Raw genomic sequence first — 57372 nt, forward strand, 5'->3', positions numbered from 1 at the left:
TCAGCGGGAGCTGGAGAAGGTCTTCAAAAGTCACGGCATTGAGCGTGTAGCTGCGGTTGGTTTGCCGCTCGATCCGAACCAACACCAGGCAATGCTTGAGGTGCCCAGCGATGAGCACGAGCCGGGCACGATCATTCAGGAGATGCAAGCAGGTTGGATGATCAAAGACCGCCTGCTACGTCCGGCCATGGTTGGTGTCGCTAAGAAGCCGGATTGAGATCGTGGATCCATCTACCATCGTAGGTTTGGCTAGTAGCCTATCTTCTGCAGCAACGCTTTCCAAAACTCTCCTTGGAATGAAGATTGATAGCGAAGTTCGGGATGCAATTACTGCACTTCAAAGTGAGCTTATTTCAGCTCAGTCAGCTGCATTGACGAGTTTGTCTGAGCGCGATGAGATGTACCGAAAGATTCAAGAGCTAGAAGAGGCACTTTCAGAAAAAACTGATTGGATCGAAACTGCTTCAAAATTTGAGACTTTTGAGACAAGAAAAGCCTTTGCGTACCGAGCAAAAGAGGGCAGCCCCGAGGGATTATACTGCCCTAAGTGCTTTGAGAATAAACGCTTATCGCGTCTTCAAGAAGACCATTGGAAAAATGGTGCTCACTACGGGACATGTCTCCAATGCGACGTCAGGTTAGAGTTCGACAAAGGGACCACGCCAAGGTCGCGAGTTGCTTCTTTCTGAATCGCTGCTGTTAGGTCACAAAGCCGCACCCGGAAACCGGACCAAGCCATCATAGGCTGACTTGTCGGCCACGCCTGTAACGCGCACGCCCTGCCGCATCCAAAATGCGTGCTTTACGATCTCTGCCTGCTGCTCAATGCCATAGGAGGCGAAGGGCTGGCCGGGTTTAAGCGTGTAATCATAGCGGCAGAAGGGGTGGCGATTCAGCAGCAAATACCAATCGCCGCGCGTTTGGGTTTGCCAGACATGGGTGAGCTCGTGGATCAGCAACCCTTGCCGGATTAACCCTTCGCCTGAGAAGTCATCGCAATAGGCCGCGCCATCGGGATGAAAATGCAGATGCCCGCGCGGGGCCATGGTGACTTTGCGGGGCTGAAAGGGAAACCACTTACGGCGCCTGATGCGCACCACTTCATAGTCAATCGCGGTTCCAAATACGGTCTTTGCAATTCCAACTTCACCCGGCGTCAAAGTGCGTTCGCCGCCGACCGGGCAGGCCGGGACGAGCGCGTGATTTTGAGCCGTGGGTGAGGGGTTTTCGCTCAGCGTTCTTCGCCCGCTGCGCGCACTTCAGCTTCGAATTTGTGCCGCTTACCACCTGAAATTTTGAGCATTACTTCGGCGGTTCCGCCTGCTTGAACGCTCTCATCCAGTTCAAATGCCATGACGTGCTTTGCGCCAGGTTCGAACGCAATTTCGGTGCCATTGGTGAGCGGAACAGGCCCCGCCTCGGCCATGGTCATCTTGAAATCATATTCCATCATGTCATGAACAGTTGCGCTCTTCGCGCCTGTCACCTCTGCCCCACTGACCGCGATCCCGCGATCCCCATCATAGCTGAGGTTGAAATAGACCGCCGCGGGGTTGCCGGACACTGGCGGAAGCACAAGGCGCGCATCCGAAATCGTGATCCCTTCAATTGTATCGACTGGCTCTGGCGCAGGTACCTCTTCACTGCAGGCCGCTACGCCCAGTGCAGGCCGCCAAAGTGATGCCGCGTAGAAAGACAGACGATGTTTGTGTCATTTTCACGTTGTAGTCCCCTTGTTGGATGGTGCGAAAAGTAGGCGCATCCATCCCTTGTGCCAAGCAAAACCGCACCTATATCCCGCCTACAAACGAGTTGCCAAACGGTTCCGCCAATTCTGGGGAGCACTACAGGCAACGTCCAACAACCTGAAATGGATGGGGAAATAATGGGTAAAGTAATCGGCATCGACCTCGGCACCACCAACTCGTGTGTGGCTGTGATGGACGGGGGCAAGCCTAAAGTTATTGAAAATTCTGAAGGCGCGCGCACCACGCCTTCTATTGTCGCCTTTACCAAGGATAGCGAACGTCTGATCGGCCAACCGGCCAAGCGTCAGGCTGTTACCAATCCCGACAACACTCTGTTCGCGATTAAGCGCCTGATCGGTCGCCGCTTCGACGACCCGTTGACGAAGAAAGATATGGGCCTGGTCCCGTATGATATCGTCAAAGGCAAAAATGGCGACGCATGGGTAAAGGCGGGCGATGAAGATTATTCGCCAAGCCAAGTTTCCGCTTTCATCCTGCAAAAGATGAAAGAAACCGCTGAGAGCTATCTCGGCGAGACCGTGGAACAGGCCGTTATTACCGTTCCTGCATACTTTAACGATGCTCAGCGTCAGGCGACGAAAGACGCCGGTCAAATCGCTGGTCTTGAAGTGCTACGGATCATCAACGAACCAACCGCTGCGGCGCTCGCCTATGGCATGGACAAGAACGACGGCAAGACGATCGCCGTTTATGACCTTGGCGGCGGTACATTTGACGTTTCCGTACTCGAAATTGGCGACGGCGTGTTCGAAGTGAAGTCGACCAACGGCGATACGTTCCTCGGTGGTGAAGACTTCGACAGCGCGATTGTCGAATGGCTCGCCAGCGAGTTTGAAAAGAAAGAGAACATGGATCTGCGCAAGGACAAGCTTGCGCTCCAACGTCTGAAAGAAGCTGCTGAAAAGGCCAAGATTGAGCTTTCCAGTTCGGCCACGACCGAAATCAACCTGCCATTCATTACTGCGCGTATGGATGGCGGATCAAGCACGCCGCTGCACTTGGTCGAAACGCTCAGCCGTTCCGACCTTGAAAAGCTGGTTGGCGATCTGATCAAGCGGACGCTTGAGCCGTGTAAGAAGGCTCTGGCCGATGCGGGCGTGTCGAAGGATGACATCGACGAAGTGATCCTGGTTGGCGGTATGACACGCATGCCGAAGGTTCGCGAAGTGGTTGAAGGTTTCTTCGAAGCGAAGCCGCACACCGGCGTGAACCCAGACGAAGTTGTTGCCATGGGCGCGGCCATCCAGGCGGGCGTTCTGCAAGGCGACGTTAAAGACGTGCTGCTGCTCGATGTGACGCCATTGTCGCTCGGCATCGAAACTCTGGGCGGTGTCTTCACTCGGATGATTGATCGCAACACGACGATTCCGACCAAGAAGACGCAGACCTATTCGACTGCTGAAGACAATCAGAATGCGGTGACCATTCGCGTGTTCCAAGGCGAGCGCGAAATGGCGGCGGACAACAAGATGCTGGGTCAGTTTGATCTGGTTGGCATTCCGCCTGCGCCGCGGGGCGTTCCGCAGGTTGAGGTGACCTTTGACATTGACGCGAACGGTATCGTGAATGTCTCTGCTAAGGACAAGGGTACCGGCAAAGAACAGACTATCAAGATCCAGGCATCGGGCGGACTGTCCGACAATGATATTGATCAGATGGTTCAAGACGCTGAGAAATTTGCTGAAGAAGACAAGAAACGCCGGGCCTCTGCGGAAGCTCGCAACCAGGCCGACAGTCTTGTTCACGCGACCGAAAAGCAGCTCGAAGAGCACGGCGATAAGGTGGATGCCGATACCAAGTCTACGGTGGAAACTGCCCTTGGCGAAGCGAAAACGGCACTGGAAGGCGATGATGTTGATGAGATCAACGCCAAGTCTCAGGCTCTGACCGAAGCGGCCATGAAAATGGGTCAGCAAATCTATGAGAAAGAGCAGGCTGAAGGTGCGGCCGGTGACGGCGGCGACGGCGATGCTTCTTCGGATGCGTCAGACGACGAAGATGTTGTCGATGCGGAATTCTCCGAAGTGGACGAAGACAACAAGGACTGATGTCCTCATGAAAAACTATCCTGCCGTTAGTGTGGTCCGCCAAAGGCCTGCGCTGACGCGCAGCTAGGTTTTAGGGACCAAGGTCACCATGGCTGCTACCCAATTAGATTATTACCAATTGCTCGAGGTCGCTCGCGATGCCGACGGCAGCGTGCTTAAAAGCGCGTATCGCAAGCTGGCGATGAAGTTTCACCCCGATCGCAACCCAGGCGATGGTGAAGCAGAGGCGAAGTTCAAGGCGATTGGCGAGGCCTATGAAGTCCTCAAAGACCCGCAAAAGCGCGCGGCCTATGATCGCTATGGTCACGAGGTATTCCAGCAAGGGATGAACGGCGGCGGGGGTGGCTTTGGCGGCGGGCGCGGTCAGGCCGACTTCGGCGATATTGGCGATATTTTTGAGACCATCTTTGGCAGTGCCTTTGGCGGGGCCGCAGGTGGCCGGCAACAAACCCGGCGCGGCGCCGATCTGCGCTATGACATGCAGGTTTCCCTCGAAGAGGCATTCCACGGCAAATCGACCGAGATTGAGATCGAAGTCTCTCAAGCCTGCGACACCTGTGATGGTTCGGGCGCGGCGCCCGGCACCAGCGAGCGGCAGTGCAATTTGTGCCACGGGCACGGATCTGTGCGGGCAAAGCAGGGTCTGTTCGTCGTTGAGCGGCCTTGCCCAACCTGCAGCGGCCGCGGCGCGGTTCTAGAGGAACCATGCGGTTCGTGCCGCGGGGAAGGGCGTGTTGATCGCGCTCAGGCCCTGTCAGTGGAAATTCCACCTGGCGTTGATACTGGCACGCGTATCAGGCTGTCGGGCAAGGGTGAAGCGGGCGCTCGCGGTGCGCCTCCTGGCGATCTCTACATTTTCGTGCACGTTACCCCACATGAACTGTTCCAGCGCGAAGGCACCACTTTGGCAACTCGCGTCCCAGTCAGCTTTACGACGGCGGCTCTGGGTGGATGTGTTGAGATACCTGACCTTGATGGCTCAACCAATTCGGTCGACATCCCAACTGGCATTCAATCGGGCAAGCAATTGCGCGTGCGCGGGGCCGGTATGCCAGTCCTGCAAGGGCGCGGGCGCGGCGATCTGGTGGTAGAGATCGCGGTGGAAACGCCGACAAAGCTCAGCCGTAAGCAGAAGGACATTCTTGAGGAGTTTCGTGAGACCGAAACCGGCGATGAATGCCCTGAAAGCCGCAGCTTTTTCTCCAAGTTGAAAGATGCCTTTGGTGGGTGAGGCGGCGTCTGGCACTGCCTTCTGAGACAGAGCCAGATTGCATCAGCCTCGTTGCACTGAATAGCGACTCACTGTCGCATTTGACGCTACCTAAGGCTCGCTTAGTCAACTCGACAACCGTGCGGCTTATGGCTATTTCGCAGGCGACTGGAGAAGAATTATGAACCGTTTCGCCGTTTTTGCCCTCGCTGCTGCAACCCCATTGCTGGCCGTTCCCAGCTATGCTCAGCGCAGTCTTGATGACGTGGAAATCACCGTTGAAGAGATCGCACCTGGTGTGGCGGTTCTGTTCGGCGCGGGCGGAAATATCGGGGTCAGTTACGGCGACGATGCGACGGTCATGATTGATGATCAGTTCGCACCGCTGTCTGAAAAGATTGAAGCCGCTGTGGCCGGGCTTGGCGCGACCCCGGTGAAATATGTCGTCAACACGCATTGGCACGGCGATCACACCGGCGGGAATGAGAACTTCGGCAAGACTGGCGCGACAATTTTCGCGCACGATAACGTTCGTGTCCGCATGGCTGACCCGTCGCTATCCGGTCGTGATGGCGAGCCAGCCCCAGATGTTGCTCTGCCAGTCGTGACCTATGGTCAGGGGCTCCGCTTCCATCTCAATGACGACACCATCAACCTGGCTTACTTGGGTGGCGGCCACACCGATGGCGACAGCGTGGTAATGTGGGACAAGGCGAATGTCGTTCACATGGGCGATCTCTACTTCAACATTCCGGGCTACCCATTTGTTGACACCCGCTCTGGCGGCAGTGTCTACAACCTCATGTCTACGCTCGATCTCGTGATTGCGATGATCGATGATGAGACGAAGGTTATTCCGGGCCACGGTGGCATGTCGAACAAGGCCGAAATGGTCGCCTATCGCGCAATGATCGGCGAGGCAGTGTCCCGCGTCGAAGCGCTCAATGAAGCCGGCAAGACGCTGGAAGAAACGGTCGCGGCCAAACCGCTGGCTGGCTTTGATCGCGGCGAGGGCTTTATCAGCGATGACGCATTCGTGACCGCTATCTGGAACAGCATCGAAGGCTAAGCGAGCTCTTGGCCTTACGCAAAGCGCGCGAGGATCTCGTCCCTTAGCCCGCGCAACAAATGCTCGCGGCATCTGCCAACCTCCAATTCCTCGTCAATAATGGCGAGGAATGCGGAGCGTTTGGCTGAACGGATAGCTTCGGGTTTCATCCCGGCATCGACCGTTGAAGCGATCAGATCGATCATGCGCTCCGACCCATGTAGGCGGCCCCAGACATAGTCGTTTTCGCGGTAAGACCGGCTGAAGAACGCACCGAAGTTATAGAATTCAATGCCGCGCAAAGTTGCCCGAGTGCCGCCCTCTCTAATGGAGCGCGCATCATCGGGAGAAATTCGATCGACCTTTACCGGGTTGTATTCGGTCAGACCTTCGTTTCGCAGCAATGGCAATGTGGCAACGTCGTAGAACGGAAAGCCAAGATAGGTCAGCAGCATCCGCCGCTTTAGGTTCTTGGGCATTTGCGCCAGCGCGTCTGCAAAAATCCGCTCCGCTTCCAGATCGGTTTCGGGCAACAGGCGCTGCTCAGCCAGATAATCCAGCAAGGCACCCGGATACTTCAGGGCGTTCCGCGCATAGCCGGCGAACTCGTCGCTCAGCCCAGAGATATCGTCGGCGGAGAAATAGAGCGCGAGAATGTCGTAGATTTTCTCTCTTGCGATATCGAGCGCATCGTCCGGTATCTCTGGATCGGTTTCCCAATCACGCGCCAGCCTGCGTGCGAGCAGGCGCAATCGCCGAATGCGAAAACCGATGTCGTGCGCGCGGAAAAACTGGATCGCTGCCTCACTTGCGCCGCCACAGCCGTCGGATAAGTCACTTAACCCGCGACGCTCCAATTCGCGGCGCATTGCAGCGGCAATCGGCATGCTGTCTGCCAGAGACAATTCGGGCGCCGCCTCAAGAGTGAGTTCTGCCAGACGGTCAATAATCCCGCTGAACTTGGTTTGAGCATAGGCTTGAAACGCATAGCCTGAGCGCTCAGCCGCTGCCTGCTGCGCTTTCGCGCGCCAATTGTGCAGTCGCTTTGGGCTGGGGCTGTCGAGGAAGAACGTCATTCCGAACAATTTTTCTACCGCGCGATCGATCTCTGGACGCAGGCCCAGGACGATCCGGCTCAGCCGCTCGGCATCGCGGGATTGCTGCTCAATCCGTTCCAGATTGTCTCTGATCGGCTGTTCGCGTGGGATGGTCGATAAAGAACCGAAAATCGCGCCGAAAAAGCCGATTGGCGAGATCGTGATTTTCGTTGACCGACCCAACCCGATCAGGGCGCGGATCAATGTAGACAAACCGGCGGTCAACCTCCCGCTGCGCAGGGCGCCCATGCAGCGCCTTGATCGCCCCGCCGAACGGAGCATTGACCAGAACGGACCCATCAATCAGCGACACGCCATCCTGCGTTCCGTCACGCATATGGACAGGCATGATCCGGTTGAGAAAGCTTGCACGGGATGTCCAATCGATCCCCTTGCGCTGTGCCAAGCGATCAATTTCCGCCAGTTGCAGCGGCGGGAAGGCTCCCGGAAAACTCGCCGTTGCACGGGCTGCGAGCACCAGCTCAAGCGGATTGGTAAGCCCTTCGCTGCTCGCCGCCGGGGTGCTCGCGCGCAGGCTGATCGGAGTGCGATGCTCGGTTTCTTCAACAATCGGCGGACTGTTGAGGCGCAGCATCTCTACATGACCGCGAAAGTCGGTGGTGGTGACAAACAGATCGATCGGATGCCCGGGGGGCAGCAAAGGATCGCCGCGCTCGCCCAGTCGCATGCCCTCCAGCGCTTCAAACAGCAGGCTGGAGAATTTGTCGCCAGAAAATGGCGGGCTGAACCATCGACCACGGACAAGGCGAGAGACCTTTTGTCGCACTTCAGTTCGGGTCTCTGGCGAGACGCTCTCGCTGACGGCGTTGCCAGGACGGCTGAGCACCCACTCTGCAATCGGCTGAGCCCAGATTTTGGCATAGCGCCACATCGGCTGCGCTTTAGGATCGGTCAGCTCTTCGACATCAGCGGTTTTGAGCCAAAGGTCGGTAAGTGGTTCAAGCGAATGCCCAGAATGGATCGCCTGAGCCAGAAACACAGCATTGATCCCGCCAGCGCTCGCCCCGGTAAGAATGTCAGGCATGACGCGTAGACGGAGCGAGTAATCGCGCTCAATCTCGCGCAGCAAATCGCAATAGACCTTAGCGACGCCGCTGCATGGTGCCTCGCGATCTGCATGGAACGCTCGGCTAGCGCGCGCCAGATGCCAAATCTCTTTGGTGACACCATGCATATACACTGCAAGGCTGACACCGCCGTAGCAGACCAGAGCGAGACGAAGTTCTTTTTGCCGCATGAGAATCGTGATGACGTGGAAAGTCGGGAATGGCAATTGCGTTCCGCAAATGTTCCGTCTACGAAATTGGGATGGCAAAGACCAAACGGCGATATGTATGTGGTTCATGCGGCTCTGTTTCACACCGCTGGCAGGGGCAATGTCCCGATTGTTCTGAATGGAACACGATGACGGAGGACGCACCGGCAACGGTGTTCTCGCAGAAACACGATCTTTCGCGCGGCGGGCGAGCTTTGGAATTCGTGCCGCTCGATGGTCCGGCGCAATTGCCTCAGCGGCGGCCCACTGGCCTCGCTGAATTTGACCGTGCCCTTGGCGGCGGCCTTGTGCCGGGCTCAGCTGTGCTGATGAGCGGTGATCCCGGCATCGGAAAATCCACTTTGCTGATCCAAACGGCGGCGACAATCGCGCGCTCTAATGGCGATGTGGTTTATGTCAGCGGAGAGGAAGCCGCCGGGCAGGTGCGCCTTCGCGCTGCGCGCTTGGGGATTGCCGATGCACCGATCCGGCTCGCGTCAGAAACATCGGTGCGCGATATTCTGACCACATTGGGCGCAGGCGATCCGCCCGCCTTGCTGGTGATCGATTCGATCCAGACGATGCATTCCGACACAATCGAAGGCGCGCCAGGAACGGTCAGTCAGGTGCGCGGATGTGCGCTCGAACTGATCCGTTATGCCAAGGAAAATGGCACGGCGCTGGTGCTGGTCGGGCACGTCACCAAAGACGGCAACATCGCTGGTCCGCGCGTGCTGGAGCACATGGTCGATGTGGTGATGAGCTTTGAGGGTGAACGCAGCCATCAATACCGGATCCTGCGCGCGCTAAAGAACCGGTTCGGCGCGGTCGATGAGATCGGTGTCTTTGCAATGGCGAATGATGGTCTGGAAGAAGTGACCAACCCTTCCATGCTGTTTCTGTCCGGGCGGGACCAACCGCTTGCAGGCAGCGCTGTCTTTCCCGCCCTGGAAGGCACAAGGCCCGTCTTGGTTGAGATACAGGCACTGATTGTCAGGTTGCAATCGGGCGCCACGCCGCGCCGTGCGGTGGTTGGCTGGGACAATGGCAGGCTGGCGATGCTGCTCGCTGTGCTCGAATCGCGCTGCGGTCTCAATTTCTCCTCGGCTGAGGTGTATCTTAACATCGCTGGTGGATACCGACTGGCTGATCCCGCTGCTGATTTGGCAGTCGCAGCGGCTTTGATGTCAGCGCTCGCCGACAAGCCGCTACCAGACAAAGCTGTGTGGTTCGGCGAAGTGTCGCTGGCCGGGGAAATTCGCCCGGTTTCTCATGGTGATCTGCGTCTTAGAGAGGCCGTGAAATTGGGATTTGCGAGAGGCTATGGCCCGTCCGATAAAAAGCTCGGCTCATCTAAGCTCAATTATCACGGTTTGGGACAACTTTCGAACCTCGTTGACCAAGTGGTTGGGACGGAATAATTCACCGTACCGATGACTATATTTGACATAATCGTGCTCATAATCGTGGGAGTTGCCGCGATTGGTGGTTTCATGCGGGGCCTAGTGCAAGAGGTCCTCTCGCTGGCGGCTTGGATGCTATCCGCCTTTGCGATCTACTATTTGCATGCGCCGCTAACCAATGGCCTTCGCGATTTCGTCGATGCCGATCCGGCAACGCCGATCCTCGCTTTCGCGCTTCTGCTGCTTATCCCCTATGCGGCGATGAAAGTGATTGCGAATAATGTGGGTGAGGCATCACGTAATTCCATTCTTGGCCCGATTGATCGCGTGCTGGGCTTTGGCTTTGGCGCGGTCAAGGGTGCGTTGATCGTCGTTTTTGCATTCTCTGTTCTGGCGCTTGGTTTCGACACAGTTTGGGGCTTCAAGGGCCGCCCGACTTGGATCACGACCGCGCGGACATATCCGGCAGCTGACGCGTTCTCCCGGCAATTGGTGTCCGCCATTGCGGAACGGCGCGCGAAGCTCTCCGACGAAGCTGAGGCTGCCGACGAAGCGAGCCTGATCGAGTGATGGACTGATTGTGGCCGGCGTAAAGGCGAGCAAGCTTTATACGCCGCAATTGCTCGGCCTGGCTGCATCACTTGCCAATTACCCTCTAGGTAATGCGTCCCAATTCATTGGCGACGCGCGTTCGCGTACCTGCGGCAGTTCAATTGTACTGGCGATCGACTGCCGGGAGGACGGGGCGATTTCGCGCATCGGCATGCAAGTGACTGCTTGCGCTATCGGGCAAGCTTCCGCTGCAATCATGGCCGCTGATGTCCAGGGGCGCAGCGCAGCCGATATCATCACCAAAACGCATCAGGTTGAGCAGTGGCTAAGCGGTAGAGCGGACGTGCCGGATTGGCCAGGTTTTGATGCTTTGACGCCAGCTTTGGAGCATCCGGCACGGCACGGTGCGTTGATGCTCGTGTGGAAGGCTGCGAGTAACGCGCTTTCCTCTCGGTAAACGAGCAGCTAGTGCTACCGGATAAGGCCAAGAGAAATTGGCCAATCAGAAGAGGATCACGGGGCTTATGGTCGATGCGGAAGCGCTAAAGCAGCGCGAGCCAAGCGAGAAAGAAATCAAACTGGTGATCGGTGCGAGCAGCGCCGGGACCATCTTTGAATGGTACGATTTCTTTATCTACGGCACGCTTGCTTACATCCTGAAGGATGCGTTTTACGATGTGAATGACCCTACACTGGCATTGTTGCTGGTGTGGTCTACCTTCGCGCTGGGCTTTGCCTTCCGTCCGATTGGCGCAATTCTGTTTGGATTTCTCGGCGATAGATTAGGGCGCAAATACACGTTCCTTGTGACTGTCACCTTGATGGGTATTGCGACCGCTGGCGTCGGGCTAATCCCCACGGTCGATACGCTTAAAGAGAGCTATGGCGAGCAATATGTGATCATTGCCCCGATCATCGTCATTTTCCTGCGCGTGTTGCAGGGCCTCGCCTTGGGCGGTGAATATGGCGGTGCGGCGATTTATGTCGCTGAACACGCGCCTCCTGAAAAGCGCGGTTTTTACACCAGTTTCATCCAGGCGAGTGTGGCAGGGGGCTTTGTGCTGTCCATCATCGTAGTCTTGCTGTGTCGTTGGATCATCCCGGAAGAAGCCTTCGCGGATTGGGGCTGGCGAGTGCCATTCCTGCTGTCGATTATCCTGCTTGGGATTTCGCTGTGGATGCGCCTCAAACTGTCCGAGAGCCCAGTGTTCCAGGCGATGAAGGAATCGGGTGAAACCTCTGGCAATCCGTTCATTGAGAGCTTCACTTATCCGGGCAACAAGAAGCGTATCTTTGTCGCACTGTTCGGTGTCAGCGGGATCCTGACGACCATCTGGTACACTGCATTCTTTTCAAGCCTGTCCTTCCTCAAGGGGAATATGCGGCTCGATGAGGGGACGGTGGAAGTCATCCTGCTGATCGCCGGACTTCTTTCACTCGGCCTCTATCTCATCGTTGGCAAATGGTCGGATACGGTCGGGCGCAAGAAGCCGATCATCATCGGTGCCTTGGCGACGCTGGTGACGCTGTTCCCGATCTTCTGGTTCATGGGCAGCCTGGCCAACCCGGGTCTTGCCGAAGCGGCTGAACGCACGCCTGTTGTTGTGAGCGGCGATCAATGCGTGACCGATCCCTTCGCCGAATTGTTTGACCGCGAACAGACGCCCTGCGGCAAAATCTTGAGCAGCCTGACTGGCAGCGGCGTGTCCTACACGCTTCAACCGGGCGGAGATCTTGGTGTCACAGTTGGCGGCGAACCGGTCACCATCGCGTCTGAATGGCTCGAAGAAACGGAAGAAGGCGCGGCTTCGCGGACCGCTGGTTTGCAAGAGGCGCTGACCAAGTCAGGGTTCGACTTCTCGCGTCAGGTTCCGCCGCTGATTAACATCGTGGGTATCATCGCTGCGCTGCTCGCTCTCGGCGTTCTGTCAGCGTTGACCTATGGCTCCGTCGCGGCGCTGCTGTCAGAGATGTTCCCGCCGCGCATCCGCTACAGCTCGATGTCGATCCCCTATCATATTGGGGCTGGTTATCTTGGCGGGTTCCTGCCTCTGATCGCCGGGGTGATCGTCGCCAGCACCGGCAACATCTACTCTGGGCTTTGGTACACTTGGATCGTTGTGGCCTTTGGGCTCGTCGTAGCTTGGTGGGGCCTGCCGTCCGGGCCTCCGCGTGACTTCGCCGACGATGTCGGTTGATTCTGCGCCACCAAGTCTTCGCTTGAGGATTGATCATGCGGCATTGATCAGCAATTGGCGCGCGCTGGATGCCATGTCTGGTGATGCCTCTGCTGGCGCAGCAGTGAAAGCCAATTGCTATGGGCTAGGTGTTGGACGCTGCGTTCCGACGCTTCGCGATGCCGGCGCGGAGAAGTTCTTCGTCGCGCATTGGAGCGAGTTCGAAGCGGTCGCGCATCACGTGCATGCCAGCGATGTTGCGGTTTTGCATGGCCCGATGACAGAACAAGATGTGGCTTACGCCAAGGCGAGCGGAGCCGTGCCGGTCATCAATTCGCTCGAGCAGGGGCGACGTTGGAACGAAGCCGGCGGCGGCCGCTGCCACCTGATGGTCGATACCGGGATCAACCGGCTTGGCATTGCACCTTCTGAGGTTGGCGATGAGGCCATCAAAAAACTTCATGTAGATGTGCTAATGTCGCACCTCGCCTGCGCTGATGAAGACAGCGAAATGAATGCGCAGCAATTGGCGCGCTTTCGCGAGGTGCAGGCACATGTCGATTGGAATTCTCTAAGCCTAGCCAACAGCGCCGGGATTGCGTTGGGCAGCGATTATGCCTTTGATCTGACGCGGCCAGGTCTTGCCTTATACGGTGGAATCGCACGGCAAGAACTCGCAGGCGCGATCAAACAAGTCGCCTTTCCAGAGGCCGCCATCATCCAGACGCGCGAGTTAAAGGTGGGTGATGCCGTTGGCTATAATGGCGAATTCATCGCGTCCCGTGATATGCGGGTGGGCACCGTCTCGCTGGGTTATGCCGATGGCTTCCTGCGCAGTTGGGGCAATGTGGATGGCCGCAGCGGTGCGCATTTGTCGCACGCTGAAACGCCTCTGCCGCTGCTCGGGAAAGTCTCGATGGATATGGTGGTGGTTGACCTCTGCGGGGCACCAAGCCTGCGCGAGGGCGACTGGCTGTCTGTGCCATATGAACTGCAAAATGCTGCGCAGCAAAGCGGCCTTTCACAGTATGAATTGCTGACCATTCTGGGACAACGTTTCGGATCCTAGAAACGTTCATGTTGCGCTGCACATTGTGCAGATGCTAAGCGCGCTGCAACGCAAAATTCATGGGATCCAAATAATGGCAGGCAAGTCCAAAGCCGCAAAATCAGGTTCACGCAAGACTGGCGAAGCGGGTGATGCGATCATCATCAAGAAATACGCCAATCGGCGGCTCTACAACACCAGTTCATCAAGCTATATTACGCTCGATGATCTTGCTGGAATGGTCCGCGACAATGTTGAATTTCAGGTGCTTGATGCAAAGTCGGGCGATGACATAACGCACTCGATTCTGACCCAGATCATCATGGATGAAGAGGCCAATGGCGAGCAGATGCTGCCGGTGAGTTTCCTGCGCCAACTGATTGGCATGTACGGCAATTCCATGCAGGCGATGGTGCCGTCTTACCTTGAGGCTAGCATGGCCAATTTTCGTGATAACCAAACCAAGATTCGCGAAGCCTTTGAGAAAGGCATGTCGAACAATCCGATTTCGGCCATCCACGAAACCAATATGGCTATGATGCGTGCTGCGGCTGATGTTCTAATTCCGGGCGTTGCAAACAAGCGCAAGTCCGCCGCGCCGAAAGCCGCCACAGGCGCGGCATCTGGTGCAAGCAGCAATGGTGAGATTGATGCACTGCGCGAACAAATGGCAGCGATGCAAAAGAAACTTGATGAGTTGAGCAAATAGCCCTGCGACCATTTGCGAATTGCGCGCAGCGGGCCTAGCGCTACCGCTCGATCAACCAAATACCCGCTCTAAGATTTTGAGAGAGACCCGCCGTGTCTAACATCCGCCATGCTCTGAATGTGAAGCGCGAAGACGACTTCGCCAAATGGTATCAAACCGTCATTGCGGAGGCTGATTTGGCCGAGGAATCCGGAGTGCGCGGCTGCATGGTGATCAAGCCATGGGGTTACGGCATTTGGGAGCGTATACAGCGTCTTCTCGATGATCGGATCAAAGCCGCTGGCGTGCAAAACTGTTATTTCCCGCTGTTTATCCCGCTCAAGAACTTCGAGCGTGAGGCGGAGCATGTTGACGGCTTTGCCAAGGAAATGGCGGTTGTCACGCACCACCGTTTGATCGCCGATGGTGAGGGCGGATTGGTACCCGATCCTGAGGCGAAATTGGAAGAGCCGCTGGTGGTTCGGCCAACCTCAGAGACGATCTTTGGCGATGCGATGGCGCGCTGGATCCAAAGCTGGCGCAACCTGCCACTACTCACAAACCAATGGGCCAACGTTGTGCGCTGGGAAATGCGCACGCGGATGTTCCTGCGCACCAGCGAATTTCTCTGGCAGGAGGGGCACACTGCGCACGAAAATCAGGAGCAAGCCAAAGAGGAAACGCACCGCGCGCTGGAAATGTACCGCGCCTGTGCTGAGGAAGATCTGGCTATGCCGGTGATCGCTGGCGAGAAGCCGGAGAACGAGCGTTTCCCCGGAGCGGTAGAGACCTGGTCGATCGAGGCGATGATGCAGGACGGCAAAGCCCTGCAAGCGGGCACGTCGCATTATCTCGGTACCAATTTTGCAGAAGCTGCGAATATCCAGTTTCAAGATCGTGAGGGCACTCAGCAATATTGCCACACCACCAGCTGGGGCGTTTCGACCCGTATGGTTGGCGGGGTGATTATGACGCACGGAGACGATGATGGCCTGCGTGTGCCGCCCGCGATTGCGCCGCATCAAGTGATCATCCTGCCGATGTTGCGCGACAAGCCAGAGGATGAGGCGTTGCTCCAATATTGCCGTGAGCTCTATGGCCAGCTGACCGCTCAAAGTGCGCTGGGTGAGAAGACACGAATCTGGCTCGACACTGCGCCTGGCAAAGCAACCGCCAAGCGCTGGGATTGGGTGCGCAAAGGCGCGCCGGTTATCATCGAGGTCGGCGGACGTGATATGGAGGCGGGCGTGGTCAGCCTGCTGCGCCGCGACAAAATGTGGAACCCAGAGAATGGCAAGGTCGCCTTTGCTGCGCCGAAACGCGATGATGTCGCGGGCCAGATTGGCGCGATGCTGGAAGACATTCAGGCTAACCTCTTTAACAAGGCGCGCGAGCGGCGCGATGCGAATATCACTCGCGGGATCAACGATTGGGCTGACGTTGCCAGCCACTTTGCCCACGGAGGAAAATATCCGGGTTGGGTCGAGGTGCAATGGTCAAAGCCAAGTGGGGACGCTTTGGAAAAAGTAGTCGAGCGCTTGAAAGAGCACAAACTCACCTTTCGCAATGTCCCGCGCGGCAGCGATGCAGCAGACGGTACCTGCATCTTCACAGGGGAACCTGCGGTCGAGCGAATTCTGGTGGCGCGCGCTTACTAGAGCTTGCGCGCGCTCGCATGTCGCGGCAAACATTGCGGCATGATCAAAAAACTCGCTATTCTCGCCTCGCTAGTTGCTGCGCCACTGGCCGCTGATGACCATGTTCCGGCCGCGACTGACGACAGTCTCGCTGCTCAGGTTTCCGAACAGCGCCTGCGCGCCGATATGGACAAAATCGTCTCTTTCGGCACGCGGCACACATTGTCGTCCCAAACCGATCCGAAGCGCGGAATAGGCGCGGCGGTCAATTGGGCTCTGGATGAGTTTCGCCGGATTGGGACGGGCTGCGATGACTGCCTGGAGGTTCAATCGGTTGAGCGTGTTATCGAGTCCGATGGGCGGCGCATCCCTCAACCAACCTTGGTGCGAAATGCGGTTGCGATTCAGCGCGGGACGGAACGCCCCAATGAAGTAATCATCGTGCAGGGGCATTACGACAGCCGGGTCACCGATCCGCTCAATGGCACTGACGATGCGCCGGGCGCGAATGACGATGGCTCTGGCAGCGTGATGATCCTGGAAGCCTCCCGTATCCTGTCCAAGCAGCAATATACCTCGACCATTATTTACGCGCTACTGACCGGTGAGGAGCAAGGCCTCTATGGCGCGCGGATCCTCGCCGATTGGGTGGAAGAGCAAGGCATGACCGTGAAGGCCGTGCTCAACAACGATATGATCGGCAATTCTTGCGGGTCAGACGGAGTGTGCGACGCGAAACATGTGCGCGTATTCTCCGAAGGACCACGCGCCGATTCCACTGAGCAGCTGCGTGCAAGACAGCGCCGTTTTGGCGGTGAGAACGATATGCCGGGGCGCAATCTCGCCCGTTGGCTCGGTGATCTCGCTCAGGCCAATCCTGACGGCATGCAAGTGCGACAGATCTGGCGGACAGACCGTATGGGCCGGGGCGGGGATCAAATCCCGTTTCTCGATAAGGGCTATCCAGCGATCCGCATTGCGGTCTCTGTCGAAGATTATGAGCATCAGCATCAGGACTTGCGCACCGAGAACGGCATCAAATATGGTGATACGGTTGACGAGATCGACTTTGATTATCTGACCCGCTCTTCGCAGTTTAATGTGCGCGCACTTCACCGTCTGGCAAAGGCGCCGATGCCGCCAGCGGTCACCGCCGATGCGGCGGTGCGGGTGGATACGGCGCTGGAATGGGACGCTGTGCCGGGCGCGGATCGTTATGTGATCAAGGCTCGCCGCACCGACGAATCCTATTGGCGTGGCGTACTGCCCGGCGGGACCAAGGGTGAGGACATTCGCAGCGCTATCCCGGCAACTGGTGCCTCCAAGATTGAGCTTGCCGTTCCTCTGCGCGGTGATGACTGGCTGCTAGGCGTGGCCGCGTGCACGGGCAGCTATTGCTCACCCGTTTCCAGCGCAGTCCCCGGCGGCGCGTTCGCGCCGGTGGCGAAAGCTGCCGATAACGATTAGAGACCGCTCGTCCTGAGCTTGTCAAAGGGCGAGCCCAGTCAAGTGTTTGTACGTCGACAGGCTCAGCACGAACGGAATTCTCATGGCCAAAAGACAAATGAATCGCCCCGCAGGCCTGCCGAGTGCGAAGCAGGTGCTGGAGTTTATTCAGACTGCCCACGGCCCCACAGGCAAGCGGGAGATCGCAAAAGCGTTTGGCCTGAAAGGGCAGGAGAAGATCGCGCTTAAGCGGCTGCTCAAGGATATGGCCGAAGAAGGCCTGATCGACGGCAAGAAGACAGCTTATCACCGGATGGGCGGCGTGCCGAAAGTCACGGTGCTGAAGGTCGTCGACATCGAAGACGGCGAAGCGATTGCGGTCCCGGAGAATTGGGCCGCTGATGCGCCGGATAAGCCGCCGCGTTTGACGGTCAAAGAGATGAAGGGTGGGCGCGGTGTCAAAGGCATGCCTGCGCTCAAACGCGGCGACCGGGTGCTGTCCCGCACCGAAGAAACCGATGCTGGATGGATTGCCCATCCGATGAAGAAATTGCCCGCGCGCAGCGAAGGTCTGCTCGGCGTGGTGGAACTCGATGGGCGCGGCAAGGCTTGGTTGGCGCCGGTCGACAAACGCATCCGCAATTCCTCTCCCATCGCCGATGTAGGCGAAGCGGAAGAGGGGCAGTTGGTCCTGTGTGAGCGGGTGGGCCGCTCTGAACGAGCAGGTGTCAAAGTTGTTGAGGTGATCGGCGATCCATTGGCTCCCAAGAGCTTCAGCCTGATCGCGATTGCCAAGCACGGCATCCCGCAAACCTTCCCAGAAGAGACATTGGCAGAGGCGCAAACCGCGACTGAGCTGAATTTGTCAGAGGAAAAGCGCGAAGACCTGCGTGATCTACCCATCGTAGCAATCGATCCCGCCGATGCGCGCGATCATGATGATGCCATCTGGGCGGAACCGGACGGTGAGGGCGGTTTCAAGGCGCTCGTCGCGATTGCTGACGTATCCTATTATGTCCGCCCGGGCAGCGCGCTCGACAAAGAAGCGCGAAAGCGCGGCAATTCGGTCTACTTCCCGGACCGGGTGGTGCCGATGCTGCCAGAGATTTTGAGCGCCGATGTCTGTTCCCTGCGCGAAGGAGAAGATCGTGCGGCCATGGCGTGCCATCTTCGGATCAATTCCAAGGGCAAAATCACCAGCCATCGCTTCACCCGCGCGATTGTCCGCATCCATCACAATATCGCCTATGAAGATGCGCAGGCGGCGGTGGACGGCGACAACACGCCGGACTTTCTCGTCAATCTGTGGGGCGCATGGAAGGCGCTCGCCGCCGCGCGCGCTGCGCGTGATCCACTGGATCTTGACCTGCCAGAGCGGCGGGTAGTGCTCAATGAGCAAGGTCAGATCGAAGAGATCGCTGTGCGTGAGCGGCTCGATGCCCACCGCGTGGTCGAAGATTTTATGATTGCGGCCAATGTCGCTGCGGCTCAGGCGCTGGAGGCGAAGACCTCTCCTGTGGTTTACCGCGTGCATGAGACGCCAAGCCGGGAAAAACTGATCGCGCTGCGCGATTATCTGGAGACGTTCGGACAAAAGCTCGCGCTGGGTCAGGTGATCACGCCGAGCTTGTTCAACCGCATGCTTAAGGATGTGAACGACGAGGACGAAAAGGCGCAAGTGATGGAGGCCGTCCTGCGCACTCAGATGCAGGCCTATTACGGCCCGGCCAATTCGGGGCACTTTGGCCTGGCGCTCGGGTCTTACGCGCATTTCACATCGCCCATTCGCCGCTATGCCGATCTGCTAGTGCACCGCGCTTTGGTGGATGCGTATAAGTTGGAACAGCCGAAGCCAAAGGTGTCTTTGCCGGAAAAAAGCGGGCTGTCAGAGCGCGACCGCGATAATCTGCAACAGATCACCGATGCGATCAGCCAGACAGAGCGCAGGGCGATGGAGGCGGAACGCGATACAATTGATCGCTATGTCGCCGCTTGGCTATCCGGCAGAGTTGGCGAGAACTTTGAAACCCGCATTACAGGCGTTCAGGGCTTTGGCTTCTTTGCCACAATCGTCGGCCTTGGCGGTGATGGTCTGGTGCCCGTTTCCACTTTGGGCGCAGAACACTTCCGCTATGAAGAAGCGGCGCAATCTCTGGTGGGTGAGGACAGCGGCACCAGCTATTCGCCCGGTGACAAGTTGACGCTACAACTGGCGGAGGCGAATGCGCTGACTGGGGCGCTGAAATTCGTGCCTGTGGATGCCGATGGTCAAGCGATTGAGCCGCGCGGGAACCGGCCGCCGCCGCGCCGGGGCAAGCCGAGTTATAAAAAGGGTCCACCGAAAAAGGGGAAATACACCGCTGGCAAACGCGGTCGCCCTGGTGATATCCGCCATCAGGGGCGGCGCAAATAGGCGCGGTAAACCTGCGCTAGTCCGCCATCACGCTTCGTGATCGCTGCTGGTTTCGTCGTAATCGTTCGGGATGACATAGAGCGGGCAGGGCAGATCGCCCGCATGCGCTGAAAAGTGCGTGACCAGCGGGCCTGGATTGCCGCTCGCCGCGCCCAGCACCAGTGCAGCGACTTCCTTATGGTTTTTCAAAAAATCGCTGACGATTGACTGGTTGTTGCCAACCTTGACCGAGATCGTCGGCATGATTCCGCTTTCCGCCAGCAGATTTCCGCCGATCCCATTGGCCAGCATTTCTGCCCGGTCATGCGCCTCCTGCTCAATGGTGTCCTGCACCGCGCCAAATGCGCTAACGTTTTGCTGCGCGACCAGCGCCAGGATGTGCACCGCGCCTTTCACAGCGACAGCGCGCCGCGCGGCATATCGCAATGCGGCCCGCGCCTCTTCGCTTTCGTCCATCACAACCAGGAATGTACGCATATTCTTCGCTCCCCTTAAGGCAGCTATCCTTTCAAATGGTTTCGTATGCAAGGCCTTGCCCGAAGCGGCTGAATTCGTCACACGGGCAAAACAACACCAGCGACGAGGATTTGACCGCTCCATGGCCGTAGAAATCAAGATGCCCGCTCTCTCTCCAACAATGGAGGAGGGGACGCTTGCCAAATGGTTGGTGAAGGTCGGCGACACTGTGAACTCTGGCGAGATCATGGCCGAGATTGAGACCGATAAAGCGACGATGGAATTTGAAGTCGTCGATGAAGGGACGATTGCTGCAATTCTGGTCGAGGAAGGCAGCGAGAACGTTGCAGTCGGCACAGTCATCGCGATGCTGGCGGAAGAGGGCGAAGATATTGGCGATGTGAGCGCACCAAGTGCTGCGCCTGCGCCTAGCGCTACGGCAGAGCCCGAGCCAGCTACTGAGGCGCCTGCTGCGGCTCCGGCACCAGCGCCTGCACCTGCACCTGCACCAAAATCTGCACCATCATCATCGGAAGGGCGGATTGTCGCCTCTCCTCTGGCAAAGCGTATTGCTGAGCAAAAGGGTGTGGACCTCTCGCAGATCACCGGCTCTGGCCCCAATGGCCGGATCGTGAAAGCAGATGTTGAAGGTTCCAGTGCCACCGCGGCGCCCGCGGCAAGCGCGGCTGCACCGGCGGCGGCTCCCACGCCGTCCATGGCACCGGAAGATGGCGGCGCGCCCTACACTGAGGCGAAGCTCAACAATGTTCGCAAGGTCATTGCTCGCCGTCTGACCGAGGCGAAGCAGCAAATCCCGCATATCTATCTGACCGTCGATGTTCAGCTCGATGCCCTTGTGAAACTGCGTAAAGAGCTCAACGCATCGCTTGAGGCGGATGGAGTGAAACTCTCCGTCAACGATCTGATCATCAAAGCGCTGGCGCGCTCGCTACAACGCGAGCCGCAATGCAATGTCAGCTTCCAGGGCGATGTCATGCACGAATACAGCCGTCAGGATATTTCTGTTGCGGTGGCTGCGCCTTCCGGTTTGATCACGCCGGTGATCCGCGATGCCGGGCGCAAGGGGCTCGCCGAAATCTCCACCGAGATGAAGGAGCTGGCAGGCAAGGCGCGCGATGGCAAGCTGATGCCACATGAATATCAGGGCGGCACAGCCTCGCTCTCCAACCTTGGCATGTTCGGTACGAAGCATTTTGATGCCGTAATCAACCCGCCGCAGGGCATGATCCTGGCTGTTGGTGCGGGCGAACAGCGACCTGCGGTTGTTGACGGCGCGCTTGGTATTGCGACTGTGATGACTGTGACGGGCAGCTTTGATCACCGCGCCATTGACGGCGTGGACGGGGCGAAATTGCTGGCTCAGTTCCAAAGCCTGATCGAGAATCCAATGGGGCTGGTGGTATGAGTGCTTCCTACGACGTGATAGTTCTTGGCTCTGGCCCCGGCGGCTATGTGGCGGCGATCCGCTGCGCGCAGCTGGGCCTCAAAACGGCGATTGTTGAGCGTGAGAACCTCGGCGGCATCTGCCTCAATTGGGGCTGTATCCCGACCAAAGCGTTGCTGCGCTCGGCCGAGATATTCCACTACATGCAGAATGCTGGCGATTACGGCCTGAAGGCGCAAGGTATTGAGGCCGATCTGGAGGCTGTGGTGAAGCGCAGCCGCGGCGTCGCAAAGCAGCTCAATCAGGGCATTGGCCACCTGATGAAAAAGAACAAGATCACCGTCCATATGGGCGAGGGCAAGTTGACCGGGGCGACCAGCCTCACGGTGAAGGGCGATAAGGGCGAAGAGAAGCTCTCTGCCAAGCACGTGATCGTAGCCACCGGCGCGCGGGCGCGTGACCTGCCGTTTGCACCGGCTGATGGGAAGCGCGTGTGGACCTATCGTCACGCAATGACTCCACCCGAAATGCCGAGCAAGCTGCTGGTGATTGGATCGGGCGCCATCGGGATCGAATTTGCGAGCTTTTACAACGATATGGGCGCGGATGTGACTGTGGTCGAAATGCTTGATCGGATCGTGCCGGTGGAGGATGCTGATGTCTCCACTTTCCTCGAAAAGTCGCTCACCAAACAAGGTGTCAAAGTGATGACCAGCGCCGGGGTCGATGAATTGAAGGTCGGCGCCAAAGGCGTCACTGCGACAATCAAGGACAAGGCTGGCAAAGCATCGACCACCGAATTCAGTCATGTGATCACCGCCATCGGAATTCAGCCCAATACGGAGAATATCGGGCTGGAGAAGCTGGCGGAAATGGACCGCGGCTTCATTCAGATCGATCCGTTTGGCCGCACCAAATCTAAGGGTCTTTGGGCGATTGGTGATTGCACCCCTGGCCCATGGCTGGCGCATAAGGCCAGCCACGAGGGCGTGAGCTGCGCTGAGGCCATTGCTCAAGAGCTGGGCAATTCGGATGTTCACCCGCACCCGCTTGATCGCAGCAACATTCCGGGCTGCACCTATTGCCACCCACAGATCGCCAGCGTCGGTATGACTGAGGCGGCGGCGAAGGAGGCGGGACATAAGGTTCGCGTCGGCAATTTCCCCTTTATCGGCAATGGCAAAGCCATCGCGCTGGGCGAAGCGGAAGGTTTCATCAAAACCGTGTTTGATGCGGGCACAGGCGAGCTGCTGGGCGCGCATATGATCGGTGCAGAAGTGACTGAGCTGATCCAGGGTTACAACGTGGGCAAGACCTTGGAGACGACCGAGCAGGAGCTGATGCAGACGGTCTTCCCGCATCCGACCTTGTCCGAAATGATGCACGAAAGCGTGCTCGATGCCTATGGCCGCGCACTGCATTTTTAGAGCCAGCCTCTAAACGTTAAAAGGCCCCACAAAAGTGGAGCCTTTTAAATGGCGGACAGTCAGGGATTCGAACCCTGGAAGGGCTTGCACCCTTGCCGGTTTTCAAGACCGGTGCATTCGACCACTCTGCCAACTGTCCGCGCGGGGATGCTCGCTAGCGACTGAATTCGCTGTTGTCACCCATAAAGGTCAGCCAAAAACACTAAAACGTCGAAACACGCGTTCTAAACGGCGTCTGGCGCATTTTTTCGTGAAGTCTGTCGATTAGATCGCATTCGATAATTGGCAATTCATGTTGGCTGTGAGAATAACTCGATCATGGCTTTGAACAAACTCGCGATCACCGCCGCCGCTTTCATGGCGGCCCTCGGCACCTCTTCGGCGTCTACCCCCGCCACCGCGCAGCAGAGCAGCTCTGCGACCCAGTCCTTCGGGGCCTATATGGAAACGCTAAAAGCGCGCGCGCGGGCAGAAGGTGTAAGCGAGGCGACGATCCGGCGCATGACGGGCGGCTTGACGCCCAATGACCGGGTGATCCGGCTTGATCTCGGACAACCAGGCAGCCCGACACGGCGCGGCTATCCAGCGCTCGCACCCTATATTTCAAAGCATGTAAACCCGACCCGCATTGCCGGGGGACGGCGCGTGTTTGGCGAAAATCGCACAACCCTGCGCCGGATTGAGGCGGAGTATGGCGTGCCAGCGCAAATCATGGTCGCGATTTTCGGGCATGAAACCAGCTATGGCCGGATCCGCGGCAATTTTGACCTCTCGCGCAGCCTTGCGACGCTCGCATGGGAAGGGCGCCGCCGCGAACTCTTCTCTGGCGAATGGGTCGCGCTGATGAAGGTCGCCGATAAAGGCTATTCACGGCAGCAATTGGTCGGCAGCTATGCCGGGGCCTTTGGCAATCCGCAGTTCTTGCCTTCGGTCTATCTACGCCTTGCAGAGGATGGCGACGGCGATGGCCGGGCGAATATCTTCTCTAACCGCGCCGACACGTTTGCCTCGATTGCAAATTATTTCAAAGACGCCGGATGGCGCACCGGTCAGCCATGGGGCGTGCGTGCGCGCGTGCCGAGTGGTTTCAACGTCGATGCCTATAAGACGAAACTGCGCGCGCCGGTTTGCCCGCGTGTCCATGAACGTCATAGCCAGTGGAAGACGGTGCGCGAATGGCGCGAGCTGGGCGTTCAGCCTCAGCGTCCGCTGGCGGATGATACGCTCGCCTCGCTGTTCCAACCCGATGGCCCAGGACGGCCCGCATGGCTACTCACCAGCAATTACCGCGTAATCCTAGAGTACAATTGTTCCAATTATTACGCGATGAGCGTTGGGCTGCTGGCTGACGAGATCGTGAACTAAACCGCGCGGCGTCTCGCCAAGGCGAAAGGCTGTGGTTATAGCTGCGCTGGTGAGTGTCAGCGTCTCAAATTTGCAAGCTAAAGCCCGGATCGCGGCGGCTTTTCTAGCCGTGCTATGCGCTCCGAGCGCTGTGTTCGGGCAAGGCGCGCCTTTACCTGCGGTTCCAACCGACAGCGAAGCGCCAATAGCGCTGTTGGTAGATGTCACCAGCGGGCAAGTCCTCCATGCGCGCGACGAAAACCGCCGCTTTGTTCCCGCATCTATGACCAAGGCGATGACCACTTTTCTTGCCTTTGAACTGATGGAGGAGGGCGTGCTCCGGCCCGCTGAGGTTTTCACCATTCGCCCAGAGACTTGGCGTGAGTGGAACGGTAAGGGTTCGACCATGTGGCTGCCCGCTGATGCGCGCATTCGGGTCGATGAATTGTTGACCGGGGTCACGACGGTCTCGGCCAATGATGGCTCCATCGTATTGGCAGAGGGGCACGCGGGATCGGTTGCCGCCTGGACGATGTTGATGAATGAAAAAGCGCTGTCGATCGGGATGACGAACAGCCGCTTTGGCACGCCCAATGGCTGGCCGGACGAGGGCAAGACCTTCACGACAGCGCGTGATCTGGTGACACTTGGCGCGGCGCTGACATCGCAGCATCCGCAGAAATACGCGCATTTCATTGGGCGCGGGCAGTTTACCTATAATGGCATAACGCAAAGCAATCGCGATCCGCTGGTCGGGTCGTTTGAAGGCGGGGACGGGATCAAGACCGGCTACACCAACGAATCCGGCTTTGGCTTTCTTGGCACAGCCAAACGTGATGGTCAGCGGCTCGTAATGGTGATTGGCGGGGTCAGCAGCCAAAGCGGGCGGGCGCGGCTAGCCAAGAGCTATCTCGAATGGGGTTTTTCCGCGTTCGACAGCCGCCGCGTCGTTGGCGGCGATAAGCAGGTCGGATTTGCGCGGGTGCAAAATGGCACAAGCCGCCGGGTCGCACTGGTCACGGACGGTCCAGTGTTCGTGAACGTACCGAAAGGTCAATCGCCAGAGGTCTCGGTGGCGATTACCTATGACGGGCCGCTGCGCGCGCCCATCGCCGCTGGTGAACAGGTGGCGAACCTGCTGATTTCGGTCGAAGGCATGGAGCCTGCCAATGTGCCGTTGCTAGCCAAAGAGGACGTGGCCAAGGCTGGCGTGTTTGATCGGTTGATCAATGGGTTAACGGGGTGGTTGCCATGAGCGTCGGTGTTGGAAACGGCCGTTTCATAGCCTTTGAAGGCGGTGAAGGAGCGGGTAAATCGACACAAGCGGGAATGCTCGCCGAAACCTTGGAGGCGCGCGGGATCGAAGCGGTCCTAACCCGCGAACCGGGCGGTACGTCGGGGGCAGAGGCCATCCGCAATCTGCTGCTCGATCCACCTGGAGAGGGCTGGGGCGCTGAGGCGGAGGCGCTGTTGTTCGCTGCGGCTCGCGCTGATCATGTCGCCCGTGTAATCCGCCCAGCGGTGGAGCGCGGCGCATGGGTTATCTGCGACCGATTTGTCGATTCAAGCCGCGCCTATCAGGGCGGGGCAGGGCATGTCGGCGATGAGGCGGTGCAAGAACTCCACCAAATCGGCAGCGACGGTTTGCGCCCCGACCTCACCATCCTGGTTGAAATTGACGAGGCGCGCATGTTGGAACGTCTGGCTGAGCGGGACGGCAATGCAAGCGACGCGATTGGTGGCCGCAGCCGCGACTATCACCGCGCTGTGGCAGACGCGTTTCGCGCTCTCGCGGTAAGCGACCCCAGCGGATTTGCAGTGATCGACGGCGACGGCTCACCCGAAGACGTTCAAACCCGTGTCCTCGCGGCTCTTCAGCCATTGCTGAGCGCTTCTGCATGAATTGGCCCAATCATGATGGCCCGTGGCGGCAATGGCGCGATGCCTTGACCAGCGAGCGGATGCACCATGGCTGGCTGCTTGCGGGAAAAAGCGGGCTTGGCAAACATGACTTCGCATTGGCCGCTGCGCGCGAGCTCGTCGATGAAACGGGCGTACCGCAGCCTACCGGTGAGCATCCTGATATCATCACGCTCACCCATCTGCCCAAGGACGATAAGGAAGAGAAGAAGCGCGAGGAGGGCAAGCCTTACCAGACCAAGCGCAACATCTCTGTCGCGCAGATCCGCGCTATGCAAAAGCGGCTGAACACTCGGCCAACATTGGGATCCCGGCGCGTAATCATCGTTGATCCGGCCGATGATATGGAGACCTCGGCTTCCAACGCTCTGCTCAAGAGCCTCGAGGAACCGCCGCAGGGCACGTTTTTCCTACTCGTTACGCACCGTCCATCGCGCCTTTTGCCGACGATCCGTTCGCGCTGCCGCATTATGCGCTTTCCAGTGCTCAACGCTCGCCAGATGGAGGAAGTGCTTAGCCAGCAATCGGGAGAGACCAATCCGGCGGCATTGGAGGCGGCGAGGCTCGCCAGTGGCGGCTCCTACGGCGCAGCATTGCGTTTTATGGACCAAGACCTCGCACCGATCGCGGCCAGCATTGGCGGTTTGCTGCGTGAAGGCGATCCGCAGTTTACGGGGCGGGGTGAGCTTGCGCGCTTGATTGGTGGCCGCCCAGACCGCGAACGATTGCAAGCGGTGCTTGAGTTGGCGCAGGCCATCACCGCGCAAGCGGCACGCACCGCCGATCCGGCTCAGCGCTTGGCTCTGATCGATGCGCATGGAGAGCTCGTCGCGCTCGCGGGACAAGCGCCGACCTTCAACTATGATGCCGGCCTGCTGGCGATGGAGATCGGAACCTTGCTTGTCTCTGCCTCCGGCGCTAGCGCACGCCCCAATGTCTGAACCTCAAAACACCGATCCGTTCTACGTCACCACCGCGATCAGCTACCCCAATGGGCGGCCGCATATCGGCCATGCCTATGAGGCGATTGCTGCCGATGTAATCGCGCGTTTCCAGCGCCTGCAGGGGCGCGATGTGCGGTTCCAAACGGGCACGGACGAGCATGGCCTCAAAATGGCGCGCAAAGCCGAGGAACAAGGCCGCACTGCGCGCGAGCTTGCGGATGAAATGTCCGGCTATTTCCAGGACATGTGCGACGCGCTGAATGTGAAATATGATCGCTTTATCCGCACGGTTGAAGACGATCATCACCGCGCGAGCCAAGCCATTTGGCAGGCGATGGAGGCCAAGGGCGACCTTTACCTCGACCGCTATGAAGGATGGTATTCGGTCCGCGACGAGGCCTATTACGACGAAAGCGAGTTGAAAGAGGGCGAGGGGGGCGAAAAGCTGTCCCCCCAAGGCACTGCCGTCGAATGGACGGTTGAGGAAAGCTGGTTTTTCCGCCTGTCGAAATATCAGGACCAACTGCTTGATCTGCTGCGTACACCGGGCTTTTTAGAGCCTGCGAGCCGGCGCAATGAAATGATCGCCTTTGTCGAAGGCGGCCTGCGCGATCTCTCGGTCAGCCGCACGAGCTTTGATTGGGGCGTGAAAGTGCCCGGTTCAGACAATCATGTGATGTATGTCTGGGTCGATGCGCTCACCAACTATCTCACCGGGCTCGGCTATCCGGATAAGATCGGCGATTATGCGAAGTACTGGCCCGCCGATCTGCACCTGATCGGCAAGGATATCGTGCGCTTCCACACGATCTATTGGCCTGCGTTCCTGATGAGCGCTGACCTGCCGACCCCTAAGCGGGTGTTTGGCCACGGGTTCTTGCTGGCTCGCGGCGGCGAGAAGATGAGCAAGAGTGCTGGGAACGTCGTCGATCCGATTGAATTGGCAGAGACTTTTGGGGTGGAGCCGCTGCGCTATTTCCTGCTGCGCGAGGTCGCCTTTGGCCAGGATGGCAGCTATTCACCCGAGGCGATTGTAAACCGCGCCAACGCGGAACTCGCCAATTCCTTCGGCAATTTGGCGCAGCGCACCTTGTCCATGATTGCCAAGAATATGGATGGCGTGCTGGAGAATATCGCTCTTACGGACGTTGATGAGGCGCTGCTGTCGCAGGTGAGGGCAGCGGCCACGGATGGCTTGCCAAATGCGTTCCACGATCTCGCGTTCTCGGTCGGCATCGAAGAGTGGATCAAGGCAGTTTACGCCTGCAATCAATATGTTGATGACCAAGCACCATGGACTTTGCGCAAGACGGACCCAGAGCGGATGAAGGCCGTGCTGCTCACATTGTTCATGGCGCTGCGCGATCTGGGCATTGCGATCCAACCTGTCGTCCCGGAAAAGGCCGCTGCGCTACTCGATCAGCTGGGTATTCCAGCGGATGAGCGCGCCTATGCAAACCTGAGCGATGCACAGTGGTATGCGCGCCTTGTTGAAAGCGGCTTTACCCTGGGCAAGCCCACGCCGATCTTCCCGCGGCTCGAACTGCCAGAGGGTGAGGGGGCCGAATAATGCTCGTCGATAGCCATTGCCACCTTGAATATAAGGGCGTGATTGAGGACCAGCAGGGCGTACTGGAGCGTGCGCGCGGCGCCGGAATTGGCGCATTTCTCAACATTTCGACCAAAAAAAGCGAATGGGGTCAGGTGGTTGGTACCGCCAATCGTGAGGCGGACGTATTCGCGAGCGTCGGTATCCATCCGCACGAGGCGGACAAACATGGTGATCTAACCCGCGCAGAATTACTCGCCGCGACGGACAACCCCGATGTCATCGGCATCGGGGAAACGGGCCTCGATTACTATTACGAGCATTCCGACCGCGAGACGCAAAAGCGCCTGTTCCGCATGCATATCGATGTCGCGCGCGAGGTTCAGTTGCCGGTGATCATTCACACTCGCGATGCAGAAGAAGATACGTTGGAAATCCTCGCGGATGAGATGGAGAATGGCGCGTTTCCGGCGCTCATTCATTGCTTCACAGCCTCGGCGGAGTTTGGGCAGAAGGTGCTCGATCTGGGCCTGTCGATCTCGATCTCCGGCATCGTAACATTCAAGAACGCCAAAGAGTTACAGGCCGTGGTTAAGGATGTGCCGTCGGACCGCTTGCTGGTTGAAACAGACAGCCCATTTCTGGCGCCAGTGCCGCATCGTGGACGCCCATGCGAGCCAGCCTTTGTCGCCGATACCGCTCGATTTGTGGCGGAGCTGAGAGGTCAAGAGCTCTCAGAATTGGCGGCGCAAACCACCGCGAATTTCAAACAATTGTTCAGCAAGGCGGCGCTGTGAAGGTCATCATGCTCGGATCGGGCACCTCGACTGGTGTTCCGCGAATTGGCGATGATTGGGGCGATTGCGACCCGAATGAGCCGAGAAACCGCCGCACCCGTGTCTCGATTGTGGTTGAGAGCAATGATGGTTCGCGCGTGCTGGTCGACACTTCGACAGATTTGCGTGCGCAATTGCTGGCGAACAAGATCGGCAAGGTCGATGCGGTGTTCTGGACCCACGATCATGCCGATCACTGTCACGGGATCGATGATCTGCGTGTGATGCGCTATGGCCGGGCCGCGCCGATACCGGGCTTTGCCGGTGAAGACACCGCGCGGCAGTTGCGCCAACGCTTTGGCTATGTGTTTGCTGGGCAAGAAGGTTATCCAACCATCGCGAAGCTGGAAACGCTGGATAACATCCGAATGGCGGCGGGTTTTGGCGTGGAATGGTGCCAGATGGAGCACGGGCCTGGTGAAACCACTGGTTACCGGTTCGAAGCAGACGGTAAATCAATCGCTTACGCAACGGACTTTAGCGCGATCTCCGAAGAGATGGTTGAGCTTTATGAGGACGTCGATATCCTGGTGAGTGATTGTTTGCGGCGCGATCCGCATCCAACGCATGCCAATCTGGCGATGGCATTGGAGCTGGCCGAGCGTTGTGGCGCAAAGAAATTGGTGCTGAGCCATCTTGATAAGAGCATGGATTATCAGACGCTGGTTGATGAGACGCCGGATCATGTGGTGGTCGGCTATGATGGATTGGAGCTTGTCGCATGAGTGAAATGGCGTTTCTACAGATTGTTTTGGCGATCGGTTGGCTGGTCTTGGTTGGCAGCGCTTATGCGTCTTACCAAAAGGACTGGGGTAAGGCGGCGCAGCAGGCGCTGACGTGGGTCGCGATCTTTGGTGGAGCGTTTCTGTTGGTGAGTCTAATCCGAGGTTGAGGGGCATCAGAGGGCGCTGGCAAGCATTCTTTAATTTAACATAATATATATTATCAATCTTACATTACGAAATAGCGGGTCCCATGAGCGATACTCCCCCATCCAGCCAAATTGACCGATTGCTTGGTATTATGGCGCGGCTACGCGATCCAAAGACTGGCTGTGAATGGGATGTCGCGCAAACCTTCAAGACAATCGCGCCGTACACGATTGAGGAAGCTTACGAAGTTGCCGATGCAATTGAGCGTGCGGACATGGACGAGCTGCGCGGTGAACTTGGCGATTTGCTGCTTCAGGTCGTGTTTCATGCGCGCATGGCGGAGGAAGACGGCGAGTTTGCCTTTGAGGACGTCGCCCGGTCCATTTCCGACAAGATGGAGGCCCGCCATCCGCACATTTTTGGCGGTGAAACCGGTACTATGGGCGAAACCCGCTGGGAGAACCTGAAAGAAGCCGAACGCAGCGAAAGAGGCGAAATGAGCGCAATGGACGGCGTTGCTTTGGCGCTGCCAGCGCTGATGCGGGCGCAAAAGCTGCAAAAACGCGCCGCGCGCACTGGTTTTGACTGGCCAGACACCGCTGGACCTGCGGCGAAGGTAAACGAGGAAATGCAAGAGCTTGAGGCTGCATCCTCCGATATTCACAAGGCCGAAGAAGCTGGTGATCTGCTGTTCGCGGCGGTGAATTACGTCCGCGCGCATGGGATCAGCGCCGAAGATGCCTTGCGAGCGGCCAATGCCAAGTTTGAGCGGCGGTTTCGCAGCATGGAGGCGCTCAGCGAAGGCGCATTTGCTGAGCTGTCGCTCGATGAGCAAGAGCAGCTGTGGCGGCGGGTAAAGCGGAACGAAACGCCCAGCTAAGTCGCTCTAAAGCGTCTCGTACTGCCCCAATTCCTTGGGATTGAGCCGTACGGTCAACGCTCTTAAGGGGCCGGTGTCCCCTTCCCCAGCATCGCTTTCATCCACCACATCGCCATGCGCATGCAGCCAAGCGATCCGCCGTCCATCACTGGCTGGCAGTGTCACGGTGATGACTTGCGCCTTGGAGGTCAGCATATCGGCGACGATGGTGAGAAGTTCTTCCACGCCTTCGCCGCTAATCGCTGAAATCACTGCGCAATCATCATGCGCGTCGGCGGCTGTGCGCAGCTCCTCGGCGCGCTCTGGCTCTGCCAGATCAATCTTGTTCCAAACTTCAAGAATCGGAATATCACTGGAACCCGTGATCGGCTCAACTACCCCTAGCTCGCCGAGTACGTCCATCACCTGTTTCTTTTGAGCCTGATGGGCGGGATTGGCCATATCGCGCACATGCAGGATGATGTCCGCGCCGGTAACCTCTTCCAAGGTGGCGCGGAATGCCGCGACCAACTGCGTCGGTAGGTCAGAGATGAAGCCGACCGTGTCTGACAGAATCGCCTTTTCCACACCAGGCATGCTGATTGCGCGCATGGTCGGATCAAGCGTGGCGAACAGCAGATCTTCCGCCATCACCTCTGCGCCGGTCAAGCGATTGAAAAGCGTGGATTTCCCTGCGTTGGTATAACCGACGAGCGCGATGATGGGCCACGGCGCCCTTCCCCGTCGGTCGCGGTGCAATTGCCGGGTCTTGCGCACTTGCTCCAGCTCGCGGCGCAATCGGCCCATGCGCTGGCGGATCATCCGCCTGTCGGCCTCAATCTGGGTCTCACCCGGACCGCCGAGGAAGCCGAAACCGCCGCGTTGTCGCTCCAGGTGGGTCCAGCTGCGCACCAGTCGGCTCTGCTGATAGTCCAAATGGGCAAGCTCAACCTGCAGGCGGCCTTCCGCCGTTGCCGCGCGCTCACCAAAGATTTCGAGGATCAAGCCCGTGCGGTCGATCACCTTGCGTTTGAGTCGATCCTCAAGATTGCGCTGTTGGATCGGCGTCAGAGCGCCATCAACCACAACCAATTCCGCCTCGTGCAGTTCACACCAGGTGGCGATATTCTGCACCTGACCAGAGCCAAACAACGTGTTCGGTTGCATCTGGCGAATGGGCAGGATCTCGGAATGGGCGATCACCACACCAATCGCTAGCGCGAGGCCTTGCGCCTCTTCGAGCCGTTCCGGCGCGTCGAGATCGTATTTGAGCGTGCGGATATCCGGGCATAGCACCAGGGCCCGCGCCCCGCGGGTTACCTCATCCTGCAGATCATCATCAAAGCTCAGCTGTCGAACTCTTCGCCATCATCGCTGAGATCAATCGGCCCTGCGGGCTGGATGGTTGAAACAGCGTGCTTATAGGCCAATTGCACGGCACCATCACGTTCCAGCAGCATGCAGAACAGATCGTAGGATGCGATGCGGCCTTGAAGCATCACGCCGTTGACCAGGAACATGGTGACCTGCACCTCAGCCTCGCTCACGCGGCTGAGGAAGATGTCCTGCAGCAGACGCTGTCGCTTATTCCCGGCGCGGATCTGAAACCGATCGGCGTCCATATCCTGGCCTGGCATGATCGTAGAGATTGCGTGCTTATAGACCAATTGCGATTGCCCATCACGGCGCAGCAGGATGGAGAAATTGTCAAACCACGTGACAATACCCTGCAGTTTTACGCCCTTGACCAGAAACATCGTCACAGGAATCTTGTTCTTGCGCAGCATGTTAAGGAACACATCTTGCAGATTGGCCTGTTTGCCATCTTTTGCCGCTGCTTTGCCTGCTGGCTCAGCCGGTTCGCTGCGGGGGCGCGGGGAGAGAGTTCGCCCATCGGACATTTTTATGCTCCTATTGTTTTTGGCGGCCGGTTTGTCCGGTCCGCAATCTGGCCGGGGGATAGCCCACCCATCCCTCATGCCGTTTCATCCATAACATGGCGATTGCTTCGCCTTGGGGCAATGGCTGAATTTTATGCAAGTTTCGTGTTAATCGGCGCGAGTGGCCGGTTGGACGAAAAAAGCCTGGAAGTTTTAGCCTTTGCGCGCGGTTTCGCGCCGTTCGGCCATGCCGAGCAGCTTCAGCTTACGGTGCAAGGCAGAGCGTTCCATCCCGATAAAAGTTGCCGTTTTTGAGATATTTCCGGAAAAACGCCTGATCTGAATGGTCAGATATTCGCGCTCGAAGCTTTCACGCGCCTCGCGCAGCGGCACGCCCATCATGGCTGAAAATCCCTGACCGGAGGCGGAAAGTTTTCCGCCTGTGATTTCCGAAGGCAGCATGTCTGTTTCGACCACCGTTAGCTTTTCACGCGGTGTCATGATGATCGTGCGTTCTACAACATTGCGCAATTGGCGAACATTGCCGGGCCAATCATAGGCTTGCAATGCGCCCATTGCCTCTTCGGAGATTTGCGGCGGCGCGATGCCTTGATCGGTCGAATAGCGGGTGAAGAAATGCTCGGCGAGCGCGGGGATATCGTCGCGTCGCTCTGCCAGAGACGGGATGGTGATCGGCACCACGTTGAGGCGGTAGAACAGGTCTTCGCGAAACCGTTTCTCTTCCATTTCAAGCGCAAGATCGCGTGAACTGGCAGACACAACGCGCACATCGACCCCGATTTGGCGCGTGCCCCCTACCCTCACGAAGCTTTGTTCCGTGAGGACGCGCAAAATCCGCGCCTGGGTAGACATCGGCATGTCGGCGATCTCATCGAGGAACAGAGTTCCGCCGTCGGCCAACTCGAGCAGGCCGGGTTGAACCAGTTTGCCGTTGGATTCCTCGCCAAACAATTCACGCTCAAAGCGCTCTGAAGTGATGCGGGCAGAATTGACCGTGACAAAGGCGCTTTCTGCCCGCGGGCTCCAGGAATGAAGCAGGCGTGCGGCGACCTCTTTCCCCGCCCCTGCAGGGCCGGAAATCAGCACCCTACTGCCAGTGTTGGCAACCCGTTTCAGGGTCGCGCGAACCGTGTTGATGGCAGAAGAATTGCCCGTGAACTCTGCTCCCTCTGCCGTGCCTTCGCGCAGCCGCGAATTTTCGCGGCGCAAACGCTCGGTCTCGGTCGCGCGCTCGACCAGCAGCAGCAAGCGTTCAGCCTCAAATGGCTTCTCAATGAAGTCCATAGCCCCGCGGCTGACCGCGGATACGGCGGTGTCGATATTGCCATGGCCAGAGAAGATGATGACTGGCAGGTCAGGCTCTCGCAGCTTAATCGCATCGAGCAATTCCAGCCCGTCCATTTCGCTGCCGTGCAGCCAGACATCGAGCAATATCAGGCTTGGGCGGCGCTCATCAATGGCGGCCAGCGCGCCGGTGCTGTCGGCGGCGGTGCGGCATTCGTAGCCTTCATCGCCGAGCACTCCGGAGACCAGCTCGCGAATATCGCGTTCATCATCAACAACCAGGATTTCAATAGCCATTGTTGGCTTCTCCCTTCGGTACTTGTGGGGGTATTTGGGGGTTGGGATTGGAGCGATTTGCACGGGCATTATGCAGGCTCACTTTCGGTCACTTGCGGATCGCGCGCAAAGCGCAATTGCACGCGAGTGCCGCCGCTGGGGGCGCCGGCAAAGCTCATATCGCCGCCATGCTCGTCGACGATCTTATTGACGATCGCGAGGCCCAGGCCAGTGCCCTTCTCGCGGGTGGTCATATAGGGTTCGGTGATACGTTCGCGTTCTTGCGGCAGGCCAATGCCATTGTCCTCTACCGTGATCGTGAAGGTTGCTTCATCACTGGCCAGTTCAACCGTCACCTGACCTTGGAAATCAGGGCCTGCATCGATCCTGCGCGTTTCCACCGCTTCCACCGCATTCTTCAGGATATTTGTCATGGCCTGGCCAACCTGATGCCGGTCGCAACTGAGGGTCTTATGCAAAATATCCTCGCGCATCAGTTGATCATAGTTGAGTTGAAAGTTGACCCATGGGTGGGCGACATCCTGCAAGAACAGCGACTGCCGTACCAGGTCGAGCGCATCTTCATTGCGAAACACCGGCTTTGGCAGGCGCGCAAAGGATGAAAATTCATCGACCATTTTGCGCAGGTCGCCCACTTGGCGCACGATTGTGCTGGTCAACTCGTCAAACAGCTCACCATCGTTCTCTATCTGCTTGCGATAGCGGCGTTTTAGCCGTTCGGTTGCGAGTTGAATGGGTGTGAGTGGGTTCTTGATCTCATGGGCGATACGGCGCGCAACATCGGACCAAGCGGCCTGACGTTGGTCGAGTAGTTGGCGAGTAATGTCTTCAAATGTGATCACATGGCCGCGCATCCCGGGCGCAATTTTGACGGCCAGCGTCAGCAGCTCTGATCCTTTCGCGTGGGTTACGAGGCCACGTTCCTTGCCTTCGCGCAGGATTGCGCAGATCTCTGGCGATAATTCTGACATCGAACTGCCGGTCAAATCGGTGTCCGTGTCGTCGGCGAGCAGGGCCTGTGCGGAATTGTTCATCAGCATCACGCGGCTCTCATCGTCGACGGAAATGACGCCTGCGCTCACTGATTCCAGCACTGCCTCGGTGAACATCCGCCGATCATCAATCTGGCGATTGGCGTTCATCAGATCGTCGGTCTGTTTTTCCAGCTGCGATGTCATGCGGTTGAACGCGCGGTTTAGCAGGCCGATCTCATCCGCTCCGGTGCGCCCTTCTACCCTAAGCGCGAAGTTGCCCTGCCCCACTTTGCGAGCGGCGCCGACCAGGTCAGTCAATGGCTCAACCTGACGGTCGGCAAAACGCAGCGCGAACCAGATGGCGAGACCCACCAGCAGCAGGCTGACCACCACGAGTGCGAGATTAAACCGCAATTGCAGGGTCCGTGCATCCGCTGTCAGTGCATTATAGCTGGCGGCAACAGATTGCGCCTTCTCCCAGTAAACAAAGGAATCTTCCTCGGATGTCCGGGCGTTGTAGAGGTAGATGCCGCTATCGCGGTCGATCGGTGCAAGTGCCACAATCCGCTCAGGACTGCCTTGCACGACCACAAATTCACCTGCATCGAGCCGCGACAACACCTCTTGGCTGAAGGCGAGCGGGCTGTTGTCCTCCATCAGGTTCATGATGGCCGCTGTTCTCAGCGTGTTGTCATCAAGCCTTTGCAACACTGCGCTCTCGGAGATCTCGCGGGCCTGCGCCTGATAGGCGTAGCGGTCGGCGAAGCCCTCGTCGGCGATAGAAATGCGCTCAAGGATGAAGCGCATATCGCTGGCCATGGCGATGGTTTCTTCTTCAACGTCGCGTTGGTTTTGGTCGTAGTAATTCTGCGCCAACTCATTGGCGTTGCGCATCAGGCCTCTGGAATCGTCGCTGAACCAGAAATCGACGCCCGATTGGAATAGGAATGCGGCAAAACCTGATACGAGCAGCGTTGGGATCGCCGCGATCAGCGAGAAGAAGAACACGAGGCGGACGTGCAGGCGCGCAGTGCTGCCTGCGGCGCGCCTCAGCGCAAGCCGCCTGCCGATCAAGACCAGCAGAGCCATCGCCGGAACCAATGTCGCCATCAACAGCAGGGAAACCTGCAAGCTGGGAAGCAGTTCGTCTTCTTGAGGGGCGCTGGAATAGGCGAACCATGTGGCCCACAAAGCAACGATCAGAGTGATTGCCGAGAGCGCTTCGAGCCAAGCGAACATATTGGCACGCCGCGAACGAACGACGAGCCGCCGCCACCAGCGCGGGGAGCGCTGAATTGATGTTGCTATCGCCGTATCCATCGTTGCGACTTTACAACGCCAGTGTTGCTCAATTGCAAGGCTAAACTGTGGCGATTGCGTTAAAGCGGTCTTGTAAAGCGGTCAGGTTCAATCTCAAGATCGCCGATGCGCTTGCGCAAAGTGTTGCGATTGATCCCCAACAACTTTGACGCGCGCAGTTGATTGCCGCCTGTTTCAGCCAACGCATGTTCGATCAATGGCTTTTCAAAAGCGGCCAAGGCGCTGTGATAGAGCGCGCCGTTTTGCGGATTATTCTCCGCCAGCCATTGCTCCAGTGCGCCAGCAAATCCGCTCGGTGCGCCCTCCCCGCCCGGCTGTGTCTCCGCACCGATAATGTCAGTCAGGCTCGCGCTGTCGATCAGGTCATCGCGCGCCATCAACGCCAGTCGGTAGACAACATTGCGCAGCTCACGGACATTGCCGCGCCAATTGCGCGCCTGCAGCATTTCAACCGCCTCTGGGGCCAATTGCCGTCGTGGCAGGCCATCTTCGCCCGCCTGAGCGAGGAAATGCTGGGACAATACCTCGATGTCTTCACGTCTCTCCCGCAAAGGTGGTAGCTCAATCGGCACCACGTTGAGCCTGTAGAACAGGTCTTCGCGGAAGTTCCCAGCGGCGATCATAGGGGCAAGGTCGCGGTTGGTCGCGGCGATAATGCGAACGTCGACCGCGATTTCCTGCCGTCCGCCAACGCGGCGTATCTGGCCCGATTGGAGTGCGCGCAGCAGGCGGGTTTGCGCCTCTGCCGGCATGTCGCCAATTTCATCCAGGAACAGGGTGCCACCATTGGCCTGCTCAAATTTACCAATGGCCTGAGCGATCGCACCGGTGAAAGCGCCCTTTTCATGCCCGAACAGCTCGCTTTCAATGAGGTCGGCCGGGATCGCGCCAGCGTTCACTGCAACAAACGGCCCTGTGCGGCGCGAGCCAAGCTCATGGATAGCTTCGGCGACCAATTCCTTGCCCGTTCCGCTTTCGCCGGTGACCAGTACGGTGAGATCATTGCGCAGGACGCGCGTGATCATCCGGTACACGCCCTGCATTGCCTGGCTGCGCCCGACCAGAGGCATGCCATCGCCTTCCATTTCTGGCGCGGCGGCGGTCTTGCTGCGCTGGCCAGCGGCCTGGCGCACGGCCTGAACCAGCTCGTCCAGGTCGAATGGCTTGGGGAAGTATTCAAACGCTTCGCTGTCGCTCGCCCGCACGGCGGTATCGAGGGTGTTTTGCGCTGAAAGTACGATCACAGGCATGTCCGGTGCACGTGATTTCACTTCGTGCATAGAGGCAAGCCCGTCGCCATCCTCCAGCATCACGTCTGTGCACATCACCAGGTATTCGCCCGCATCAAGCAGCCGGTTCCGGTCCGCTATGCTGGCACAGCGATCAATCTGAAAGCCTTCGTCTTCCAGTGCCGCGATAATGACAGTGGCGATCGCCCCATCATCTTCGACCAACAGGACTTTGCCGCTCATGCCGCCGCTCCCTTCGCGCCAGGCTTGGCCTGGCGCAGGTGCATGCGGAAATGGGTCAATCCGGCGCGGGCATCGCGCTCATGACCGATCCGGCCCTGCATATCACGCACCAGCTTGCGCACGAGGGCAAGGCCCAGCCCCTGTCCGGATTTCTTGGAAGAAACGAAGGGTTCGAACACGTGATCACGCAGAGCCTCGTCAATGCCTGGTCCGCTGTCGCTGACGGTAATTTCAATCGGCAGGCGGACCGCGCGGCCCATGCGGATAGCATTAAAGGCAAGGCCGCTCACAAACCGCGTCTGAACGATGATGCGAGGGTTTTCATGATCCTGCGCAGCATCGCGGGCATTGGAGATCAGATTGATGAGTACCTGCTCTAGGGCGTCTTGATTGGCCAGCACCGGCGGCAAAGAGGGATCGAACTCTTCGATGATCTCCACCCCATTGCTGCCCGCGGCGCGAACGGTGGCAATGGCGGATCGGATCGCCTCATGCGGGTTGCAGGGCGCCACCGGGTCCGATTGTTTGCTGCCCAATTGCTGCATCCGATCGATCAGGCGCGCAATCCGGTCCACCTCGTCGGTAATCATCCGGGCGAGCGATTTGTCTGCATGCGGCAGTTTGCGCGCGGCGAGCTGCCCTGCCCCGCGAATGGCGGCGAGAGGGTTCTTGATCTCATGCGCCAGGATCGCTGGTCCGCCCAGTGTCGCTTCGCTCTGCTCGTCGCGGCCAGTATCGTCACGCGCGCTTTCCGACAGGGTGATGACTCGCCAGCCAGGATGCTGTGTCAACGGCGAAATCGTCAGGTTCACGCGTTTTTCCGCGCGGTTAACACGTAAGGTCACGTCGCGCGCAACAACCGCCTCCTGCGAGGTGCGGATATGGTTGAGCACGCGCGTATCGAGCAATTCGGCAACCGCACGCAAGGAGCGTCCGACCAGTCGCTTTGCACTTTGTCCCAGTAGGTTTTCAGCCGCGTGATTGACTTCCGCAATGCGCGCATCGGGATCGACCAGGACGACCGCAAAGATCAATCCGCCGATTTGCGAGGCAGCATCGGGCTTGCTGCTATGGTCTGTGACGGGGTCTTGGGAAGGCTGTGTGCCCGCCATGTTCATGCCGCTCTGCGCCGCAGGAACGGCTCGTAAAAGCGCTCAATCTCGCCCAGTACCTGCTTGGGGTCATCGATGAAATTGGCCTTGTTCCGGAACTCCGCTGAGCCGTGCATACCCTTGGTGTACCAACCGATATGCTTGCGCGCGACCTTGCTACCAACCTCGCTGCCGTAATGGTCGAGCATGCGTTCATAGTGCTCAACAAGTGTCTCATATTGCTCGTCAAAGCTGGGGCTGTCGAGCGCTTCACCGGTTTTCCACCAATGCATCACTTGCCCCAGCAGCCACGGCTTCCCGTATGCACCGCGGCCAATCATCAATCCGTCTGCCCCGGACTGCTCAAGCGCGGTCGCGGCATCATCGATGGTGCAAATGTCGCCATTGACGATGACGGGAATGGAGACGGCATCTTTCACCTTACGGATGAAAGACCAATCGGCGCTGCCCTTGTACATCTGATTGCGAGTGCGCCCGTGAACGGTGATCATCTTCACCCCGAGATCCTCGGCAATCCGAGCCATTTCCGGGGCGTTGAGGCTATCGTGATCCCAGCCCATTCGCATCTTCACAGTCACCGGCACATCGACAGCTTTGACCGTGGCCTCCATCAGCTTCGTTGCCAGCGGCACTTCACGCATCAGCGCGCTGCCCGCCATACCATTGGTGACTTTGCGCACGGGGCAGCCGAAATTGATGTCGATAATGGACGCGCCGCGATCTTCGTTGAGTTTCGCCGCTTCGCCCATGCTTTCCGGGTCGCATCCGACCAGCTGCATGGAAACGGGCTCTTCAATCGGATCCCAGGCTGCCTTTTGGATGGATTGACGGGTTTCGCGGATCGCCGCTTGGCTCGCGATCATCTCGGTCACATTGAGGCCAGAGCCATAGCGCCGCACAAGCGTGCGGAATGGCATATCGGTGACGCCGGTCATTGGCGCGAGCAGCACTGGGCTGTCGATCTGGACGGGGCCGATTTGAATGGGCTTAAGGGCCGGAGGAGGTGGAAGCGCGGTCATATTCGTAATTGTGCCTAAATTTTGGGCAGCGCATAGTGGATTGCGCAAAATCCGTCCAGACCTTAAGCGCGCTGGACCGTATGAGTGATGAATCCGCCCTCCCCCAATTTGCTGCGATTGTTGTTGCCGCTGGCAAGGGCCTGCGCGCGGGCGGCGAATTGCCGAAACAGTTTCGCAGGTTTCGCGGAAAACCACTGATCCGGCATTCGGTTGAGGCTTTGGCCGCCGCGGGGGCCAAACCAATCGTTGCAGTCCTGGCCGATGGCACGCGCGACATGGCAGAAGAGGCGCTAAGCGGCATTGGCGGGATCGAATTCGTCGGCGGAGGCGCCACTCGACAGGAATCGGTCGCCAATGGGCTGGAGGCGCTGGTTGCGACGTCGCCGCCGACCGTGCTGATCCATGATGCCGCGCGCCCCGACCTGCCCAGCGAGGTGATCCGCCGCCTGCTAGAGGCGTTGCAGACCCATCCGGGCGCCATTCCGGCGCTGCCTGTGGTTGATAGCCTTGCGTTGGCAGGCGATGGTGATGTGATGGTAGGCAAAGCGGATCGTGAAGCTTTACGCCGGGTGCAAACCCCGCAAGCGTTCCGTTATGCCAATATCCTCGCCGCGCACCGAGCATGGAATGGCGAGAAAACCGCAGGTGACGATGCGCAAGTCCTGACAGAGCATGGTGGCAGCATCGCTTTGATTCACGGCGATGAACGACTCAAAAAGATCACATTTGCAGAGGATTTCATGACCGCACATTCGGCACCATTCAGGGTAGGTCAGGGTTTTGATGTCCATCGTCTGGTCGAAGGCGAGGAATTATGGCTGTGCGGTGTACAAATACCCCATGACAAAGGATTATCCGGCCACAGCGACGCCGATGTCGCTTTGCATGCGATCACCGATGCTGTTCTCGGCGCGATTGGTGACGGGGATATTGGCACGCATTTCCCACCCAGCGACCCGCAATGGGCCGGAGCGCGCTCTGCGCAGTTTCTGGAACATGCGGTTAAATTGGCGGCGGAGGCGGGCTTTGCGCTTGGCAATATTGACCTCACCCTCATTTGCGAGGCACCCAAGATTGGCCCGCACCGCGCGGCCATGCGAGCAGCTGTGAGTGCGATGACTGGCCTGGAAGAAAACGCCATTAGTATCAAAGCAACCACGACCGAGAGGCTGGGCTTTACCGGACGCGGCGAAGGTATAGCGGCGCAGGCGATCATCAGCCTGTATGCGAGCGCTTAGAAGGACAAACATATGAAACGCACATTCACCAAAGCTGCCGCATTTGCGCTGGCCAGCGGGGCATTGATGCAAGCTCAGGTTGTGCAGGCACAGGCTCAGGCCGCCTGCGTCGATCAAGCGGACCTCAGCGATGCTGCGATTTACGCGATGCCGCTCGTCAGCCAGGCGCTCGATCGGACCTGCGCAAATGAACTGTCGTCTGATGGCTTTTGGGCCACTGAAGGCGCCGCCTTCACGGCGAAGTTTGCTGGCCTGCAAGAACGCAGCTGGCCCGGCATGTCACGGATATTCGGTGTGTTCATGGAAAAGTCGATGGCGCAAGAAGGCGGTGATGCGAACCCGTTGGCCGGAATTCTCAACCCGAATGATCCAGAGGGCATGAGTGTTTTTCGACCTCTGATTGATGCCGTTTTGGTTGAGCAGATCGCGGGATCAATCAGACCGGCGGACTGCAAAAAAGTTGAACGCGGCATGTCTCTGGTTGCGCCTTTGCCGCCAGAAAACATCGGCGCGCTGGTCGGCTTTATTGCCGATATGGCTGACCTCAAAGAACCCGATGTCTGCCCATATACGGGTGACGAATGACCAACAGCCTGCTGCCCGATGATATCACCGCGCTGGCGCAGCGTGTTGTCGATGAGAACAAGGCCGCTGGCCGCGTCCTGTCGCTCGCTGAAAGCTGTACCGGCGGGCTGGTGGCCGCGGCGCTTACGGAGATTCCCGGCTCGTCTACGGTGCTCGATCGCGGTTTTGTGACCTATTCGAACGAGGCCAAGATGGAATCGCTCGATGTGGCGCAGGATATCATCGAAACCTTTGGCGCGGTTTCCATCGCCTGCGTTTGGGCCATGGCTCAGGGCGCACTGAAGAATTCCAACGCGGATTGCGCAGTCGCGATCAGCGGCGTTGCCGGCCCGGGCGGCGGCACCCAATTAAAGCCCGTTGGAACGGTCGTATTCGCGCGCGCCATCCGCAATTCGGATGGTGAGCCAGAGGGCGAGTTAAAGCACTTTGATGTGAAAGATCGCGCCGCGATCCGCCATCAGGCGGCGCTGGTCGCGCTGGAGCTGCTGCTGCCGTAAAGCGCGGCTGCGCGCTGTTCAAAAGCCTCCACCATGCGTCGAAATGCGCGGTCAAAGTACTGTCCAGCTATCGCCTCGAACATACGGTTCTTAAAGGTGAAATCGACAGAGAAATCGATCTCGCAGCCGCCATCGTTCAGCGCGCGGAATGCCCAGGTGTTGTCGAGGTCTTTAAGCGGGCCGTCCATGTAATGCACATCGATCAGCCGCGCGCGCTCCTTGTGAACGCGCGAGGTAAAACTCTCGCGCAGGCTTTTGAACCCGACCACCATATCGGCGACCATTTCAGTTTCGTTGTCGGATCGCACCCGGGTGGCGATAACCCAGGGCAGAAACTCACGATATCGGCCCACATCCGCGACCAGATCAAACATCTGCTCCGCGCTGTATGGTAATCTGCGAGTTTCGCGAATTCCCGGCATCAGATTTTGAGCGTATCCGCTTGCCGTGCAGCCTGCTTTGCAAACTTTGCTGCCCTTGCCGCCTTCATTTCAGCGAAATCTTCGCCAGCGTGATAGCTGGAGCGGGTCAGCGGGGTGGAGGCAACCTGCAAGAAGCCCTTCGCACGCGCGATTGAGCCATAGGCGCCAAACGCCTTCGGAGTGACGAATTCCTCAACCGTGGCATGTTTCGGCGTGGGTTGGAGGTATTGACCCATGGTCATGAAGTCCACATCCGCGCTGCGCATGTCGTCCATCACCTGGTGCACTTCGAGGCGCTGCTCACCCAGCCCCAGCATGATGCCGGATTTGGTGAAGATCATTGGATCGTGGGATTTGACCTCTTCAAGTAGGCGCAGCGAGGCGTAATAGCGCGCGCCGGGGCGAATGGTCGGGTACAGGCGCGGCACAGTCTCGAGGTTGTGGTTGTAAACATCGGGGCCGGCGGCACAAATTGCCTCCACCGCCGAGCGCATTTTACCGCGGAAATCAGGGGTGAGGATTTCAATCGTGGTGTCCGACGTGGTCCGGCGCAAAGCCTCGATCACCTTCACAAACTGTGACGCACCGCCATCGGGCAAATCATCGCGGTCGACGCTGGTGATGACGATATGTTCAAGCCCCATCTTGGCAGCGGCAATCGCAGTATGCTCTGGCTCCATCGGGTCGACCGCGCGCGGCATCCCGGTTTTCACATTGCAGAACGCGCAGGCGCGCGTGCACACATCACCCAGGATCATGACGGTTGCGTGCTTCTTGCTCCAGCATTCGCCGATATTCGGGCACGCGGCCTCTTCACACACGGTATTGAGGTTAAGCTCCCGCATCATGCGGCGCGTCTCTTGATACCCCTCGCTCACAGGCGCGCGAACACGGATCCAATCCGGTTTGCGCTGGCGCGGCGGGCGTTCTGGGGTCTTGCCGGGTGTGTTCGCTAGGTCGTTCATGCCTGCCCACTTAGGCAATGCAATGCGCCTTCGCAATGGTCCGAAATGCCTGTGTATGGCCAATGCAAGCTGGCTTGTGAGAATTGCATGTCGCCTCTAGGCCGTAGCGTCATGGATGCAGCCACTCTCCAGACGTTTACTTCGCCCGTCGTGCTGTTCTTTGTGCTCGGATTGCTTGCTGCTTTTGCGCGCTCCGACCTCGCCATTCCAGAGGCGATTGCCAAGGGTATGTCGCTCTATCTAATGGCAGCCATTGGTCTAAAGGGCGGCGTTGCTGTCTCCAAATCCGGGATCGATTCGACCGTCTTGATCGCCTTGGCCCTGGGTATTGCGGCCAGTTTCCTGATGCCTTTCATCGCCAATATCGCGCTGAAAGGGTTTGCAAAGCTGGATCGGATCAATGCCGGTGCAGTCGCGGCGCATTATGGCTCTGTCAGCGTGGTCACGTTTGTGACAGCGGTTGAGATATTTGAGGCGCAAGGGAAGCCGCCGGGCGGCTATATGGTCGCGGTGATGGCGGCGATGGAAACGCCGGCGATCCTCACTGGCCTGCTGCTGGCACGCGGGCTGGGATCGAAAGACGGCCAGAAGACTAGCGACATGCTGCACGAGGTGTTCTTCAACGCGTCGGTTGTCTTGCTGCTTGGCGCCTTTGCGATTGGTATGGTTGCGGGTGCTGAAGGTTTTGGCGATGTCGCGCCGTTCTTTGAAGCTGGATTTAAGGGTGTGCTTTGCCTGTTCCTACTCGACATGGGTCTGATCGCGGCGCGGCGGATGATGGACGCCCGCGCAATTACGTGGAGGCTGGTGGTGATTGCGATTGGCCTACCGCTGCTCAATGGCTCGATTGGCACGATTGCGGCCGCCGCCTGCGGGCTCGATGTTGGCTCGGCTGCGGCGCTTGGCGTGCTTTGTGCCAGTGCCAGCTACATCGCGGTACCAGCCGCCATGCGGCTTGCCCTGCCAGAGGCAGATCCTGGCATTTACCTCACTATGTCGCTGTCAATCACTTTCCCGTTTAACATCCTGATCAATATCGGCTTGATTAGCATTCTGGCGAGCGCTCTAACAGGTGATCCGGGCAGCGTAGGAGCAATTCCATGATTGAAACGGTCATTCGCAAGCGGATTGAAATCCTCACTGATACCGCACTGGCCAAACGCGTGACCGATGCGGTTGATAAGGCTGGTATTACCGGTTGGACCGTTATCCCGGTCAGCTCTGGCAAGGGGCGAGAGGGGCGCTGGCGTGAAGAGCGTGTGATGGGCACAGATAAGGTCTTTGTTTTGACAATTGCGGCTGAGGAAAAGGCGCAGGCCCTTGCCGAAAACCTCGCCCCGGAACTGACCAAATACGGCTTCCTTCTCTCTATGTGGGATGTAGAAGTTATTCGAGGGGAGCGTTTCTGATGCCTGAATTTGCTGAATTACTCGAAGGCTATAAGCGCTTTCGCAAAGACATTTATCCACGCCAGCAAGCCCGGTTTGACCAAACCGTCACCGAAGGTCAGCATCCCAAGTTGATGATTATTAGCTGTTCAGACAGCCGGGTCGATCCAGCGCAGATTTTTGACGTGGATCCCGGCGATATCTTCGTATTGCGCAATGTCGCTGCGCTTGTCCCGCCATTTGAAAAGGCCACCGCCCAACCCGAAGCGCCGGCCGCAATCGAGTTCGCAGTCAGAATGCTCGAAGTGAAGCAGGTTGTTGTGATGGGGCATGGCAAATGTGGCGGCTGTAAAGCCGCGCTCGCGCATTCTTTTGACAACACAGAGCCGGGCAATGGAGGCTTGCTGTCGGGTTGGCTGGAGCATCTTAGCGAACCGGCCGAAGCGGTTGGCCGAGCGTTGGGCCGTGAAGGGCAAGACGCGGAACATGCGATGGAACTCGCGGCGGTCCGGCAAAGTCTTGCCAATCTGCGCTCATATCCATTCGTCAAAGAAGCCGAGGACGCCGGACAATTGAAATTGCGCGGTGCACACTTCGCCATTCCCGATGGCGTATTGCATTCGCTGGACGAGGAAACGGGCGATTTTGAAGCGCTCGCGTAAACAGCAAAGCGGATTCAGCGCTTGTGCGCTTTGCGTCCGGCCGCCATTTAAGCGTGCATGTCTAATACAGAACTGAAAAACATCGCTCTGCTGATTGATGCAGACAACACCACGCCGCAGGGCATTGACCCTGTGCTGACCGTTATGGCCGAGCTGGGCCAGGTCAACATTCGCCGCGCCTATGGCAATTTCGCCAAGGATAACCTTGCGCGCTGGGACAAGATCACCAACAAATTTGGCATCCGTCCGCAACAGCAATTTGACGTGTCCAAAGGCAAAAATGCTACCGATATGGCGATGACGATCGATGCGATCGACCTGCTCAATCAGGGTAAGGTTGATGGCTTTGGCATCATGACCTCTGACAGCGATTTTACCCCGCTGGTCACGCGCCTACGCCAGGATGGCATCCTTGTTTACGGCTTTGGCGAGGCGAAGACGCCCGAGGCGTTTAAATCGGTTTGCACCCGCTTCATCGATATTAAACAGCTAATCGACACTTATGCCGCCGACAAATCGGGTGACAGTAAGCCAGCCGACACGAAGGCTGGCGAGCCGCTCGACGACGACCTGTTGGAATTGATTACTGCGGCCTATTCCGAGGCGTCACGTGATGAGGAAGGCTTTGCGCGGCTGCAGCAGGTTGGACAAATTGCGGGCAACCGCTCCAGCTTTGATGTGCGAAATTACGGCTTTAAGAGCCTTAGCGAGCTGTTTTCCTCGCTCGATAGTTTCAAGGTGAAGCGCCAGGACAAGCAGGTCTATGTGAAGCGCCTGCGCTAGCGGCGCGGCAAATCCAGGCCATTTACTCCAAACAAAAGGGGCGCCGGGATTTCTCCCAGCGCCCCATTTCAGTGTTGATAATCCTGCGCGGGATTAACCGCCCGTAGCAGGCGCCTCAAGCGTGTCCGCTGGAGCAGCAGTTGCCGCAGCAGCAGGTGCAGGTGACGATTTCTGACCAGCATAGGCGGCCCACAATTGAGCGATCGGCTTGCGCTGGCCTTGAACCTTGGCGAAGCTTTCCTTCGCTGCCTCGTACTGGCCGAGACCAGCTTGTGCGATGCCGAGGCGGGTTAGCGTTTCCGCCGTATCAACACCGGGCATACCCAGCGTCTTTTGGAAGAACTCAGCGGCCTTGGCGTGCTCACCATAGCTCAGAAACGTATCGCCAGCGGCTTTGACCGTGCGCAAACCAGCACCCGCTGCGCGGGCGTCACGCTCAAGCGCGGGCAAATCAGAGCGGTCTGATGCAATCCGGTTCTTGGCGATTTCAAACGAGTCGGCGACATAAATATCATCGCGGCTCACAACGCCGCTGGAGTAACCTTCCTCAATAAGGTCAGCCACTTCCTTTGGCAGCAAGCGGGCATCCGCTGCTTCGATATATTCAATGTAATCCTGCTTGTTCTGGAGCGATTTCACTTTGTGCCCCAGCCGCATAAGGTCAAGCATCTCGCCGCCTTGATAATCGCTCAGATTACGGGTCAGGTTGATCGCATCGCGCCAGCTGGTTTCAGACGGATAATCGGCAATCCAAGCCGTTGCGATATCATAAACTTCCGGAACGATTTCATTATTATAGGCCACGGTTAGGCCGCGACGATACCACTGCTCCTGAACCGCCTCGCCAGCCGCCTTTTTGTTGGCGATCGCATTGTTGAGATAAGCTAGGCCGTCGCGGTAGCTTTCTTCGGAGAAAAAGCTCTCAGCCATGGCGATCTGTAGATCAGCTTTGGTGACGGTGTCTGTGGTGAAATTGTTATCGATGGCTGCCTGCAGATAAGTCCTGGCTTCGACAAACTGACTTTGGGCATTCCTCAATTGATAGGCGATGAAATTGAAGCGTCCGACATTTGCGGCGTCGACTTTGCCGCTAGCGAGCATCATTTCCATGCCCTGGGTTTGCAGCACGCGATCATTCACACTTGTCCCAGCGTTGTAGATTAAACCGCCCGTAGCGATTTGCTCGTCCGGTGACACAGACAGCGACGCCAAAGAAGCCAGTTGAGGCTTGAGCGCGGCAATGTCAGTGCCTTCCGTATTCACTTGGGCGTTGAGAGGCTGATAGGCCGCGATAAATGCCTCAGAATACTGCGCCTTCTCTTCTTTCTTTTTCTTCTTTTTCTTTTTGTCCTGCGCATAGGCAGTGTCCGCGAACGCAGTCGTACCGACTATGGCGGTACCGGTTGCCAGAGCAATCGCGAGTGCGAAGTGTGATCCGGTCTTTTTACGAGCGCTGCCCATGTTAAAAATCCGCATGTGGTCTCTCCTGAAACAATTTAGGGTGAAGCGCGTGCTATCGCGCTGATGATTCATCTCTGACCAACGCCATTAACGCAGGCGGGCAGATTTGCAATTCTGGCTTAGCTCATGGCGCCTGAATGGCCTTTGAATGGTTCTTTACTTGCGCCGAAATGAGACGCGCTTGTCTCCCCGTGCCTCTTACCAGTGTCAGGTGTGGAAAACCGGGCGTTTGGGCCTGCTTGTTGGCTTTCCCAGGTGGCGGAATGCGGTGCCGAGGCGTAAGCTCCAAGGCTTCTAAATACCTGATACGGCAACCACAGAAATGGCCCAACATTGAGCGACGATAGCGAAACCCTAACGCCCCCGGCCCCAATGGAAGAATTTGAACGCATCGACATCGTCGATGAGATGAAGACGAGCTATCTCGATTACGCGATGAGCGTGATCGTCAGCCGCGCTTTGCCAGACGTGCGCGACGGGTTGAAACCGGTGCACCGGCGCATTCTCTACGCCAGCCAAGAAGGCGGCTTTGTCGCTGGCAAGCCCTATCGCAAGAGCGCCAAGATCGTTGGCGACGTGATGGGCAATTATCACCCGCACGGGGACAGCGCGATTTATGATGCGCTGGCTCGCATGACCCAGGATTGGTCGATGCGCGTGCCGTTGATCGATGGTCAGGGCAATTTCGGTTCTATGGATCCGGATCCACCCGCCAGCATGCGTTACACCGAGGCGCGGCTTGCGCGTGTCTCTAACATGCTGCTCGACGATCTTGATAAAGACACCGTTGATTTCGCAGATAATTATGATGGCTCCACGCAGGAACCTCAGGTTCTGCCTGCACGCTTCCCCAATCTGTTGGTCAATGGCGCAGGCGGGATCGCGGTCGGTATGGCGACCAATGTGCCGCCGCATAACCTTGGTGAGGTGATCGACGCCTGTTTTGCCTTTATGGACAATCCGGCGATCACGACCGAGGAACTGATCGAATATGTCCCCGGCCCTGACTTTCCCACCGCACCGCTGATCCTCGGCGCGAGCGGGGCAAAATCGGCCTACACCACTGGGCGCGGCTCGATCCTGATGCGCTGCCGGCATGAGATTGAGACCAAGCGCGGCGATCGTGAGAGCATTGTGCTCACCTCGATCCCCTATCAGGTCGGCAAATCTGGCTTGGTGGAGAAAATCGCAGAGGCCGCCAAGGACAAGCGGATTGAAGGCATCTCCGATATTCGCGATGAAAGCTCACGCGAGGGCGTGAGAGTTGTCGTTGATCTGAAGCGCGATGCGAGTGCGGAGGTCGTGCTCAATCAGATGTGGCGCTACACCCCTGCCCAGTCATCTTTCCCAGCCAATATGCTGGCCATTCGGGGCGGCCGGCCAGAGACGCTGACGCTGCGCGATATCATTCAGGCGTTCATCAGTTTCCGTGAGGAAGTGATCACGCGCCGCACCAAGTTTGAGCTTAATAAGGCGCGTGAACGAGCGCACCTGTTGCTCGGCCTGGTGGTTGCGGTGTCGAACCTTGATGAGGTTGTGGCGATGATCCGCGGGGCGCCCAACCCTGCGGCTGCGCGTGAGAAATTGCTCGCAAAAGAATGGCCTATTGGTGACATCGCGCAATATATCCAACTGGTTGAGGCGATTGAACCAACCGCTGATCAGGAAGGCGGAACCTACTCGCTGTCTGAGAAACAGGTTCGCGCGATCCTGGAGCTGCGCCTGCACCGCCTCACTGCATTGGGCCGTGATGAGATCGGCGATGAGCTGAAAGAGTTAGCCGACAAGATCGAAGGCTTCCTTGCGATCCTTGCCGACCGGGTGAAACTCTACGCGGTTATGCGCGAAGAGCTGGAAGAAGTGCGCGCGACCTATGCGACGCCGCGCGTTTCCGAAATCGCGCCTGCTTGGGATGGTCTCGATGACGAAGACTTGATCGAGCGCGATGAGATGGTCGTCACCGTTACGCACGATGGCTATATCAAGCGTACACCGCTTTCCACTTTCCGCGCGCAAAATCGCGGCGGCAAAGGCCGTGCGGGCATGTCGACCAAGGATGCAGATGCGATCTCGGAGATGTTCGTCACCTCGACGCACAATCCGGTGCTGTTCTTCTCCACCTCAGGCAAGGTTTACCGGCTTAAGGTCTGGAAGCTGCCCGAAGGCGGTCCGGCGACGCGCGGGCGGCCGATCGTCAACCTGCTGCCATCGCTGGATGATGGTGAAACGATCCGTACGGTTCTGCCGCTGCCAGAAGATGAAGACAGTTGGGAGGCGCTATCCGTTGTGTTCGCCACGGCCAAGGGTCGCGTGCGCCGCAACTCCATGGGATCATTCACCAATATCCCGTCGAACGGCAAGTTCGCAATGAAGTTTGACGCCGAAAGCGATGATAAGCTGATCGGCGTTGCCCTTCTCAATGCGACTGACGATGTCCTGCTGGCCTCTCGCCAGGGTAAGGCAATCCGCTTTGCCGGTATGGATGTGCGTGAGTTTACCTCTCGCACTTCTACCGGTGTGCGCGGCATGAACCTGAAGCCGGATGACGAGGTCGTATCGCTATCAATCCTAGGGGCAACGGGGACCACGGCGGAAGAACGCGAGCAATATCTCAAGTTTGCGCCGTGGAAGGCTGATAGAGAGGGCTCTCCTGAGCTGAGTGAGGAACGCTTTGCGGAGCTCGAAGAGAAACAGCAATTTATCCTGACCGTCTGCGCCAATGGTTATGGCAAAATCTCCAGCGCCTATGAATACCGCCGGATCGGACGCGGTGGCCAAGGCCTTGCGAATATCGACAACATCGCCCGCAACGGCCCGGTTGTGGCGAGTTTCCCCGTGTCCTCTGGCGAGCAATTGATGCTCGTCACGGATCAGGCGAAACTTATCCGCATCGGGCTCGACACCCTGCGCGTACTAGGACGCAACACCGCCGGTGTGCGCTTGTTCGACGTTGGCAAGGGAGAGACCATTGTCAGCGCGGTGAAAATTGACGAGACCGAAGAGCCTGAGGACGCGGCAGAAGAAGCGGTGACTGAGGAAATGGCCGATCGCCGAGGCGGTGATGATGAAACTGCGCCGCACACCCCGCCACAGAGCGACGATGACATCGGTGAAGACCCGCCGGAATAAGGCAATTCAGTGAGTGATGGGCCAGGTGAGCAATGCTTGCTTGGCCCTTTCTCTCGATGGCGCTCGCTTTTGGGCTGCTTAAACACCCCTAGCCTCGCTCTCTTTCGCCTACTATGCCTTTGGCAAGTCGCCACGGAGGGTTTGAACCACGCCAGTCGCGATCAGGAATTGGCCCAGGTAATAGAGCGGCCAGATCGCCACATCTGGCAACGACCCCAGATCGATGCTGCCCATGCGGCTGAAGATCAGCATATCGGATAGGACAAACAGAACCGCACCGATTCCGACCCGGTAGCGGGAGAAACGGCTGATCCATGCCGCCCCTGCCATTGCGCCTAGCCCCAGACCATAGAGGGCCACAAGCGGGTCTCTCGCAATGAAATAGGAGATCGCGGGCACGCCAATAAGCAAAGCGGCGGCACACAGTTTTTGACTAAATACGGTTTTCTCCCGCCGATTGCGCAGGAACAGGGCAATCGCGGTCAGATGTGCGGCAAAGAACACTGCGCCGCCTGCTGTGAAGCTCAGCTCAATCGCCATATCAGCGCCTGCGCATAGGGCCAGAAACACAATGACCAGCGCGGCATCCACGCTTTGTTCAACCTCACGAGTACGGCGCATTGCATAGAGCGCCAGAAAGCCGACCCCGGCCCCTTTCAGCGCAATCAGCCACACGCCTCCGATGGGATTGTTCCATAGGAAGTAATAGGCAATTGCTGCCGCCAGACTGAGCAGTAGCCACGGGCGATGCGCCACAAGTGCGGGATGTGAAGAGTTTGCTGCGTCTTTTGCCATTGTGAACCCCTATTTGCGCTTCTTGGACTTGAAGTGTGGGGCGTGCAAGCACTAGGTCCGTGCGTATGAAATCACACGGTGTTTACATAATCGGCGGCGGTCTCGCGGGCAGCGAGGCGGCCTGGCAATTGGCTCAGCGCGGGGTGCGCGTGCGTTTGTCTGAAATGCGCGGTGCGCCCGAGGATAAGGGCGGTGAGATGACGCCTGCGCACCAGACCGATGGGCTGGCAGAGCTGGTGTGCTCCAATTCGTTCCGGTCTGACGATGATACGAAGAATGCGGTAGGTCTGCTCCACCACGAAATGCGGTCGATGGACAGTATTGTCATGCGCGCCGGAGAGGTCGCCCGCGTGCCGGCTGGCAGCGCCATGGCGGTGGACCGCGATGTCTTTTCCGCAGAGGTGCAAAAGGCGCTGAGCGAGCATCCCAATATCGAGATTGTTCGGGAACGGGTCGATGCCCTGCCCGATAGCGGAATGACGATTGTCGCCACCGGACCGCTTACTGCGCAATCGCTCGCGCAGAGCATTGTGAAGGCGACAGGAGAAGAGCGGCTGGCATTCTTCGACGCAATTGCGCCGATTGTTCACCGCGACAGCATCGATATGGACATCTGCTGGGTCCAATCGCGTTGGAACAAGACGACATCTGCTTCCAATGAAGGTGGCGATTACATAAATTGCCCGATGACGAAGGAGCAATATCTCGCCTTCCATCAGGGGCTTGTCGACGGCGATAAAACCGAATTCCAGGAATGGGAGAAGGATACGCCCTATTTTGATGGCTGTATGCCAATCGAGGTGATGGCGGCGCGCGGGGTCGATACCTTGCGCTTTGGCCCGATGAAGCCGGTTGGGCTCGATAATCCGCGCGATGTGACCGAGGAATTCCCGCAAGGCCGATGGCCCTATGCGGTGGTTCAGTTGAGGCAGGACAACAAGCTGGGCACCTTGTGGAACATGGTCGGCTTTCAGACGAAGCTGAAATATGGCGCTCAGGTGGAGCTGTTCCGCACCATTCCTGGCCTGGAAAACGCGGAATTTGCCCGCTTAGGCGGGTTGCATCGCAATACTTTCCTGAATTCGCCAATGGTCCTCGACCGTCAACTGCGTCTGAAGGCAGCGCCGCATATCCGCTTTGCTGGTCAGGTTACTGGGTGTGAGGGCTATGTCGAAAGCTCTGCTGTTGGCCTGATCGCGGGCATGATGGCGGCGGAAGAGCTCGCCGGGCGCGATTGGTCCCCTCCTCCGGCTGCATCAGCAATCGGCGCTTTGTTAGGCCATATTACCGGCGATGCAGAGGCGGATACGTTCCAGCCGATGAATGTGAATTTTGGCCTGTTCCCTCCGTTGCATGAGGTGGGCAAGAAGCAGCGCAAGGAAGCCTATACCAACCGGGCGAAGGCGGAGCTAGCCGAATGGCTCAAGGCTGGTGAACCAGTCCCGGCCTAGCCGCTCGCTAGCAGCGGCAGGTTGGCCGCCGAGTTGAACGTTTTGGAGCGGTGGTTGCGAACTCAGCGGTGGTCAGCTGGCCATTGCCATCTGCATCCGCACCCTCGAATCGTTTTGAGGTTGTCACTGCCCATTCCTCAAAAGTCAGCAGATTATTACCATCTGTATCGAGTTTGCGGAACGCATCTGAGCGGGTGGAGAGCATTTCATTGCGGGTGATAATCCGGTCGCGATTGCGATCATAACGGAAGAAACGCCGTTCTTCTTTGGTCAGCTCGCTTGCCTCTGGCGGCGCGGGGCCGGTGAGATCTCCCGGATCGGCCTCTGGCAAGACATCTGGCGCAGGTGCGGTTTCTTCTGGTTCAGGCGGCGGCGGCGCATTTTCCTCCACCTGAGCGCGGCCTTGCCACCAAAACGTGCCAACACCGGCCATGATCAAGCCAAGAAACGCCCCGAGAACTACTTGCCGCATGGGCCCCTCCCCATGAATTGCACTGATGCGTGAATGCTAGCGTGTTTTACCTACCAAGCAAAGCGGCACGAAAGGCGGTGAAACCAGCGCCGCGCCCCTCCATTAGGGGGCGTCCACCATTTGCAATGGCACGCCGTCCCAAAGCAGAAAGCACCGCGAGGCCTTTAAAAGAACTCAGTTTTTCAGGTTTTTGAGCGCACAACCGCTGGCCCATATTGAGGAGAATGTAGCGCTCGGTATCTGAATGGACCTTGGCCGCGAGGTCTGCAATCGACCAGATTTGGGCCGCAAGGTTAACGTTTCTGTATGTCTTATGCTCCGGCGAAACCCGCGCAAAGGCGCAAAGGGCCTCAGCGCGCGCATCCACGAATTTCTGAGCTTCGACCTCGGGTAGCGGCGGATCGGCAAGCAAATGCTCCCAACCGTTAACAAGATCACGCAAAGCGGCCTCTTCTCCCGCCCAAGTTTCCCCAATTGCATCAAGCACTGCGTCGCCTTGGGGGCGTAGCGCTGGTTCCTGCTCCAGCATCTCACGCCACCACGACAGGCGCATTTGCGCCAGCATAGGCTCGGTTGCCTTGCCGATAATGCGTGCAAGTCTTTGATCAAGCGCAAATAAAGTGCGCAATCGGGGGCGCATCGCCGCCGGTGTATGCGCCAAAGCCAGCTCAATCTCACTGGTCAGAGTGTCGGTTTCAATTGTGTCCACGAACCCTGCGCTAGCGCCAAAGACGCGGCTTTTACACCTCTTTTATGGCCTGACTTTATCCAACAAAATCATGGTTAAGCACAATCCGCGTATTCACTCGAAATTTACCATGCACGTTGAGATTGCGATTACCTAGTGCCGCTATGTCAGCCCTACACACGTGTTTTCTCGCAAGGATATCGAAAGTCATGGGCAAGCCATCGTTTTTCAGGGCACTAGCAAAAGACCCGACAGCGAATACCATCGTTATTGCAGCAGCCTCTTTAGTGCCACTGGTTGGTATGGTTGGCGGCGCGGTTGATGCCAGCCGTTACTATATGACGACAACGCGCCTTCAGGCCGCGTGCGATGCTGGCGCCCTTGCCGCTCGCCGGTCGATGTCAGATGTTACATTTGATCCCGCGGTTCATGGTGCCGTTGGCACGAATTTCTTCGAGCGAAACTATTCTGACGGTATGTTTGGGATAGAAGGTCTGTCGCACACCTACACATCAGATGGTGATGGGGAAGTAAGGGGCAGCGCGAGTGGACAACTCCCTAACACGCTGATGCAGATTTTTGGTTTTGAAGACTTTGCTGTGTCCGTCAGCTGCTCGGCAGACATTAACATTTCGAACTCCGATATCATGTTCGTCTTGGACGTCACCGGGTCGATGAACTGCAGCCCTGAGGGCAGCGCTGCTTTTGAAAAAGTACGTGACGAAGGCGGTGACATCAGTGCAGTTCCGAACTGTGCTTATGGCAACAACAACGGTGCTGAGGCGCCGGATTCGAAGATTGAAAGTCTACGTACTGCGGTCTTGGCTTTCTATGACGTCGTTGATGACTCGACATCTGATTCTGCGCAGGTCCGTTATGGCGTCATGCCGTATTCAAGCAACGTGAATGTTGGTTCGTCACTCGCACCTGAATGGATGGCGATTGATCCGACGTACCAAACGCGTGCACAGGTTCTTACCCCTGACCGTTGGGACTTTGACAGTATAGTCAGTTCGACCCGGTCAGGTTCGATTAGCAATGAGCGGGATGGTGGCGTTGCCACTACGACGTGGGAAAATGTCACGTCATTCGACGATTGTGTCGATCTTGCATTCGCACAGCACTTCGATGTTTATAATGGCGGCTCGAACATATCGGGTCTGACTTTAGCTTCGACCAATCAAATTGATGATCGCACGCGCACAGCGACTTACACTGGCGAGTTGGAATGGAAAACTCTGGATGAGTTCGACAGCGGCTTTTATCAGTCATCGACCAACCGCTGCATCATCGACTACGAAGAAACCCACTATCAAGCCAACGGCGTAGTCACGATCCAAGAGGTCAACAATGGGGGCCAGTTCGATTTTTGGGACTATGACGAACACAACGTTTCCGATCTTGGCGATGGTCTAAGTCTCGCATCTCTTTATGGGCAAACGCGCGACCCGGACGATGATGTGGTGGGTACGATTGATCTGCCAACAGGTAACAACGGTACCGATACAACCCATGTCTGGCGTGGCTGTATCGAAGAAGCTTCGACCGCCGAGGGTCAGGCAGACTTTGATACAATTCCCGCAGCTGCAAATGATTTGAATATCAATCTGGTGCCATCGAATGAGGATGAGCGGTGGAAGCCAGCCCTGCCATCTTTGGTTCATTACCGGTTCAATGGTTCCGGTAACTGGACGACAGGCAAAAGAGAAACGACAGCAAACTATCAGACCGTCCAAAGCGCAGGAAACTTGGCCTGCCCAAAACCTGCGCAGCGCTTGGAAAGAATGACGCGTGCAGCTCTGGACGAATATATCTCTGCCGATAACGATTTCGTGGCGAATGGTGCAACCTATCATGATTTCGGCATGATTTGGGGCGCGCGCTTTATTGCGCCAAATGGCATCTTTTCTGCACAAAACTCCGCGGCACCAAACGGTGATGCGATTGCCCGGCACATCGTCTTTATGACCGATGGTGCGCAAGCGGGCAATCAGACAACCTATGGTCTTTACGGGATCGAATGGTGGGATCGC

At 57.9% G+C, this 57372-nt stretch carries 53 protein-coding genes and 1 tRNA gene (2 of these 54 running past the window's edge); 35 read left to right on the plus strand and 19 right to left on the minus strand.

All coding sequences use genetic code 11. The features are described 5' to 3' along the window. On the plus strand, positions 1-217 hold the end of the coding sequence (gene grpE, locus AC0V6O_RS07230) for a nucleotide exchange factor GrpE (RefSeq protein WP_486142784.1). It extends 374 nt beyond the left edge of the window; the window shows 217 of its 591 coding nt (coding positions 375-591); its start codon lies beyond the left edge, outside the window; the stop codon is at positions 215-217. A gap of 4 nt (positions 218-221) precedes the next feature. Then, positions 222-689, plus strand: coding sequence for a hypothetical protein (locus tag AC0V6O_RS07235; RefSeq protein ID WP_486142786.1), 468 nt, complete (start codon positions 222-224; stop codon positions 687-689). Between the two features lie 15 nt (positions 690-704). Here the strand turns inward: AC0V6O_RS07235 and AC0V6O_RS07240 are convergent, their stop codons facing one another. Together AC0V6O_RS07240 and AC0V6O_RS07245 are read right to left on the minus strand one after the other, a co-directional pair. Continuing rightward, positions 705-1160, minus strand: coding sequence for a vgr related protein (locus AC0V6O_RS07240; RefSeq protein WP_486142788.1), 456 nt, complete (start codon positions 1158-1160; stop codon positions 705-707). Positions 1161-1231: 71 nt separating this feature from the next. Continuing rightward, on the minus strand, positions 1232-1699 hold the full coding sequence (locus AC0V6O_RS07245) for a copper chaperone PCu(A)C (RefSeq protein ID WP_486145541.1): 468 nt from the start codon (positions 1697-1699) through the stop codon (positions 1232-1234). 186 nt (positions 1700-1885) lie between these two features. Between AC0V6O_RS07245 and dnaK the strand changes: the two genes are divergently transcribed. The 3 genes from dnaK (at position 1886) to AC0V6O_RS07260 (ending at position 6096) form a co-directional block, all read left to right on the plus strand. Then, the gene (gene dnaK, locus AC0V6O_RS07250) at positions 1886-3817 is read left to right on the plus strand and encodes a molecular chaperone DnaK (protein WP_486142790.1); all 1932 of its coding nucleotides are present in this window, start codon (positions 1886-1888) and stop codon (positions 3815-3817) included. A gap of 88 nt (positions 3818-3905) precedes the next feature. Further along, on the plus strand, positions 3906-5048 hold the full coding sequence (gene dnaJ / locus AC0V6O_RS07255; RefSeq protein WP_486142792.1) for a molecular chaperone DnaJ: 1143 nt from the start codon (positions 3906-3908) through the stop codon (positions 5046-5048). Positions 5049-5208: 160 nt separating this feature from the next. Beyond that, complete coding sequence (locus tag AC0V6O_RS07260; protein ID WP_486142794.1) at positions 5209-6096, plus strand: MBL fold metallo-hydrolase; 888 nt, start codon at positions 5209-5211, stop codon at positions 6094-6096. A gap of 14 nt (positions 6097-6110) precedes the next feature. On the opposite strand, the gene AC0V6O_RS07265 is transcribed toward AC0V6O_RS07260, so the two are convergent. Together AC0V6O_RS07265 and AC0V6O_RS07270 are read right to left on the minus strand one after the other, a co-directional pair. Further along, positions 6111-7355, minus strand: coding sequence for a patatin-like protein (locus AC0V6O_RS07265; protein WP_486142796.1), 1245 nt, complete (start codon positions 7353-7355; stop codon positions 6111-6113). Continuing rightward, positions 7240-8430: a patatin-like protein gene (locus AC0V6O_RS07270; protein ID WP_486142798.1), complete on the minus strand. Its 1191-nt coding sequence runs from the start codon at positions 8428-8430 to the stop codon at positions 7240-7242. Before AC0V6O_RS07270 ends, AC0V6O_RS07265 begins: the two co-directional genes overlap by 116 nt. A gap of 71 nt (positions 8431-8501) precedes the next feature. Between AC0V6O_RS07270 and radA the strand changes: the two genes are divergently transcribed. The 9 genes from radA (at position 8502) to rnr (ending at position 19812) form a co-directional block, all read left to right on the plus strand. Next, the gene (gene radA, locus AC0V6O_RS07275; protein ID WP_486142800.1) at positions 8502-9869 is read left to right on the plus strand and encodes a DNA repair protein RadA; all 1368 of its coding nucleotides are present in this window, start codon (positions 8502-8504) and stop codon (positions 9867-9869) included. Between the two features lie 12 nt (positions 9870-9881). Beyond that, entirely contained in the window at positions 9882-10421 is a 540-nt protein-coding gene (locus AC0V6O_RS07280) for a CvpA family protein (RefSeq protein WP_486142802.1), read from the plus strand. Positions 10422-10431: 10 nt separating this feature from the next. After that, the gene (locus AC0V6O_RS07285; protein ID WP_486142803.1) at positions 10432-10860 is read left to right on the plus strand and encodes an iron-sulfur cluster assembly scaffold protein; all 429 of its coding nucleotides are present in this window, start codon (positions 10432-10434) and stop codon (positions 10858-10860) included. Positions 10861-10927: 67 nt separating this feature from the next. Next, a complete protein-coding gene (locus AC0V6O_RS07290) occupies positions 10928-12601 on the plus strand; it encodes an MFS transporter (RefSeq protein WP_486145543.1) in 1674 nt (557 codons plus the stop codon). Beyond that, entirely contained in the window at positions 12591-13649 is a 1059-nt protein-coding gene (alr, locus tag AC0V6O_RS07295; protein WP_486142805.1) for an alanine racemase, read from the plus strand. The genes AC0V6O_RS07290 and alr overlap by 11 nt, the downstream gene beginning before the upstream one ends. Positions 13650-13722: 73 nt before the next feature. Then, entirely contained in the window at positions 13723-14337 is a 615-nt protein-coding gene (gene phaR, locus AC0V6O_RS07300) for a polyhydroxyalkanoate synthesis repressor PhaR (RefSeq protein WP_486142807.1), read from the plus strand. 92 nt (positions 14338-14429) lie between these two features. Then, the gene (gene proS, locus AC0V6O_RS07305) at positions 14430-15974 is read left to right on the plus strand and encodes a proline--tRNA ligase (protein WP_486142809.1); all 1545 of its coding nucleotides are present in this window, start codon (positions 14430-14432) and stop codon (positions 15972-15974) included. Between the two features lie 39 nt (positions 15975-16013). After that, complete coding sequence (locus AC0V6O_RS07310) at positions 16014-17420, plus strand: M28 family peptidase (protein WP_486142811.1); 1407 nt, start codon at positions 16014-16016, stop codon at positions 17418-17420. Between the two features lie 82 nt (positions 17421-17502). Continuing rightward, entirely contained in the window at positions 17503-19812 is a 2310-nt protein-coding gene (gene rnr / locus AC0V6O_RS07315) for a ribonuclease R (RefSeq protein ID WP_486142813.1), read from the plus strand. A 27-nt stretch (positions 19813-19839) separates the two neighbouring features. Here rnr and AC0V6O_RS07320 read toward each other — a convergent pair whose 3' ends face one another. Further along, positions 19840-20289, minus strand: coding sequence for a universal stress protein (locus tag AC0V6O_RS07320; RefSeq protein ID WP_486142815.1), 450 nt, complete (start codon positions 20287-20289; stop codon positions 19840-19842). Between the two features lie 121 nt (positions 20290-20410). Between AC0V6O_RS07320 and AC0V6O_RS07325 the strand changes: the two genes are divergently transcribed. Then, positions 20411-21694 carry a pyruvate dehydrogenase complex dihydrolipoamide acetyltransferase gene (locus AC0V6O_RS07325; protein WP_486142817.1) on the plus strand — a complete coding sequence of 428 codons (1284 nt, stop codon included), beginning with the start codon at positions 20411-20413 and terminating at the stop codon, positions 21692-21694. Then, positions 21691-23100 carry a dihydrolipoyl dehydrogenase gene (gene lpdA / locus AC0V6O_RS07330; RefSeq protein WP_486142819.1) on the plus strand — a complete coding sequence of 470 codons (1410 nt, stop codon included), beginning with the start codon at positions 21691-21693 and terminating at the stop codon, positions 23098-23100. The genes AC0V6O_RS07325 and lpdA overlap by 4 nt, the downstream gene beginning before the upstream one ends. A gap of 49 nt (positions 23101-23149) precedes the next feature. On the opposite strand, the gene AC0V6O_RS07335 is transcribed toward lpdA, so the two are convergent. Beyond that, positions 23150-23239, minus strand: a tRNA-Ser gene (locus AC0V6O_RS07335). A 179-nt stretch (positions 23240-23418) separates the two neighbouring features. On the opposite strand from AC0V6O_RS07335, the gene AC0V6O_RS07340 reads away from it, so the two are divergent. The 9 genes from AC0V6O_RS07340 to mazG all read left to right on the plus strand — a co-directional run bounded on the left by AC0V6O_RS07340 (position 23419) and on the right by mazG (position 31445). Then, positions 23419-24465, plus strand: coding sequence for a lytic murein transglycosylase (locus AC0V6O_RS07340; protein ID WP_486142821.1), 1047 nt, complete (start codon positions 23419-23421; stop codon positions 24463-24465). 31 nt (positions 24466-24496) lie between these two features. Further along, positions 24497-25699, plus strand: a complete 1203-nt coding sequence (locus AC0V6O_RS07345; protein ID WP_486142823.1) for a D-alanyl-D-alanine carboxypeptidase family protein — start codon at positions 24497-24499, stop codon at positions 25697-25699. Continuing rightward, the gene (gene tmk / locus AC0V6O_RS07350; protein WP_486142824.1) at positions 25696-26346 is read left to right on the plus strand and encodes a dTMP kinase; all 651 of its coding nucleotides are present in this window, start codon (positions 25696-25698) and stop codon (positions 26344-26346) included. Before AC0V6O_RS07345 ends, tmk begins: the two co-directional genes overlap by 4 nt. After that, complete coding sequence (locus tag AC0V6O_RS07355; RefSeq protein WP_486142825.1) at positions 26343-27305, plus strand: AAA family ATPase; 963 nt, start codon at positions 26343-26345, stop codon at positions 27303-27305. Before tmk ends, AC0V6O_RS07355 begins: the two co-directional genes overlap by 4 nt. Then, a complete protein-coding gene (metG, locus tag AC0V6O_RS07360) occupies positions 27298-28878 on the plus strand; it encodes a methionine--tRNA ligase (RefSeq protein ID WP_486142826.1) in 1581 nt (526 codons plus the stop codon). The genes AC0V6O_RS07355 and metG overlap by 8 nt, the downstream gene beginning before the upstream one ends. Next, positions 28878-29654 (plus strand): TatD family hydrolase, encoded by a 777-nt coding sequence (locus AC0V6O_RS07365; RefSeq protein WP_486142827.1) that lies wholly within the window; start codon positions 28878-28880, stop codon positions 29652-29654. Before metG ends, AC0V6O_RS07365 begins: the two co-directional genes overlap by 1 nt. Continuing rightward, on the plus strand, positions 29651-30418 hold the full coding sequence (locus tag AC0V6O_RS07370) for an MBL fold metallo-hydrolase (protein WP_486142828.1): 768 nt from the start codon (positions 29651-29653) through the stop codon (positions 30416-30418). Before AC0V6O_RS07365 ends, AC0V6O_RS07370 begins: the two co-directional genes overlap by 4 nt. After that, the gene (locus AC0V6O_RS07375; RefSeq protein WP_486142829.1) at positions 30415-30585 is read left to right on the plus strand and encodes a hypothetical protein; all 171 of its coding nucleotides are present in this window, start codon (positions 30415-30417) and stop codon (positions 30583-30585) included. The genes AC0V6O_RS07370 and AC0V6O_RS07375 overlap by 4 nt, the downstream gene beginning before the upstream one ends. 83 nt (positions 30586-30668) lie before the next feature. Continuing rightward, on the plus strand, positions 30669-31445 hold the full coding sequence (mazG, locus tag AC0V6O_RS07380) for a nucleoside triphosphate pyrophosphohydrolase (protein WP_486142830.1): 777 nt from the start codon (positions 30669-30671) through the stop codon (positions 31443-31445). Positions 31446-31451: 6 nt separating this feature from the next. Here mazG and hflX read toward each other — a convergent pair whose 3' ends face one another. The 7 genes from hflX to dusB form a co-directional block, all read right to left on the minus strand. Next, positions 31452-32720, minus strand: coding sequence for a GTPase HflX (hflX, locus tag AC0V6O_RS07385; RefSeq protein WP_486142831.1), 1269 nt, complete (start codon positions 32718-32720; stop codon positions 31452-31454). A gap of 50 nt (positions 32721-32770) precedes the next feature. Further along, the gene (gene hfq, locus AC0V6O_RS07390) at positions 32771-33325 is read right to left on the minus strand and encodes an RNA chaperone Hfq (RefSeq protein WP_486142832.1); all 555 of its coding nucleotides are present in this window, start codon (positions 33323-33325) and stop codon (positions 32771-32773) included. A 192-nt stretch (positions 33326-33517) separates the two neighbouring features. After that, complete coding sequence (gene ntrX / locus AC0V6O_RS07395) at positions 33518-34906, minus strand: nitrogen assimilation response regulator NtrX (RefSeq protein WP_486142833.1); 1389 nt, start codon at positions 34904-34906, stop codon at positions 33518-33520. 68 nt (positions 34907-34974) lie between these two features. Beyond that, positions 34975-37200, minus strand: coding sequence for a sensor histidine kinase (locus AC0V6O_RS07400; RefSeq protein WP_486142834.1), 2226 nt, complete (start codon positions 37198-37200; stop codon positions 34975-34977). 59 nt (positions 37201-37259) lie between these two features. After that, positions 37260-38672, minus strand: coding sequence for a sigma-54-dependent transcriptional regulator (locus AC0V6O_RS07405; RefSeq protein WP_486142835.1), 1413 nt, complete (start codon positions 38670-38672; stop codon positions 37260-37262). Then, a complete protein-coding gene (locus tag AC0V6O_RS07410) occupies positions 38669-39784 on the minus strand; it encodes a two-component system sensor histidine kinase NtrB (protein WP_486142836.1) in 1116 nt (371 codons plus the stop codon). Before AC0V6O_RS07410 ends, AC0V6O_RS07405 begins: the two co-directional genes overlap by 4 nt. Before the next feature lie 2 nt (positions 39785-39786). Beyond that, entirely contained in the window at positions 39787-40803 is a 1017-nt protein-coding gene (gene dusB, locus AC0V6O_RS07415; protein WP_486142838.1) for a tRNA dihydrouridine synthase DusB, read from the minus strand. 80 nt (positions 40804-40883) lie between these two features. On the opposite strand from dusB, the gene AC0V6O_RS07420 reads away from it, so the two are divergent. Genes AC0V6O_RS07420 through AC0V6O_RS07430 form a run of 3 tightly spaced genes read left to right on the plus strand, consistent with a single transcriptional unit; the run spans position 40884 to position 43123 of the window. After that, positions 40884-42041, plus strand: coding sequence for a bifunctional 2-C-methyl-D-erythritol 4-phosphate cytidylyltransferase/2-C-methyl-D-erythritol 2,4-cyclodiphosphate synthase (locus AC0V6O_RS07420; protein WP_486142840.1), 1158 nt, complete (start codon positions 40884-40886; stop codon positions 42039-42041). Positions 42042-42053: 12 nt separating this feature from the next. Then, on the plus strand, positions 42054-42626 hold the full coding sequence (locus tag AC0V6O_RS07425) for a hypothetical protein (RefSeq protein WP_486142842.1): 573 nt from the start codon (positions 42054-42056) through the stop codon (positions 42624-42626). Continuing rightward, on the plus strand, positions 42623-43123 hold the full coding sequence (locus AC0V6O_RS07430; protein WP_486142844.1) for a CinA family protein: 501 nt from the start codon (positions 42623-42625) through the stop codon (positions 43121-43123). Before AC0V6O_RS07425 ends, AC0V6O_RS07430 begins: the two co-directional genes overlap by 4 nt. Here the strand turns inward: AC0V6O_RS07430 and AC0V6O_RS07435 are convergent. Beyond that, complete coding sequence (locus AC0V6O_RS07435; protein WP_486142846.1) at positions 43084-43545, minus strand: type II toxin-antitoxin system RatA family toxin; 462 nt, start codon at positions 43543-43545, stop codon at positions 43084-43086. The two genes, AC0V6O_RS07430 and AC0V6O_RS07435, sit on opposite strands and share 40 nt — an antisense overlap. After that, positions 43545-44510 carry a lipoyl synthase gene (gene lipA / locus AC0V6O_RS07440; RefSeq protein ID WP_486142848.1) on the minus strand — a complete coding sequence of 322 codons (966 nt, stop codon included), beginning with the start codon at positions 44508-44510 and terminating at the stop codon, positions 43545-43547. Before lipA ends, AC0V6O_RS07435 begins: the two co-directional genes overlap by 1 nt. A gap of 111 nt (positions 44511-44621) precedes the next feature. Between lipA and AC0V6O_RS07445 the strand changes: the two genes are divergently transcribed. The 4 genes from AC0V6O_RS07445 to AC0V6O_RS07460 are packed head-to-tail and all read left to right on the plus strand — an operon-like array spanning position 44622 to position 47343. Next, positions 44622-45614, plus strand: a complete 993-nt coding sequence (locus AC0V6O_RS07445; RefSeq protein ID WP_486142850.1) for a sodium-dependent bicarbonate transport family permease — start codon at positions 44622-44624, stop codon at positions 45612-45614. Beyond that, positions 45611-45919 (plus strand): P-II family nitrogen regulator, encoded by a 309-nt coding sequence (locus AC0V6O_RS07450; RefSeq protein WP_486142852.1) that lies wholly within the window; start codon positions 45611-45613, stop codon positions 45917-45919. Before AC0V6O_RS07445 ends, AC0V6O_RS07450 begins: the two co-directional genes overlap by 4 nt. Then, on the plus strand, positions 45919-46560 hold the full coding sequence (locus AC0V6O_RS07455) for a carbonic anhydrase (protein ID WP_486142854.1): 642 nt from the start codon (positions 45919-45921) through the stop codon (positions 46558-46560). Before AC0V6O_RS07450 ends, AC0V6O_RS07455 begins: the two co-directional genes overlap by 1 nt. A 57-nt stretch (positions 46561-46617) precedes the next feature. Further along, a complete protein-coding gene (locus tag AC0V6O_RS07460) occupies positions 46618-47343 on the plus strand; it encodes an NYN domain-containing protein (protein ID WP_472638676.1) in 726 nt (241 codons plus the stop codon). 93 nt (positions 47344-47436) lie between these two features. On the opposite strand, the gene AC0V6O_RS07465 is transcribed toward AC0V6O_RS07460, so the two are convergent. Further along, positions 47437-48819 (minus strand): hypothetical protein, encoded by a 1383-nt coding sequence (locus AC0V6O_RS07465; RefSeq protein ID WP_486142857.1) that lies wholly within the window; start codon positions 48817-48819, stop codon positions 47437-47439. Between the two features lie 357 nt (positions 48820-49176). Here AC0V6O_RS07465 and gyrA point away from each other — a divergent pair, with 357 nt between their 5' ends. Next, the gene (gene gyrA, locus AC0V6O_RS07470) at positions 49177-51933 is read left to right on the plus strand and encodes a DNA gyrase subunit A (RefSeq protein ID WP_486142859.1); all 2757 of its coding nucleotides are present in this window, start codon (positions 49177-49179) and stop codon (positions 51931-51933) included. Between the two features lie 111 nt (positions 51934-52044). Here the strand turns inward: gyrA and AC0V6O_RS07475 are convergent, their stop codons facing one another. Then, positions 52045-52728: a lysoplasmalogenase family protein gene (locus AC0V6O_RS07475; protein ID WP_486142861.1), complete on the minus strand. Its 684-nt coding sequence runs from the start codon at positions 52726-52728 to the stop codon at positions 52045-52047. A 65-nt stretch (positions 52729-52793) separates the two neighbouring features. Between AC0V6O_RS07475 and trmFO the strand changes: the two genes are divergently transcribed. Continuing rightward, complete coding sequence (gene trmFO / locus AC0V6O_RS07480; protein ID WP_486142863.1) at positions 52794-54179, plus strand: methylenetetrahydrofolate--tRNA-(uracil(54)-C(5))-methyltransferase (FADH(2)-oxidizing) TrmFO; 1386 nt, start codon at positions 52794-52796, stop codon at positions 54177-54179. 7 nt (positions 54180-54186) lie between these two features. On the opposite strand, the gene AC0V6O_RS07485 is transcribed toward trmFO, so the two are convergent. Beyond that, positions 54187-54651 carry a hypothetical protein gene (locus AC0V6O_RS07485; protein ID WP_486142865.1) on the minus strand — a complete coding sequence of 155 codons (465 nt, stop codon included), beginning with the start codon at positions 54649-54651 and terminating at the stop codon, positions 54187-54189. 46 nt (positions 54652-54697) lie between these two features. After that, positions 54698-55360 carry a hypothetical protein gene (locus tag AC0V6O_RS07490; protein ID WP_486142867.1) on the minus strand — a complete coding sequence of 221 codons (663 nt, stop codon included), beginning with the start codon at positions 55358-55360 and terminating at the stop codon, positions 54698-54700. A gap of 188 nt (positions 55361-55548) precedes the next feature. Here AC0V6O_RS07490 and AC0V6O_RS07495 point away from each other — a divergent pair, with 188 nt between their 5' ends. Next, positions 55549-57372, plus strand: partial view of a pilus assembly protein TadG-related protein gene (locus AC0V6O_RS07495; protein ID WP_486142869.1) — the 5' portion only. It continues 249 nt past the right edge of the window; the window shows 1824 of its 2073 coding nt (coding positions 1-1824); the start codon lies at positions 55549-55551; its stop codon lies beyond the right edge, outside the window.

The sequence above is a fragment of the Erythrobacter sp. JB2-19 genome (assembly GCF_057365005.1).

Excerpts from the sequence above, each read along its gene's own strand:
- dnaK (WP_486142790.1), top strand. The coding sequence starts at position 1,886 with ATGGGTAAAGTAATCGGCATCGACCTCGGCACCACCAACTCGTGTGTG.
- dnaJ (WP_486142792.1), top strand. The coding sequence starts at position 3,906 with ATGGCTGCTACCCAATTAGATTATTACCAATTGCTCGAGGTCGCTCGC.
- AC0V6O_RS07260 (WP_486142794.1), top strand. The coding sequence starts at position 5,209 with ATGAACCGTTTCGCCGTTTTTGCCCTCGCTGCTGCAACCCCATTGCTG.
- AC0V6O_RS07270 (WP_486142798.1), bottom strand. The coding sequence starts at position 8,430 with ATGCGGCAAAAAGAACTTCGTCTCGCTCTGGTCTGCTACGGCGGTGTC.
- radA (WP_486142800.1), top strand. The coding sequence starts at position 8,502 with ATGGCAAAGACCAAACGGCGATATGTATGTGGTTCATGCGGCTCTGTT.
- AC0V6O_RS07280 (WP_486142802.1), top strand. The coding sequence starts at position 9,882 with ATGACTATATTTGACATAATCGTGCTCATAATCGTGGGAGTTGCCGCG.
- AC0V6O_RS07290 (WP_486145543.1), top strand. The coding sequence starts at position 10,928 with ATGGTCGATGCGGAAGCGCTAAAGCAGCGCGAGCCAAGCGAGAAAGAA.
- alr (WP_486142805.1), top strand. The coding sequence starts at position 12,591 with ATGTCGGTTGATTCTGCGCCACCAAGTCTTCGCTTGAGGATTGATCAT.
- phaR (WP_486142807.1), top strand. The coding sequence starts at position 13,723 with ATGGCAGGCAAGTCCAAAGCCGCAAAATCAGGTTCACGCAAGACTGGC.
- AC0V6O_RS07310 (WP_486142811.1), top strand. The coding sequence starts at position 16,014 with ATGATCAAAAAACTCGCTATTCTCGCCTCGCTAGTTGCTGCGCCACTG.
- rnr (WP_486142813.1), top strand. The coding sequence starts at position 17,503 with ATGGCCAAAAGACAAATGAATCGCCCCGCAGGCCTGCCGAGTGCGAAG.
- AC0V6O_RS07320 (WP_486142815.1), bottom strand. The coding sequence starts at position 20,289 with ATGCGTACATTCCTGGTTGTGATGGACGAAAGCGAAGAGGCGCGGGCC.
- AC0V6O_RS07325 (WP_486142817.1), top strand. The coding sequence starts at position 20,411 with ATGGCCGTAGAAATCAAGATGCCCGCTCTCTCTCCAACAATGGAGGAG.
- lpdA (WP_486142819.1), top strand. The coding sequence starts at position 21,691 with ATGAGTGCTTCCTACGACGTGATAGTTCTTGGCTCTGGCCCCGGCGGC.
- AC0V6O_RS07340 (WP_486142821.1), top strand. The coding sequence starts at position 23,419 with ATGGCTTTGAACAAACTCGCGATCACCGCCGCCGCTTTCATGGCGGCC.
- tmk (WP_486142824.1), top strand. The coding sequence starts at position 25,696 with ATGAGCGTCGGTGTTGGAAACGGCCGTTTCATAGCCTTTGAAGGCGGT.
- AC0V6O_RS07355 (WP_486142825.1), top strand. The coding sequence starts at position 26,343 with ATGAATTGGCCCAATCATGATGGCCCGTGGCGGCAATGGCGCGATGCC.
- metG (WP_486142826.1), top strand. The coding sequence starts at position 27,298 with ATGTCTGAACCTCAAAACACCGATCCGTTCTACGTCACCACCGCGATC.
- AC0V6O_RS07365 (WP_486142827.1), top strand. The coding sequence starts at position 28,878 with ATGCTCGTCGATAGCCATTGCCACCTTGAATATAAGGGCGTGATTGAG.
- AC0V6O_RS07375 (WP_486142829.1), top strand. The coding sequence starts at position 30,415 with ATGAGTGAAATGGCGTTTCTACAGATTGTTTTGGCGATCGGTTGGCTG.
- mazG (WP_486142830.1), top strand. The coding sequence starts at position 30,669 with ATGAGCGATACTCCCCCATCCAGCCAAATTGACCGATTGCTTGGTATT.
- hfq (WP_486142832.1), bottom strand. The coding sequence starts at position 33,325 with ATGTCCGATGGGCGAACTCTCTCCCCGCGCCCCCGCAGCGAACCGGCT.
- ntrX (WP_486142833.1), bottom strand. The coding sequence starts at position 34,906 with ATGGCTATTGAAATCCTGGTTGTTGATGATGAACGCGATATTCGCGAG.
- AC0V6O_RS07400 (WP_486142834.1), bottom strand. The coding sequence starts at position 37,200 with ATGGATACGGCGATAGCAACATCAATTCAGCGCTCCCCGCGCTGGTGG.
- AC0V6O_RS07405 (WP_486142835.1), bottom strand. The coding sequence starts at position 38,672 with ATGAGCGGCAAAGTCCTGTTGGTCGAAGATGATGGGGCGATCGCCACT.
- AC0V6O_RS07410 (WP_486142836.1), bottom strand. The coding sequence starts at position 39,784 with ATGGCGGGCACACAGCCTTCCCAAGACCCCGTCACAGACCATAGCAGC.
- dusB (WP_486142838.1), bottom strand. The coding sequence starts at position 40,803 with ATGACCGCGCTTCCACCTCCTCCGGCCCTTAAGCCCATTCAAATCGGC.
- AC0V6O_RS07420 (WP_486142840.1), top strand. The coding sequence starts at position 40,884 with ATGAGTGATGAATCCGCCCTCCCCCAATTTGCTGCGATTGTTGTTGCC.
- AC0V6O_RS07425 (WP_486142842.1), top strand. The coding sequence starts at position 42,054 with ATGAAACGCACATTCACCAAAGCTGCCGCATTTGCGCTGGCCAGCGGG.
- AC0V6O_RS07430 (WP_486142844.1), top strand. The coding sequence starts at position 42,623 with ATGACCAACAGCCTGCTGCCCGATGATATCACCGCGCTGGCGCAGCGT.
- AC0V6O_RS07435 (WP_486142846.1), bottom strand. The coding sequence starts at position 43,545 with ATGCCGGGAATTCGCGAAACTCGCAGATTACCATACAGCGCGGAGCAG.
- lipA (WP_486142848.1), bottom strand. The coding sequence starts at position 44,510 with ATGAACGACCTAGCGAACACACCCGGCAAGACCCCAGAACGCCCGCCG.
- AC0V6O_RS07445 (WP_486142850.1), top strand. The coding sequence starts at position 44,622 with ATGGATGCAGCCACTCTCCAGACGTTTACTTCGCCCGTCGTGCTGTTC.
- AC0V6O_RS07450 (WP_486142852.1), top strand. The coding sequence starts at position 45,611 with ATGATTGAAACGGTCATTCGCAAGCGGATTGAAATCCTCACTGATACC.
- AC0V6O_RS07455 (WP_486142854.1), top strand. The coding sequence starts at position 45,919 with ATGCCTGAATTTGCTGAATTACTCGAAGGCTATAAGCGCTTTCGCAAA.
- AC0V6O_RS07460 (WP_472638676.1), top strand. The coding sequence starts at position 46,618 with ATGTCTAATACAGAACTGAAAAACATCGCTCTGCTGATTGATGCAGAC.
- AC0V6O_RS07465 (WP_486142857.1), bottom strand. The coding sequence starts at position 48,819 with ATGCGGATTTTTAACATGGGCAGCGCTCGTAAAAAGACCGGATCACAC.
- gyrA (WP_486142859.1), top strand. The coding sequence starts at position 49,177 with ATGGAAGAATTTGAACGCATCGACATCGTCGATGAGATGAAGACGAGC.
- AC0V6O_RS07475 (WP_486142861.1), bottom strand. The coding sequence starts at position 52,728 with ATGGCAAAAGACGCAGCAAACTCTTCACATCCCGCACTTGTGGCGCAT.
- trmFO (WP_486142863.1), top strand. The coding sequence starts at position 52,794 with ATGAAATCACACGGTGTTTACATAATCGGCGGCGGTCTCGCGGGCAGC.
- AC0V6O_RS07485 (WP_486142865.1), bottom strand. The coding sequence starts at position 54,651 with ATGCGGCAAGTAGTTCTCGGGGCGTTTCTTGGCTTGATCATGGCCGGT.